The following is a 57476-nucleotide window of genomic DNA, read 5'->3' as shown; positions in this document are numbered from 1 at the left end:
GGACGGAAGCCCGCGACACGGTGCTCGACGCCTACGACGCGTTCTCGCCGCGCATGGCCGGCATCGCCCGGGACTTCTTCGACCGGGGCTGGATCGACGCGCCGACACGGCCCGGCAAGGCGCCCGGCGCCTTCGCCCATCCGACCGTGCCCTCGGTCCACCCCTACGTGCTGGTCAATTACCAGGGCAAGCCGCGGGACGTGATGACGCTCGCCCACGAACTCGGCCACGGGGTGCACCAGGTGCTCGCCGGCCCCAACGGCGCCCTGATGGCGCCCACGCCCCTGACGCTGGCCGAGACCGCGAGCGTCTTCGGCGAGATGCTGACCTTCCGGCGCCTGCTCGCTGCAACCACCGACACGACCCAGCGCAGGGCGATGCTGGCCGCCAAGGTCGAGGACATGATCAATACGGTGGTGCGGCAGATCGCGTTCTACTCCTTCGAGCGCAAGGTCCACCTCGCTCGCGCCAAGGGCGAGTTGACCACCGAGCAGATCAACGAGCTCTGGATTTCGGTTCAAGCGGAGTCCCTCGGCCCGGCCATCAGCCTCGATGCGGGCTACGAGCCGTTCTGGGCCTACATCCCGCACTTCATTCACTCGCCGTTCTACGTCTACGCCTACGCCTTCGGCGATTGCCTCGTGAACTCCCTCTACGGGGTCTACGCCAAGGCGGAGGGCGGCTTCGTCGAGCGCTACTTCGCCCTGCTCTCGGCCGGCGGCTCGAAGCCCTACGGCGCGTTGCTGGCCCCCTTCGGCCTCGACGCGAAGGACCCCGGCTTCTGGCAGATCGGGCTGGGGATGATCGAGGGGATGATCGCGGAACTGGAGGGGATGGAAGGACAGGGCTGAGGCGGGACGTCGGAAACGCCTTTGGCTCACGCCCGCAGGATGTTATACGTTTCGTACAACATCCTGCGGAGCCCGGCGATGAAGCTCGAAATCAAGAAGATCGGCAACTCCACCGGCCTGATCCTGCCGAAAGAACTCGTCGGCAAATTGAATCTCACGCAGGGCCAGTGGCTCTACGTGACGGAAGTGTCCGACGGCTCGGTGCGCCTGTCGCCCTATGACCCGGATTTCGAGAAGGGCATGAAGATCGCCGATAAGGCGATGAAGACCTATCGCAACGCCTTGTCCGAGCTTGCCAAATGAGCGGGATCGTCTGGCTGACGAGCGACCTCGTCCAGGCGATCCATGCACAGCAGATCAAGCTCTTCGGCGGCCCCTCCGGCCTGCGCGACGAGGGCGCGCTCGAATCCGCCCTGGGCCGTCCCGTGAACCGAGCGGCCTACGGGGAGCCGGACCTCGCGGAGCTTGCGGCGGCCTACGCCTTCGGCATCGCCAAGAACCACCCCTTTATCGACGGAAACAAGCGGGCCGCGCTGCTGGCGCTCGTCACGTTTCTCGGCCTGAACGACGTGGATTTCCTTGCGGACGAGGCCGAAGCCGTGGTGATGATCCGCGGCCTCGCCGCCGGCGAGATCGACGAAGCCGGCCTCACCCGCTGGGTCCGCGACAACTGGCCGGGCGCATAGCCCCCGCGGCGCAGGGACCCAGCGCCCTGGCAGCCGGAGGGCGAAGGCTTATCTCCCGTGTCCAAGCTGCGCGGGACACAAGCAAGAATGGCCGAGACCGATCGCGAAGCCAACCGCTTCTCCGCCCGCGCCAGCCGCTACGCCCGCGTCGGAGCCAATGTCGGCGGGGTCGCCGCGCGGATGGCGGGAGCCCGCCTGTTCGGCAAGGAAGGCACGACGAACGCGGCGGCCCTCGCCCAGGCCCTCGGCGGCCTGAAGGGGCCGATCATGAAGGTGGCGCAGCTGCTCGCCACCGTGCCGGACCTGCTGCCGCCCGAATACGCGGCGGAGCTGCAGAAGCTCCAGGCCGACGCTCCCCCGATGGGGGCGGCCTTCGTCAAGCGGCGGATGATGGCCGAACTCGGGAGCGATTGGCGGACGCGGTTCGCGGATTTCGACCTGAAGCCAGCCGCAGCGGCCTCCCTCGGGCAAGTGCACCGGGCGACCTCCCTGGACGGCGTGCCGCTGGCCTGCAAGCTGCAATATCCGGACATGCAATCGGCCGTGGAGGCCGACCTGAAGCAGCTGCAGGTCGCCTTCGCCCTCCACCGTCGCATGAACTCCTGGCTCGACACCCGTGAAATCGCCAAGGAAATCGGCGCGCGAGTGCGCGAGGAACTGGATTACGAGCGGGAGGCCAAGCACGCCGGCCTCTACGGCGCCGTGCTGAAGGACATCGATGCCGTGCGCGTGCCGGCGATCCATTCCGACCTCTCGACCAAGCGGCTCCTGACGCTCGGCTGGCTCGACGGGGCGCGCATCCTCAGTTTCGCCGACAGCCCCGTGGAGGTCCGCAACCGGATCGCGCAGGCGATGTTCAAGGCCTGGTGGCACCCGTTCAGCCGCGCGGCCGTGATCCACGGCGACCCGCATCTGGGCAACTACACCGTGTTCTCGGAGGGCTCCGAGCCCGGCGGCATCAACCTCCTCGATTACGGCTGCGTGCGCATCTTCCACCCGCGCTTCGTCGGCGGCGTGGTCGACCTCTACCGGGGGCTGCTCACGCAGGACGAGGCCCGGATCGTCCACGCCTACGAGGTCTGGGGCTTCAAGGACCTCGACCGGGAGAAGATCGAGATCCTCAACATCTGGGCCCGCTTCATCTACGGCCCATTGCTGGAGGACCGCACCCGCACCGTGGCGGACGGGGTCAAGCCCGGCGAGTACGGGCGGCGGCAGGCCTTCCAGGTGCATCAGGCCCTGAAGGAGCGGGGCCCCGTCACCATACCGCAGGAATTCGTCTTCATGGACCGCGCCGCGGTCGGCCTGGGGGCGGTCTTCCTGCACCTGCGCTCGGAATTGAACTACCATCGCCTGTTCGAGGCCGAGATCGAGAATTTTTCCCTCGACACCCTCGCCGCCAGGCAGGTGGAGGCGCTCGGGGCGGCCGGGCTGCCGCAGCCCCACTGAGCCGTCTGACGCCGGGGTTCGCCGCGCCGTCCACGGCGGCGGCGTCCTCGGCCGCCATGTCGATTGCCGCAGGAAAAAGCTTGCGCTACATCCGCTCGTGACAATGCAGGGTCGCGTCTAAAAGGACGAGCGCACGATGGCCGATACGAAGACCGCATCCGGAGCACCCTACAGCGCCGCGATGGATGGCAAGACGCACGAGCAGACCTATCGCGGCTTCGTCCGGTTCGTCGAGATCGCCACCGGCGTGGTGATCTGCTGGGTCCTGGCTCTGGCCGTCGGCGGCATCCGCGAGGCGTGGCTCACGGCGATCTTCGGCGTTGTGCTGTCCGGCATCGCCGGTGCGGTCGGTGCCCTGGCCCCGGCCATTGGCTGGAAGGCGCCGCTGGTCGTCGGCCTGCTTCTTGCTCTCTACCTCGCATTCGCCTGACGAGCGTGACTTTCGGCGTCGGTTACATTCGGCGCATTTCCACCCATCCATCCGGCCCAGCCGTCTCGAAAAGCCGTGTCAATTCGCGCATTCGGTGACGGTTCATCCAAGGGGAACGCCTGAATGCGCATCGCTGTGCTGTCGGAGACCGATGCCGCGGAACCGCGGGTCGCAGCGGTGCCGGAGACGGTCAAGAAGTTCATGGGTCTCGGAGCGGACGTGGTCGTGCAGTCCGGCGCCGGCCTGAAGGCGGGCGTCCCGGATTCCGATTATGAGGCCGCCGGCGCCGCGATCGCCACTTCCGCGGAAGAAGCCGCCCGCGACGCCGACCTCGTCCTGAAGGTGCGCCGCCCCGGCGCCGACGAGTTGAAGCTCCTCAAGAGCGGCGCGGCCGTCGTCGCGATCATGGACCCCTACGGCCACGACGCCGAGCTGAAGGCCATGGCGGATGCGGGCATCAGCGCCTTCGCCATGGAGCTGATGCCCCGCATCACCCGCGCGCAGGTGATGGACGTGCTCTCATCCCAGGCCAACCTCGCCGGCTACCGCGCGGTCGTCGACGGGGCTTCGGAATACGGCCGCGCCATGCCGATGATGATGACGGCCGCCGGCACCGTGCCCGCCGCCCGCGTCTTCGTGATGGGCGTGGGCGTGGCCGGCCTCCAGGCCATCGCCACCGCCCGCCGCATGGGCGCCGTGGTCACCGCTACAGACGTGCGGCCGGCCACCAAGGAGCAGGTCGAGTCGCTGGGCGCCAAGTTCGTCGCCGTCGAGGACGACGAGTTCAAGCAGGCCGAGACCAAGGGCGGCTACGCCAAGGAGATGTCGGCCGAGTACCAGAAGAAGCAGGCCGATCTGGTGGCGACCCACATCGCCAAACAGGACATCGTCATCACCACGGCGCTGATCCCCGGCCGGCCGGCGCCGAAGCTCGTCTCCGAGGAGATGGTCGCGTCGATGAAGCCCGGCTCGGTGCTGATCGACCTCGCTGTGGAGCGCGGCGGGAACGTGGCCGGCGCCAAGCCGGGCGAGGTCGTCACCACGGACCGGGGCGTGAAGATCGTCGGGCACCTCAACGTGCCGGGACGGCTCGCCGCCAGCGCCTCGGCCCTCTACGCGCGCAACCTCTACGCCTTCGTCGAGACGCTGGTCGACAAGGAGGCCAAGGCGCTCGCCGTCAAGTGGGACGACGAGCTCGTCCAGGCGACGAACCTGACCCGCGACGGACAGGTCGTCCACGCCTCCTTCCAGCCCAAAGCAGCCTGATCCAGGAGCCACAGATGGCCAACATTCCCCCCGATCAGGCGGCGGACCAGACCCGCTTCCTCGCCGAGACCGCGCGCGCCGCCGCATCCGCCGCGCGCAACGCCGCCGACCAAGCCCAGGCGATCGCCGATGGCCTCGGCCACGGCGTCGCCGCCGCCACACATGGCGCGGTCGACGCCACCGTGTTCCAGCTCGCGATCTTCGTGCTCGCGATCTTCGTCGGCTACTACGTCGTCTGGTCTGTGACTCCGGCGCTCCACACGCCGCTGATGTCCGTCACCAACGCGATCTCCTCGGTGATCATCGTCGGCGCGCTGCTGGCCGCCGGCGTTCCCCTGATCGAGAAGGGTACCGGCTGGGCCCGGTTCTTCGGCTTCATCGGCATCGTGCTCGCCAGCGTGAACATCTTCGGCGGCTTCCTCGTCACGCAGCGCATGCTCGGCATGTACAAGAAGAAGGCCTGAGACGATGTCCCAGAACGTCTCCGCCCTCCTCTACATCGTCGCCGGCGTCCTGTTCATCATGGCGCTGCGGGGGCTCTCGCACCCGACGACCTCCCGCCAGGGCAACCTCTACGGCATGATCGGCATGGCGCTCGCCGTGCTGACCACCCTCGTCGGCCATCCGCCCGCGGGCTTCGGCGCCTGGATTTTGGTGCTGCTGGGCATCGGCATCGGCGGTGGTGCAGGCGCCGTCATCGCCAAGCGCGTGCCGATGACGGCGATGCCGCAGCTGGTGGCAGCCTTCCACTCGCTGGTCGGCCTCGCCGCCGTGGCGGGTGCGGCAGCCACCCTCTACGCGCCGCAGGCCGTGGGCATCCTCGAGAACGGCCACATCCACAAGGAGTCGCTGTTCGAGATGGCGCTGGGCGCGGCCATCGGCGCGCTCACTTTCACCGGCTCGGTCATCGCCTTCGCCAAGCTCGACGGGCGCATGTCGGGCAAGCCGATCATGCTGCCGCAGCGCCACGCCATCAACATCGCGATCGCGATCGCGCTGGTCGTACTGCTGGCCGTGTTCATCGGCGGTGAGAGCAAGGTCGTCTTCTGGCTGATCGTGCTCTTGGCCTTCGCGCTCGGCGGCCTGCTCATCATCCCGATCGGCGGCGCGGACATGCCCGTCGTCGTTTCGATGCTCAACTCCTACTCGGGCTGGGCGGCCGCCGGCATCGGCTTCACCCTGGGCAACCTCGCCCTGATCATCACCGGCTCGCTGGTGGGGTCGTCGGGTGCGATCCTGTCCTACATCATGTGCCACGCGATGAACCGCTCGTTCATCTCGGTCATCCTCGGCGGCTTCGGCGGCGACAGCGCCGCGGCGGCCGGGGGCGGGCAGGTCGAGACGCGCCCCGTCAAGCAGGGCTCGGCGGACGACGCGGCCTACATCATGAAGAACGCCGAGCGCGTGATCATCGTGCCGGGCTACGGCATGGCGGTGGCGCAGGCCCAGCACTCGCTTCGCGAGATGGCAGACCTGCTCAAGAAGGAGGGCGTCGACGTGAAGTACGCCATCCACCCCGTCGCGGGCCGCATGCCGGGCCACATGAACGTGCTGCTGGCCGAGGCCAACGTTCCCTACGACGAGGTCTTCGAGCTGGAGGACATCAACGGCGAGTTCCCGCAGGCGGACGTCGCCTTCGTGATCGGCGCCAACGACGTCACCAATCCGGCCGCCAAGACCGACAAGGCCTCGCCGATCTACGGCATGCCGATCCTCGACGTGGAGCGGGCCAAGACCGTGCTGTTCATCAAGCGCGGCATGGGGTCCGGCTATGCCGGCGTCGAGAACGAGGTGTTCTTCCGCGACAACACCATGATGCTGTTCGGTGACGCCAAGAAGGTCGTGGACCAGATCCTCAAGAACCTCTGACCCGTCGCGATCCGACGAGATTGGCGGGGCGGGCAGCGATGTCCGCCCCGCTGTCGTTTGCGGGTGGCAGCGCACCGGCCCGCTTGCGGCTATGATGCCGCCCGTGTCCGCCGCATCCTCCCTCACAAGCCCCCGCGCCTTCCTGGGCGTCTCCGACTCGGTGACGGGGCGGTGCTGGCGCGAGCGCTGCGCGGATGCGCGGACGCAGGCCGAGGCCGCGGTGATGACCCAGGCCCACGGCCTGCCGGAACTGCTCGCCCGCGTGCTCGCCGGCCGCGGAATCCGTCCCGACGCGTCCGCGGCCTACCTCGCCCCCCGCCTGCGAGACCTCCTGCCAGACCCGGACAGCCTCCTCGACATGGAAGTCGCGGCCAAGCGCCTCGCGCGCGCCGTGCGCCGGGGCGAGAGCGTGGCGGTGTTCGGCGACTACGACGTGGACGGCGCCGCCAGCGCCGCGCTGCTCGCCGGATATCTGCGTAGCCTCGGCGTGCCGACCCGCATCCACATCCCCGACCGAATCACCGAAGGGTACGGCCCGAACGTGGCAGCCGTCACGGCGCTCGCGGGAGAGGGCGCGACGCTCCTGGTCTGCGTCGATTGCGGTACCGGTGGCCACGGCCCCCTGGAGGAGGCGGAGAAGATCGGTCTCGACGTGATCGTGCTCGACCACCACGCCGCCTCGGAGGTGCTGCCGCCGGTGCGCGCCCTGGTGAACCCGAACCGTCTCGACGACCTCTCCGGCCTCGGCCATCTCTGCGCCGCGGGCGTGGTCTTCCTCACCCTCGTCGCCCTCAACCGGACCCTGCGCACCGAGGGCTTCTTCGGCCCAGGCCGCCCGGAGCCGAAGCTCACCGACGACCTCGACCTCGTGGCGCTGGCCACGGTCGCCGACGTGGTGCCCCTGACCGGCCTCAACCGCGCCTTCGTGGTGCAGGGGCTGACGGTGATGCGGGCCCGCGGGCGGAAGGGCCTCGCCGCCCTGTTCGATGCGGCCGCCCTGGACGGCCCTCCGGAGGCCTGGCACCTCGGCTACGTCGTCGGCCCGCGGATCAATGCGGGCGGGCGCATCGGCGATGCGGGCCTTGGCGCGCGACTCCTGACAACGGCCGACCCCGCCGAGGCCGCCCGCATCGCCACCGAACTCGACCGGCTGAACCGGGAGCGGCAGGCGATCGAGGCGCTGGCGGTGGCCGAAGCCGAGGCCGAGACGGATCGCGCCCTCGGCCTCGACCCGGACCGCCCCGTGCTGGTGGCCGGCAGCCGCGACTGGCACCCCGGCGTCGTCGGCCTGATCGCAGCCCGGCTCAAGGAGCGCTTCGGCCGCCCCGCCTTCGCCTTCGCCCTGCGGCCGGACGGGACCGCCACGGGCTCGGGCCGCTCGATCCCCGGCGCGGATCTCGGCCACGTCGTGCGCCTCTGCGTCGAGGAAGGGCTGGCCGCCAAGGGCGGCGGCCACGCCATGGCGGCCGGCGTCACCCTCCCCGGTCACGACCTCGGCCGCTTCGCGGCGTATCTGACAGGGCATCTCGCCGCCGCGGTCGGCCAAGCCCGCTCGGCCGACGCGCTCCTGCTGGACGGCAGCGTCAGCGCGGGTGGCGTCACCGCCGAGACGGTCCGCCTGATCCGGCGGGCAGGGCCTTTCGGGCAGGGGGCCCCCGAGCCGGTCTTCGCGCTGCCCCGCCACCGCATCGTCGATGCGGGGCTCGTCGGCACCGGCCACGTCCGTGCCCGGCTGCGCAGCCGCGACGGGCACGCGGTGGGGGCGATCAGCTTCCGTGCGGCGCAAGGCCCCCTCGGGCAGGCGATCCTCAATGGCATCGGCCGGGAATTCCACGTCGCCGGCACCCTGAACTGCGACCGCTGGCGCGGCGCGGAGCGGGTGCAGGTCCGCATCTGCGACCTCGCCTCGGCCGACTGACGGCCCGGACCATCGCGCGGGCTGCGAGACTGTTGACACCCGCAGCCCCCCTCACCATAAGGGCCGCGCGGCCTTCAAGGCCTGCAGTTTGGGGGAATGTCCCGAGCGGCAAAGGGGGCGGACTGTAAATCCGCTGCGTAAGCTTCGTAGGTTCGAGTCCTACTTCCCCCACCAAGCTTTTTTCCGGGTTCCGATAGGATTGCCTTACTCCAAAAGGCGGGTAGCGCACCCGGCCTGGAGTTAAATTCAAGACGCGCGATCGCCGTGAGCACGCACACCGGCCACGATGATGCGGAGAGCGTTTCGCGGGAAGGTCTGGCCTCTCGCATCGGGCTTCGGTCAGCTGGTAGGACGCCTTCTCAATCCAACTGCACCGTGCTATCCGACCCGGCGCGCGGGTGTAGCTCAATGGTAGAGCAGCAGCCTTCCAAGCTGAATACCCGGGTTCGATTCCCGGTACCCGCTCCACTCTATCTTACTGACGGTCAAAGGCCGTTCGGTTCGGGTCGGGCGAGGGCCTGAACCCCTGCCTGTTGGCAGGAGCGCGCGCCGGGTTCGGCGGCAGGTACGTCTCGGATCCGCTTGAGGAGACAGTGGTCGCGCCGCCCCTGCTCCGTGACATCCGGATACGGGTCCGGCTGGCCTCGCACCGCGCCGACCTGTTAAGAGCCGCCCCAAGGGACGGCGCGCGAGAGGCCGGCCCGATGGAGGAACGATGCCTCGCTCACTCTTTCCCCTAGCCGGAGCCGTGCTGATCGCCATGACCGCTGCCGCCAACGCCGACTACACCACCTTGCCGTCCGGCCTGAAGTATCAGGACGAGGTCGTCGGCACCGGGCCCGAGCCCAAGACCGGGCAGAAGGTCACGGTGCAATACACCGGCTGGCTCGACGAGGGCGGCAAGAAGGGCAAGAAGTTCGACTCGTCCCGCGACCGCAACCAGCCCTTCACCTTCACCATCGGCGCGGGCCAGGTGATCCAGGGCTGGGACCTCGGCGTCGCCACCATGAAGACCGGCGGCAAGCGTACCCTGATCATCCCGGCCGAGCTCGGCTACGGCGCCCGCGGCGCCGGCGGCCTCATCCCGCCGGGCGCCACCCTGATCTTCGACGTCGAGCTCCTCGGCGCGAAGTAAGGCTCGGCTGCGCGACGGCGAAAGTCGAAAAAATGCTGTTCGCGCAGCTGCCCGACGACCTGTTCCGGCCGCTGGCCTCGCCGAGCCGGGCCTTCAACGCGGCCCTGCTCCTGCACCTGCACCGGCGCGTGATTGGCTCCGAGCCGATCCGCAAGACCGAACTGCTTGCCGAGATCGGCGACTTCTTCGCGGGTTGGCCGAACCCGGCGGGTGCGGACGGCGAGGATTGTTTCGCCGACCCGGTCGAGCGCCGGTCGGGCCTCTACCGCCGCTTCCTCGATGCGGGCTGGCTGGTGGAGCGACGCGAGCGCTACGTTCCCGTGGTCGAGTTCGACCCGGAGGCCCGGCTGCTCCTAGAGGAGCTGTCGCGGCTGGAGCGCGGCGAGACCCGCTCCTACGGCGGCGCCGTCCTCGACGTCCTCGGCAGCCTGGAAAGTGCGCTCGCCAACCCGAGCGACCGCTCCGAGGCCCTGGCCAACGCCGCGCGCGCGGCCTCGGCCTTCCTCGCCCACGTCCGGGGTCTCGCCGGCGCGATGCGCAAGGTCGAGGAGCGCATCCTTCGCGAGCCCGAGCGGAAGGCCGCCTTCCGGATGTACTTCGAGGATTTCGTCGAACGTCACCTGATCGGCGACTACCGGACGCTGCACACACGCTTCAACCCGTTCCGCTTCCGCTCGGCCATCGTGCGCGAGGCCGGGGGTGCCCTGCGCGACACCCTCCTGATCCGCGCCCTCGCGGACGGCCTCGTCCGCGAGGGCCGCGCGCCCGACATCGCCGCGGCCGAGGCCATGGTGCGGGCCGATCTCGCGCAGATCCTGGCGGTGTTCGACGGCCTCGACCGGCACCTCGACGCGGTCGACGCGGTGGTGGCCCGGCTGGAGCGCCGCATCGCGGCCTCGCTGCGCTACATGGACCGGCCGGATTCGCTCGGCATCGAGCGCACCGCCGCGGCCCTGCGCGCGGTCGGCGCAGCCGACGATGCGCCGGACATACGGCCGGCCGTCTCCCTGCTGCGGCCCCCGATCGGCGAGGCGCACCTCTACGCACCCCGCAGCCGCCGGGCACCCATCCTCGTGGAGGTCCTGCCGGAGGCAGCCCTCGACCCGCGGATCGAGGCCTTCGCGAGCGCCAAGGCCGAGTTCCGCCGCCGCACCACCGTGACTCCTGAGGCGATGGCCGCCTTCGTCGAGGCGCGGCTGCCGGGACGCGGCCCCTTGCAGGGCTCGGCGATCGCGATCGCGGGCATCGACGACTTCGTGGTGTTCCAGCGCCTGCGCGAGATCGACGTGCTGTTCGAGGGCGAACTCGGGCGCCGCTACGCCGTCACGCATCTGGCCGGCCGCCTCTCCAACGGCTGGCTCGACTGTCCCGACTTCGTCCTGGCGCGGCGCGGCGATGCTTGAGGCCTTCCGCGCCATCGTCGACGGCGACGAGCCGCCGCCGCCCGGCGCCCGCGAGCCCGATGCGGAGGAACTGGCCCGCGCCCTCCAGGTGCTGCTGAAGGCGCAGGTGATCTATTCGAACACCCCCGGCATCGGCCGCTCCTACGAGCTGGCGCGCCACTACGCCCCTTTCTTCACCGACTACTTCGCCTGCCTCGGCTACGCCTACGCCATCTCCCACCGCGACCAGATGGTCTCCCTCACCCTGCCCGCGCAGGCCCCGCGCTACGATGTCGGCGCCGAGCGCCTGCGCAAGGACGAGACCCTGGTGCTGTTGGCCCTGCGGCTCGCCTATGAGGAGGGCCTGCGCGACCACCGCGTCACCACCGACGGCGTGGTGGAGTGCACCACCGACGACGTGATCGAGAAGATCCGCACCGCCGCCCGCAGCGATCCGCCCGAGGAGGGGCGCCTGATCGAGATCCTGCGCCTGTTCTCCCGCCGCGGCGGGCTGCGCCTGGGCGAGCGCGACGGCCGCGAGCGGATCACCCCGGTGCTGGTGCTGCCGGGCATCCTGGTCCTGGCCTCGGACGCGTGGCTCGACCGTCTCAAGGCCTGGTCGGAGGCCGGGGGCGGGGAAGGCTGAGGGGCCGCCCGCCCTTGCATCGATCCCGGAGTCCGGCCAACTGGACCGGCGTCGGATGACGGCGCGGCCGGACCTCACGGGTGTACCTCCTCACCGACATAGCGCTGTCCAACTGGTACCTGATCCGGCGCGAGCAGATCCGTATCCGGGGTGCGGCGGCCTTGGTCGGGCCGACGGGGGCGGGCAAATCCACGATCTTCGACGCGGTCGGCACGGTGCTGGCCGGCAACAACGCCAGCCGTCTGGCGCTGAACGCCTCCGCCTCGGGCCGCAGCGCCCGCACGGTGCGCGACTACTGCCTCGGCTGGATCAGCGACCCGGCCGAGGGCGGGCGCCCGACGCGGGAATCCTGCGAGACGGTGCTGGCCCTGGTCTTCGAGAACGAGACCACCGGCCGCGTCGTCTCCTTCGGCCTGGCTCTCGCCGCTCGCGCCGGGGATTCGAAGGAGGAGGTGCTCTCGCGCTTCATTGCGCCGGGCCACCGCTTCGAGATCGCGGACTACGCCCGCACCACGCCGGAGGGCAGCTTCACAGCGCCCTGGTCCGAGATCGCCGCCGATCTGCGGGTGCGGGCGGAGGGGTTCACGGAGTTCCGCACTTCGGGGGAGCGCTTCACCGCCGAGGTGCTGGCGATCCTGCGCGAGGGGGCGCCCCCGCCTGAGCCGCGCCACTTCCTACGCACCTTCTCGAACGCGGTGGCCTTCAAGCCGATCTTCGACACCAGCGCCTTCGTGCGCGCCTTCGTCCTCGATCCCGAGCCCCTGGATGTCGGCCGCATACGCCAGTCGGTGGAGAACTGGCGCCGGCTGCTCGAGACGATCGGCGAACTGGAAGCGAAGCTCGCCCGGCTCAGGCGGCTGGTCTCCCGCTACGAATCCTGGGGCGATGCCGTGCTGGCTGCCGTTCTGCACGAGGTCCGGGCTGCGAGCGCCGAGCTGCGGCGGCGCAGCGTCGACCTCGTGGCCGTCCGCACCCGCCTGCGCCAGGGCACCGAGGCCCTGCGCATCGCCCGCGAGAGCGTGGCCGGCAGCCGGGGCTTCGTGCGCGACATCGACGGCGAGATCGCGGAGAAGAAGGCGCTGATGGCCGGCCATGCCGCCGGCGGGCGGCTCGCGGCCTCCACCCTCGGCCTGTCGATGCTGGAGCGCGACCGCCGGGAACTGGCCGCCCGCGTCTCCGACCTCGTCGGCCTGATCGGGCAGGTGGCCAAGGTCCAGGCGGTGGCGCCCGTGCTCCGGCAGGCCGCGCCCCAGGCCGTGCGGCTGGCCGAGGCCTGCGCCCGCTCGGGGCTGCGCCGTGAGGCGCCCCCGGAGGAGACCCTGCGCGCGGACGGTCCGCTCGCCGGCCTGATCGAGGGATTGCTGCGCCTGCCCGCGTTCGATGACGCCCTCGACCGGGCCGCCGAGGACACGGCCGTGCAGGCGCGGGCACAGGAGATCGCGGCCGAGCGGAGCGCGCCGGGCCCGGCCGCGGGACAGGCCGCCCGCCTGTCGTCCGACACACTGGCCTTCCGGGCCGAACTCGCGCGCCGGGGCATCGACGCCGTGCCGGTCTGCGAACGGGCCGAGATCGTGGACCCGGCCTGGGGGCCGGCCCTGGAGGGCCTGCTCGGGCGCGCCCGCGAGGCGCTGATCGTGGACCCCGACCGCCTGGAGGAGGCGTTGGGCGTGCTCCAGGGCAACCGCGACCGCTTCCACCGCTGCATCCTGGTCAAGACCACCGACACCGCCCGGCAGCGGGCGCGCCGCTACGACGACGGCCCGCTCTCGGTGATCGAGACCGCGGACCCGCATGCGGAGGCCTTCCTCGGCGTGCGGCTCGGTGGCTACGACCTCGCCCGCGACGACGCGGAGCTGCGGCAGATGACCCGCGCCGTCGCCCCGAGCGGGCGCACCACCGCCGGCATGGCCTATTCCGTGACGCGCTCGGTCGACCTGCTGATGACCCGCGGGCAGCGCGGCCCCACCGCCGAGAGCCGGCGCGTCCACGAGGTCGCAATCGCGGAGGCCCGGCGCCTGCGCGGCGAGGCCGTGGTCCTGCGCGAGGCGGCCCGGACGGCGGCCGCGATCCGGGCTCGCATCGACCGGGGCCTCGACGACGTGGATACCCTGCGCGACGAACTCGACGGCCTGGAGGGGCGCCGCCGGACGCTGGCGACCGAACGCGAGGCGATCGAGAAGCAGGACACGAACGGACTGGCCGCCGAGATCAAGGCGCTCACCGCCGAGCGCATCGCCTACCTGCGCGAACTCGCCGAGGAGCTGGAGCCGAAGCTCGACCGGCTGCTCGCCGACGACGCCGCCCTGAAGGCGCGCCTCGCCACGATGAAGGAGGCGGCCCGCGCCGCCCTCGTCGCCCGCCGGGGGGCCCTGCACCGCCTCGCGAGCGGCGATGCCATGCGCGTGCGCCTCGCCCGAGGCCAGGTCTTCGATCCCGCCTCGGTATCCGGGATTCGGACGGACCTCTCCGGTCTGGAGGCCAAGGAGATCGTTGCGCTGGCAGCCGCCGAGCGCGGGCTGGCGCGGGAGGCAACGGACGCGGCCCGCTCTCACGGGCGCGCAGCCGAACGGGATCTGGCCGAGTACTGCGCCGAATGGCGCATCGAGAACCCGCTGGGGCAGGGCGACCGGCCCGCCACCTTCGGATACGCCTGGGCCAGGCGCGAGCACGACGAGGTCGCGGGCCACGAACTGCGCCGCTACCGCGCCCAGGCCGAGCGGGCGGAGGGTGAGATGCGTCGCCTGATGACGGAGGACCTGCTGACGCGGCTGGCCGACAAGTTCGAGCGGGTCCGCGCCCGCCTCGACGCCCTGAACGAGCGCCTGTCCTCGCGCAGCTTCACCGGGCAGACCTATGCCTTCGAGGCGGTGGTCGACCGGCGCTACGCAGCGGTGCACGCGCTGGCCACCGAAGTCGCCCGCTCGCCCGACGCCGCGCAGGCCCTGCTGCCTTCGGGAGCCGGGGGGCCGATGGCGGCGGCCCTGGAGGAGATCTCGGCGCTGATCGCGGGATCGGAGGATGCGGCGCGGCTGGCCGACTACCGCAACTACTTCGTCTACGAGATCGGCATGCGGGACGGCGTCGGCAACCGCACCACCATGTCGAGCCGGGCGCTGCGCGGTTCTGGCGGCGAGGCGCAGGCCCCGTTCTACGTTGCGATCGCGGCCTCGCTGGCCAGCGTCTACTATCCCGGCGACCGGCCGGGCGACGAGAATCCGGGCCTGGGATTATGCCTTCTGGACGAAGCGTTCTCGAAGCTCGACGTGCGCAACAGCCAGGCTCTGGTCGACCTCTACCGGGCCTGGGGCCTGCAACTGCTGATCGCCGCCCCGGAAGACAAGCGCACCACGCTGACCGAGGTGATGGACACCATCGTCACCGTCTACAAGAGTCCGGACCTGTCTTCGGTCCGGATCGAGTCGGAGCATCCCCTCGAGGCGGCCAAGCGCGCGCTCGGCGCGTTGAACCCCGAGCGCCGCGGCATCGAAGGTTTTCACGAACGCGATGCGGCGGAATGAGACGAACGCACCGCCGGCACGACGCCGATCGGGGGGATGGCGCAGCCGACGGTGCCGGCCGAACGATGAAGGGGGGTTCGCTCGTCCGGCCAGGATGAAAGCGTAGCTTTTGTCGGAGCCGGCGCATTCACATAGATCAAGCCGGCGGCGGCCGGCATTCTGGTTTCCCCAGGCGCAGGACCTGCGGGGGAGCGATCGGCCTGTCCCCGCAATCCTCAGGGGGTCTCAGTTGAGGTAGGTGCGAATCCAGTTCGGCGACAGGATCTCGCCTTCCTCGGTGATGATCCAGGGCTGCTTGGCCGGGTCCCTCAGGGCGCCGGCCGCGGCGGCGATGGCTTCGCGCAAGGTGCCGTAACGCTCGGGCTGCGCAAGCGGGGAGCTTGCCGGGGCCGTGCGCCAGATCGTGAGATCGGCGGGCCGTTCGAGGGCTTCGGTTTCCATCTCAAATGTTCCTTCCGAACCGTGTTCGTCCGTTCAGGGGCTTGCCAAGTCCGTTCCTGCGGTCCCAGGCAAGCCCAATCGATCTAGCTGTCAATGCAAGCATCTCTGCGGCAGCTTTGCGATCATTTCGCATCCAAGCCCAAGGCTCGGGTCACGATGTGGACGCAAGACCGTCGCCGCCTGGATACGATGCTGGGCATCGAACCCTTGCGGAATATCCGGGATGCTCACCCTTCACTTGCGAAGATTGTCACCCGCAATCATGACCATTCTGTTAGTCCGATGGAGGAAGCGTCACCGTGCGCTGCCGCACCGTGACGATGTCCTCCTTCTCCTGTTGAACGGCTCAGCCTGAACGCACAGTTAAGGCGTGGCGGTGGGCCTTGACGGGCGGGCGGGCCCGTCCGATCCCTCCCGGCCTGGTCGATGGGGGTATGGTCTGGTGCCGGATCGCTTCGTGCGTGTCGCGCTGACAGGGGTGCTGGTGCTGCTCGCGCTGTTCGTCGCCCAGCCCTACGTCACAGCGTTCCTGTTCTCGGCCGAGACCCCGCGTGCGGTGACGGCCCGCGGCGACCTGGCGCCGGCGGAGACCACCACCGTCACCCTGTTCGAGCGCGCGAGCCCATCCGTCGTGCACGTCTTCGCCCAGTCCGCGGCACAGGGCCGCGCCCTGATGAGCCTGGACGATACGGACGAGCAGAGCGAGGGGGGCGGCACGCAGACCGGCACCGGCTTCGTCTGGGACGCGGCCGGCCATGTCGTCACCAACAACCACGTGGTGCAGGGCGCGACGCAGTCGGGCGGCTCGATCTCGGTCCGGCTCTCCTCCGGGGAGGTCGTCGCCGCGCGGGTCGTCGGCAATGCGTCCTCCTACGATCTGGCGGTGCTGCAATTGGGCCGCGTCACGACGATGCCGCCGCCGCTTGCCATCGGCACATCGGCGGACCTCAAGGTCGGGCAATCGACCTACGCCATCGGCAACCCGTTCGGCCTCGACCACACCCTGACCACGGGCGTGATCAGCGCCCTCCAGCGCCGCCTGCCCACGGGGGAGGGGCGGGAACTGTCCGGCGTGATCCAGACCGACGCGGCGATCAATCCCGGCAATTCCGGCGGCCCCCTGCTCGATTCCGCGGGCCGGCTCATCGGCGTCAACACCGCGATCTACTCTCCTTCCGGTGCGAGCGCCGGCATCGGCTTCGCCGTCCCGGTCGACGTGGTGAACCGGGTCGTGCCGGACCTAATCCGGAACGGGCGCGTGCGCAATCCCGGCATCGGCATCATCGCCGGCCAGGAGGCGACCGCCGCGCGCCTGGGCATCGACGGCGTCGTGATCGTACGGGTGCTGCGCGGCTCGCCAGCGGCCAATGCCGGCCTGCGCGGGGTCGATCCGCAGACGGGGACCATCGGCGACGTGATCGTCGGTGTCGGCAACCGCCCGATCCATCGCCTCGCCGACCTCACCGCGGCGATCGAGGCGGCCGGTCTCGCCAAGACGGTGGACCTCGCGGTCGAGCGCGACGGGCGCGTCCGCACCGTGCGGGTCACGATCGCCGACGTGGCGGAGACACGCCTGTGAAACGCTGGCTCCTGGTCCTGCTGCTGGTCGGCGTCGCCCCGGCCGTCTCCGGCGAGCGGCCCGCCCGCCCGCACCTCTGCCCGGAGGACGCGCCCGACGGCGTGCGGCTCCCGCCGCAGCCCGGCTGTGGCGGGCGCGTCGACCGGGCGGACGAGGCCCGCCGCGGCTTTCACGACCTCGGCGACGCCGTGAAAGTGAAGATCGGCGGCCGGGTCGGCGCCGGCTACGACGTGCGGCGCTGACACCGATGGCCCTGGCACTCGGAATCCTCGCCTGCTTCGGTATCTGGTGGTGGTGGAAGCGCCAGCCGCAGCTCGGCACCGCCGCGACAGCGCTCCTTGTCCGCAAAGCGGGCGCCTGGGCCTTGCTCGGGCTCGCCGCCCTGTTCCTGCTGCGCGGCCGCCTGGACCTCGCGCTGCTGTTCGGCCTCGGTGGCGTCTGGCTGCTCGAAGGCCCCGAGCGCCTGGCCCGACGCGTCCGGACGCTTTTCGGCCGCGCCGAGGAGCCGCCACGCCGTTTCCGTTCCCGTTTGATCGAACTGGCGATGGCTCCGGACGGCAGCGTCCGCGACGGCACGGTGATCGCCGGCCCATGGGCGGGCCGGCGGCTCGACGCCTTGGCGGCCGCCGAGGTCGGCGACCTTCTGAAGCGGTGCCGATCCGAGGACCCGGACGGGGCGCGCCTGCTAGAGGCGTATCTCGACGGCCGGAATCCCGGCTGGCGTGTAGACGCTGAGCGCGATCGTAACGCGGGGCCGGGCCGCACGCCGCACCCAGGGACGATGACGCAGGAGGAGGCGTACCAGATCCTGGGGCTTCAGCGCGGGGCGACCGAGGAGGAGGTCCGCGCGGCTCACCGGACGCTGATGAAGCGCATCCACCCCGACCAGGGGGGAAGCGCCGAGCAGGCGGCCCGCGTCAACGCGGCCCGCGACAGGCTGACGAACCGACATCGCTGATACTCCACGCGCGTTGCCAGATTTTTCGGAGAGTCGCAGCCGGCCTGGATGGCCGGGAGATGTGCCGGGGTGGCGATACGCACCGCCCTCGGCTGTCGCGCCGCAGTCGATGCGGCGAAAAGCGATCCGGATGCGCGTCAGCTTCGGGTGGCGAAGCAGTTGAAGCCGTTGCGCTTGAGCGCCGAGCAGGCGTCCTGCGCCGCATCCTGCTCCGAGAAGCCGGAGAAGCGGGCGCGGTAGAGGGTCGCGCCGCCGTGCTCGACCTTGACCGTGTAGGGGGCCGCCTTCGAGAGGCTACCGCCGACCCGGCTGCGGGCGTCGGCCAGCACGGACTTGGCCTTGCCTTCGTCGTCCATGGCGCCGAGCTGGATCACCCAGGCGGTCGGTACGACGCGGGCACCGGCCAAGGGCTTGGGCGCCTCTGCACGAGCGGCGGGCCCCTCGACGGAGGCGAGGCGGGCATCGGATTTCGAGCCGCTGGCGCCGGGGAAGGGGGCTTGGCCGCCATTGGCGCCGGCATAGGCTTGGGCTGCCTTCGGCAGGCCCTGCGCGCCGGCCTTCCAGGTCCCGGCGCTGCCCGGCGTGAGGGTCGAGCGGTTGGGCACGATGTCGAGGGGCTGGGCGCGGTCCGTCGAACTCGTGGTCTCGACCTCGTCGTCGGCCGAGGCCATCTGCGTGCGGGTGCGCGAGACGGCGTCGGCGACGACGGCGGGGCGGGCGCGCTCGGCGACCTCGACGGCCGCGGGCGCCTGGCGGGCGCCGGCATAGGCGCGGGGCAGGCTCGCCCGGACGAGGTCGGCCATGATCCGGTCGCGGCTCGCACCCGACTTGCCGCCCAGTACGATCGCCACGATCTGGCGGTCGTCGGACTTGGCCGCCGTCATCAGGTTGAAGCCGGAATCGCGGGTGTAGCCGGTCTTGATGCCGTCGACGCCCTCGACGCGGCCGAGCAGGTGGTTGTGGTTGCCGATGGTACGGCCGCGAAAGGCGAAGGCCCGCGTCTGGAAATAGCGGTAGTAGCGCGGGAAGCGGTCCTGGATCGCGCGGGCGAGGATCGTCAGGTCGCGCGCCGTCGTGACCTGGTCGGCGTCAGGCAGGCCGGAGGCGTTGGCGTAGTTCGTGCGGCTCATGCCGAGCGCGTGGGCCTTGGCCGTCATCGCCTGGGCGAACCGCTCCTCGGAACCGGAGATGTTCTCGCCGATGGCGCAGGCCACGTCGTTGGCCGACTTCGTCACGATCGCCTTGATCGCGTCCTCGACCTCGATGGTCGAGCCGGGGCGCAAGCCGAGCTTCGACGGGGCCTGGGCGGCCGCGCGGGCGGAGATGGTCAGCTCTGAATCGAGGGCGAAGCGGCCCTTCTCCATCTGCTCGAACAGCATGTAGAGGGTCATCACCTTGGTGATGGAGGCCGGATGGCGCAGGGCGTCCTCGTTGACGGCGTGCAGCGTCTTGCCGCTCTTCACGTCCACGACCATCGCGGCGTAAGGCGGGTTGTATCCGCCGCCGGTACGGGCATGATGGCCCCGGCGACGGGCCTCTGCCGGGGAGGCCAGGGCGGTGAGCACGGCGGCTGCCAGCAGCGCGGCCGGAATCGCGGGTGCCGTCCGGGAGCGGCTGGGAACGCTACGCATCACGACTGATCGCCCTCGACGAACCGGGAGGCCGGTTTGCACCGCATCATCCTGAGAGGGGGCTACGCTTCCGCGTGGCCCCGCTGCATCTGTCCAAGATTAGGCAGGCTCAGTTACGCGCCGGTTAATGCAACGGGCCGCTTTCGACTCGATCTCTCGGCCCGCGTCGTGCCATGGCCCTGGGATGGTGCACCGCACACAACACGGCCGGCGGGCCGAAGGCCGGCGGCCGATCCCCGTGGTGCGGGCAGCCTGCGGCATCGACAAGTGCGTGGGGACGACTGGCGAAGTCGGCCCCCGCCCTATAGATTGGCTGGGACGCGGACACGCCCTGGCGGCGCGCGCCGTCAACCCGCCAAGCAGCCCTCAGTGCGATTAGGGGTCGGTTCGATACAGATGATTCAGGTCCCGATGCGGGGCACCGCATGCGAGCCGGCTGCGTCTGCCGCCGCCGCGACAGGTCAGGCCGGGGCTCGACCGGCCGTCGAACGACACGCCGTCATGGCGTCCAATCCGCGCGCGCCGGGGGGCGACGACCGGTCCAACACGGCCATCATCACCCGCACGAAGCCGCGCACCAAGCGGCCGAACCTCTACCGGGTGCTGCTGCTCAACGACGACTACACGCCGATGGAGTTCGTGGTGCTCGTGGTCGAGAAATTCTTCAACAAGACCCACGAGGACGCGTATCAGATCATGATGCACGTGCATCACAACGGCGTGGGGGAGTGCGGGGTCTTCACCTACGAGGTGGCGGAGACCAAGGTGACGCAGGTCATGGACTTTGCCCGCAAACACCAACATCCTCTCCAGTGCGTTATGGAAAAGAAATAGGCACCCACTCCGAGGCCAGCTTTGCCCAGCTTCTCACGCAGCCTAGAACAAGCCCTCCACCGCGCCCTGGCGCTCGCCGGGGAGCGCCGCCACGAATATGCGACGCTGGAGCACCTGCTGCTCGCCCTCGTCGACGACCAGGACGCCGCCGCCGTCATGCGGGCCTGCAACGTCGAGATCGACACGCTCAAGCGCAGCTTGGTCGAGTACGTCGATACCGAACTCTCGAACCTCACCGGTGACGGGCGGCAGGACGCCAAGCCTACCGCCGGCTTCCAGCGCGTGATCCAGCGTGCGGTGATCCACGTCCAGTCCTCGGGCCGCGAGGAGGTCACGGGGGCCAACGTCCTGGTGGCGATCTTCGCCGAGCGCGAGAGCCACGCCGCCTACTTCCTGCAGGAGCAGGACATGACACGCTACGACGCGGTCAATTACATCAGCCACGGCATCGCCAAGCGCCCGGGTGCTTCGGAGGCCAAGCCCGTGCGCGGGGCCGAAGAGGAAGGCGCCTCGGAACGGCCGAGCGAGGACGGCGAGGGTCGCACCAAGAAGAAGGGCGACGCGCTCGACGCCTACTGCGTCAACCTGAACAAGAAGGCGCGTGACGGCAAGATCGACCCGCTGATCGGCCGCCACACCGAGGTCGAGCGCACGATCCAGGTTCTGTGCCGGCGCCAGAAGAACAACCCGCTCCTGGTGGGCGACCCCGGCGTCGGCAAGACCGCTATCGCCGAGGGCTTGGCCAGGAAAATCATCCAGCACGAGGTGCCGGAGGTCCTGGCCGACGCCACCGTGTTTTCCCTCGACATGGGCACGCTGCTCGCCGGCACCCGCTATCGCGGCGACTTCGAGGAGCGCCTCAAGCAGGTGATGAAGGAGATCGAGGCGCACCCCAACGCGATCATGTTCATCGACGAGATCCACACCGTGATCGGTGCGGGCGCCACCTCGGGCGGCGCGATGGACGCTTCGAACCTGCTCAAGCCGGCCCTGGCCTCGGGGACGCTGCGCTGCATCGGCTCGACCACCTACAAGGAGTACCGCCAGTACTTCGAGAAGGACCGCGCCCTGGTGCGGCGCTTCCAGAAGATCGACGTCAACGAACCCTCGATCCCCGACACGATCGAGATCGTGAAGGGCCTGCGCCCGTATTTCGAGGAGTTCCACAAGCTCAAGTATACCACCGAGGCGGTCAAGGCTGCCGTTGAGCTGTCGGCGCGCTACATCAACGACCGCAAGCTGCCGGACAAGGCGATCGACGTGATCGACGAGACAGGCGCCTCGCAGATGCTGGTGCCGGAGGCGCGCCGCAAGCGCGTCATCGGCATCAAGGAGATCGAGGCGACCATCGCCACGATGGCCCGCATCCCGCCCAAGACCGTGTCGAAGGACGATGCGGTGGTGCTCCAGCACCTGACCGAGAACCTCAAGCGCGTCGTCTACGGCCAGCCCGACGCCATCGAGGCCCTGACCTCGGCGATCAAGCTGGCCCGCGCGGGCTTGCGCGATCCCGACAAGCCGATCGGCTCCTACTTGTTCGCCGGCCCCACCGGCGTCGGAAAGACCGAGGCCGCCAAGCAGCTTGCCGCGTCGCTGGGCGTCGAGATGCTGCGCTTCGACATGTCCGAGTACATGGAGCGGCACACCGTCAGCCGCCTGATCGGTGCGCCGCCCGGCTATGTCGGCTTCGATCAGGGGGGGTTGCTCACGGACGGGATCGACCAGCACCCGCATTGCGTGCTGCTGCTGGACGAGATCGAGAAGGCCCACCCGGACCTGTTCAACATCCTGCTGCAGGTGATGGACCATGGCAAGCTGACCGACCACAACGGCAAGCAGGTCGATTTCCGCAACGTGATCATCATCATGACCACGAATGCGGGCGCCTCGGACCTGGCCAAGTCCGCCTACGGCTTCACCCAGATGAAGCGCTCGGGCGACGACGTGGAGGCCATCAACCGGCTGTTCGCGCCGGAATTCCGCAACCGCCTCGACGCGATCATCTCCTTCGGCCACCTGCCGAAGGAGGTCGTGGCCAAGGTCGTCGACAAGTTCGTGCTCCAGCTCGAGGCGCAGCTCGCCGACCGCAACGTCACGATCGAGCTGTCGGACGAGGCCCGCGAGTGGCTGGTGGAGCACGGCTACGACGACGCGATGGGCGCACGCCCGATGGCGCGGCTGATCCAGTCGAGCATCAAGACGCAGCTCGCCGACGAGGTGCTGTTCGGGCGCCTCAAGGACGGCGGCGCCGTGCGGGTGGTGGTGCGCAAGCCCGAGGATGCGGAGGCCAAGGCCGGGGGCAAGGACAGCCTCGGCTTCGAGTTCCCGGCCGGGCCGGTCACGCCCAAGCCCGAGAAGGACGTCACCAACGCCGCCAAGAAGCACAAGCGGGCCAAGCCCCGCACGGCGCCCCGCAAGAAGACGCCCAAGGACGACAAGGGCGGGGGCTCGGGCGGCTCCGGTGGCGGGGGCGTCCGCACGGTTCCGAAGGTTCCCCTCGTTCGCGCCTGAGCGATCGAGGCTATCGGGATCGGGATCACGGGGTTAAGAGCGCGGCGGCGCGCAGGCGCCGCCGCGACGAGGAAGGGGCCCGATGAACGACGAACTGCATGAGGGCCCCCTCACGCCCGTCACCCATGCCCCGCCGCCGCAAAAGCTGACGGCGCGCGAGCAGCGCCGGCGCCGGCGCCAGCGCCGCAGGCGCGGCGAGGAGGTGTTGGCCTGGGTGCTGGTGCCGTTGATCTGCTTCGGCATCTACTGGGGCATCACCGCCGGCTTCGAGTTCATGGGCACCTCGCCGGGGCAGGTCTGGGATCAGCTCATGCAAGTCAAGGCGATGATGGAGAAGCGCGGCGCCTGACCCTCCGTCCGGCCGGCGACACCGTGGAGCCGAGGGCCGGATGAATCTCGATCGTCGGAGTCTTCTGACCGGAAGCCTGCTCCTCGCCGCGCCGAACCTGCGGGCGGCGACGCGGGACGGCCCCCCGATCGTCGTGGTCGGCGCGGGCGCGGCGGGGCTGGCTGCGGCCGACACCCTGCGCCGGGCAGGCCACGCCTTCGCCCTGATCGAGGCGCGAGACCGCATCGGCGGCCGCGCCTTCACCGACCGGAGCCTCGGCGCGGATTGCGCCTTCGATGCCGGGGCGCAGTACATCCATTGGGCCGAGCGCAATCCGTGGGCGCCGATCGCGAAGGCGGCCGGCAGCCGCATCGCTGTGGACGGAACCTGGGCCCGCACGCTCCTCATCGACGGCCGGCCCGCGACGGATGCGGAGCGGGCAAGCCGCCGCGCGGGGTTTTCCGGCCTCGACGCGCTGTTGACGCCCAACGGAGCGGACCGGTCGATCGCCGAGGCGGCGGCGATAGGTGGCCCCGAAGCGGTCCAGGCGGCCGGCGGTCTCGCCCGCCTCTCCCTCGGGGAGGAGCCCGAGCGCGTCTCGGTGGCCGATTACGACCGGCTCTGGTCCGGGGCCGACCTCTGGGTCGACGGCTACGGCGCCCTCGTGGCCAGCCACTTCGCGAGCCTGCCCGTGGCGCTCGGCACCATCGCCGAGGGGATCGACTGGTCGGGGCAGGGCGTCCGCATCGCCACGAACAAGGGGCCGCTCGAGGCCGCGGCGGTGATCCTGACCGTGCCGGTCGGGGTGCTGGGTGCCGGCACGATCCGTTTCGCCCCGGCCCTGCCGGAGGCGGTGGAGGGCGCGCTGCAGGGGCTCGGCATGGGCGCCTACACCAAGGTCGCGTTGCGTCTCGACCCCGCCCGCTTCGACCTGCGCGCGGTCGGCGACGCCGTCACCGCTGCGCGTTCGGACGGAGCCGACCAGACGATCTATTTCGAGATGGCGCCGTTCGACCGACCGCTGGCCATCGCCAACCTGGGCGGAGACGGGGCGCGAGAACTCTGCACGGCCGGAGAGGCCACAGCCGTCGCCGCAATGACCGACCGGCTCGCCGGCATCCTCGGTAACACGGCACGAGAGGCGGTGACCGGGGGGCGGCTGGCCGGGTGGTGGACCGACCCCTTCGCGCGCGGGGCCTATTCCGTTGCCAGGCCCGGCCACGCCGACGCGCGGGAAGCCCTGCGCCGGCCGATCGCCGACCGGGTCTTCCTGGCCGGCGAGGCCCTGGGCGACGGCGGCGCCATGACGGTCGGCGGCGCGACGCTCGACGGCGAGCGCGCGGCCCGCGCCGTCCTGCGGGTGCTCGGAAGCTGACGCCTCACAGGCATCGCAGGGCGTGGATCGAGAACAGGGCGTCCGGGTCGGTCCAGACCTGGAGGGGCGACCAGCCGGCCTCGGCCGCGAGGCGGCGGAATCCGGGGATCGTATACTTGTAGCTGCTCTCGGTGTGGATCGACTCGCCGTCCGCAAAGCGGAAGGTCCGCCCGGCTACGGACACGGCTTGGGCCTGCCGGCTGACGAGGTGCATCTCGATCCGCGAATCGTGATCGTTGAAGACGGCGCGATGGGCGAAGCTCCCCAGGTCGAACGCGCCCGACAACTCGCGGTTGATCCGCGCGAGCAGGTTGAGGTTGAAGGCTCCGGTGATTCCGGCCGCGTCGTCGTAGGCCGCCTCAAGCACCGCCTTGTCCTTCACTAGGTCGATGCCGACGACGAGGGTGGCGCCCTGTCCCAGCGTCGCGCCGAACTGGCGCAGCAGCCGGATGGCCTCCGCCGGCTCGAAATTGCCCAGCGTCGAGCCGGGGAAGAACCCAGCACACGGGCTGTCGCCGAGGCTGTCCGGCAGATCGAAATCCCGGGTGAAGTCGGCTGCCACCGGGGCGATGGCCAGGTGCGGGAAGTCGGCCTGCAAGGCTGCCGCCTCGCTGCGCAGGAAGCTCTCGGACACGTCCACGGGCACGTAGGCCCGCAGGTCCGGCAGGTGCCGCAGCAGCCGGCGGACCTTGACGGTCGAGCCGCTACCGAACTCCACCAACGCGGCGCCCGGCGCCAGGCTGGCGGCGATCTCGGTACCATGGTCGTCGAGGATGCGGAGTTCGGTGCGGGTGGGATAGTATTCCGGGAGCCGCGTGATCGCCTCGAACAGGTCGGAGCCGGCCGCGTCGTAGAAGTATTTGGCCGGCAGGGATTTCTGCGGCTTGGCGAAACCGGCGAGCAGGTCGTCGAGGAAGGCGCGGTCGTCCGGCAGCCGCGCGATGGGCGCTGCATGCGCGAAGGTCGGCTTGATGGTCACGGGTCGGCTCCGGGAACGCGGGAGGTCTGGGCTCAGGCGTGGATTTGGGCGAGGCGCAGGCCGGTGAACTGCCAGCGCTGGTGGGGATAGAAGAAGTTGCGGTAGGGCACGCGGGCATGCCCCTGCGGCGTGGCGACCGAGGAGCCGCGCAGGACGAACTGGTTCGACATGAACTTGCCGTTGTATTCGCCGAGCGCCCCGGGCAGCGGGCGATAGCCCGGATAGGCGGTGTAGGCGCTGCGGGTCCATTGCCAGACGAGGCCGAAGGCGTCGTCGAGGCCGCCCCCGCCCGCGGCCACCTCCCACTCGGCCTCGGTCGGCAGGTCGCGCCCGGCCCAGCGGGCATAGGCGTCGGCCTCGTAGTAGCTCACATGCGTCACCGGCAGGTCCGGCTCCACCGGGCGGATGCCAGCGAGCGTCATCGTGGCCCAGGACTCCCCATCGCGGCGCCAATAGCCCGGCGCCTCCCAGCCCTCGGCCTGGACGGCGAGCCACCCGTCCGAGAGCCAGAGTTCGGGCCGGGCGTAGCCGCCGTCCGCCATGAAGCCGAGCCAGTCGCGGTTGCTCACCAGCGCCCGGTCGAGGGCGCAGGGCAGGATCAGGCTGTCGTGGCGCGGCGACTCGTTGTCGAAGGAGAAGCCCGCGCCCGCATGGCCCACCTGCGCGATCCCGCGGGGCAGGTCGACCGTGCCGCGGGCCCCGGAGGCTGCCAGAAAGCGCCAGTCCGGGTCGTAGGCCGGCCCGAGGGGGTTCTGGGCGAAGGCGTGCAGGATGTCGGTGACCAGGAGCTCCTGGTGCTGCTGCTCGTGATAGAGGCCGATCTCCAGGATCGGCAGCACCGCCTCCAGGGCCGTCGGCGAGGCCTGCCCGAGGAGAGCCGTCACGGCCCGGTCCACGTGGGCGCGGTAGGCCGCGATCTCCTCAGTGGTCGGCCGGGTGATCAGCCCGCGGGCGATGCGCGGCTGACGCGGCCCGGCCGCGACATAGTACGAATTGAACAGGTAATGCAGCCGCTCGTCGTAGATGGCGTATCCGGGCAGGTGCTCGCGCAGCAGGAACTGCTCGAAGAACCAGGTCGTATGCGCCCGGTGCCACTTGGTCGGGCTGGCATCGGCCATGGACTGGATCTGCTGGTCCTCCGGGGAGAGGGGCGCCGCCCGGCGCTCGGTCTCCGCCCGGACATGGGCGAAGGCCGCGATCCAGGCCGCGCGGTCGACCGGCCGGGCCGAGACCGCAGGCGCAGGGAAGGCCGCCGTCGCGTCCCGGGGGGAGGGCGCTTCGCGGAGTGCCGCCGTCGCTGCCATGCTGGTCCTTTCCACACGCGCTGCGGGAAGGGGGACATCCTTCCCGTCCGGGCACCGGCCGTAGGAGATGTGGCTTGCGCGCAATTCGACAACGCCAGCGCGGCGATTCCGTTCGCCGCACCCGTGTTCGGCCTGTGCAACGCGGGGGTTACCGGGACATCGTCGCGACAGTGAGCCTTTTTCCGGCCCCAGTGAGATGGCCTTAACCCTGCCCGCCGACACTGTTCCCCCTGTGGCAGGAGCATGCGTTCTCGATGCGGATCGATCTGATGGCCGGAGCGAGCCTGTCGGCGGCGGTGCTGCGCGCGCGCCCGGAGCCCACCATCCTCGTGTTCGATTCCGGCCTCGGCGGCCTGACGGTGCTGGAGCAGGTCCGCCGCGCCCGGCCGGACGCCCGCTACGTCTACGCCGCGGACGACGCCGCCTTTCCCTACGGACGGCTCACCGAGGCGGCCCTGGTCTCGCGGGTACTCGCGGTGATGGCCCGGCTCATCGCCTCGCACCGGCCCGACCTCGTGGTGATCGCCTGCAACACCGCCTCGACCCTGGTGCTGCCGGCCCTGCGCCAGCGCTTCGTCACGCCCTTCGTCGGCGTGGTGCCGCCGATCAAGCCGGCGGCCGAGACGACCCGCTCCGGCCTCGTCACCCTGCTGGCGACGCCGGGCACCGTGGCCCGCTCCTACACCCGCGACCTGATCGCCACCTATGCCGAGACCTGCCGCGTCCACCTCGTCGGCTCGCAGCGGCTGGCGAACTTCGCCGAGGCGGAACTCGCGGGGATGCCGGTGTCCGACGCGGAGATCCGCGCCGAGATCGCCCCGTGCTTCGTCACCGACGAGGACGGCCGGCGCACCGACGTGGTGTGCCTGGCCTGCACCCACTACCCCCTTCTTCTGGCGCGATTCGAGCGCCTCGCCCCCTGGCCCGTCACCTGGATCGATCCGGCCCCGGCCATCGCCCGCCGGGTGATCCAGCTCCTCGGGCCGACCCCGCGCGGCAGCCGGGCCGAGTTCGGCACGGTGCAAGGCGCCTTCACCGCCGGCACCGGGTTGACCGCGCCCTTGCGCGCCTCGCTCGCCGGCCGCGGCGTCACCGAGGTCGGCGTCGAGGCGGTGCCCCTGACCCTCCAGTAGTCGTTTGGGATTTCTTCCCTCCCACGCATCATCGTCTCCGCGCGCGGATGCGCTGGGGGCATGGCCGGAGAGAAACAGGGGACGCGGGACGCCGCGGAACCACTGTCTGCAAACGAAGAACGGTCCCCCGGCGCCCCGCGGCCGGTGATCCTATCCTCGGATCGCCCGGCCGTTTGTACGTCGCGGTCTCTTATCGCGTGCCTCGACCCCGATCTCGGGCAGCCCGGCCCTGACGGTCGCGGGTCCGCCCTCGGCGAACGTTGGCGTTGGCGCCGGGCCTCGTATTGAGCCCGGCATCGGTTTCTACTCGGTGCCGCACTATCGCCCGCACTCCCGTTCCCCGGGATCCTTGGGCGAGCCACGGCCTTGCGTCGCACATCGTCGCGCCCGGGGCGGTGGCCGACCGTTGCCACCGACGCGGGAACCGCCCCTTCGCCAAAACCCGACCGGTCGGTCCACCGGGCGGGCCCCTGTCGGCGTCCTACGACACCGGGCGACGGGCGGGATCGGCTCTATGCCAATAAACCTATTATGTCAAGCTACTTTTCTTATAACGGACAAAAATCCGAGACCGGTCGGCGTTTAGACATCGCTGCGGCCGCGCTGTAGGACGGGCGGGCCGGACGAGAAGGCTCCAAAGGCTCCATGAGCAAGCCGAAACCCCTGACCAACGCCCTTCTCGCCCCCGAGAAACGCGAGGACGACGTGGATCAGACGATCCGCCCGTTGAGCCTCGCCGAGTTCATCGGCCAGCGGGCGGCGCGCGCCAACATGCAGGTCTCGATCCAGGCGGCCAAGATGACCGGCCACGCCCTCGACCACGTCCTGTTCGTCGGGCCGCCGGGCCTGGGCAAGACCACGCTGGCGCAGATCGTGGCCCGCGAACTCGGCGTGAACTTCCGCTCGACCTCCGGCCCCGTCATCGCCAAGGCCGGGGACCTCGCCGCGCAGCTCACCAACCTCGAGGAGCGCGACGTGCTCTTCATCGACGAGATCCACCGCCTCAACCCGGCGGTGGAGGAGATCCTCTATCCGGCGATGGAGGATTATCAGCTCGACCTCATCATCGGCGAGGGGCCGGCCGCGCGCTCGGTCAAGATCGAGCTGCCGAAGTTCACCCTGGTCGGCGCCACCACCCGAGCGGGCCTGCTGACCACCCCCTTGCGCGACCGTTTCGGCATCCCGATCCGGCTGGAATTCTACGAGATCGACGAACTCGAACTCATCGTCAGCCGCGGGGCGCGGGTGCTCGGCATCGGCATGTCGGCGGAGGGCGCCAACGAGATCGCCAAGCGGGCGCGGGGCACGCCGCGCATCGCCGGCCGGCTGCTGCGCCGGGTGCGCGACTTCGCCATCGTGGCCGAGGAGCCCACCGTGACGCGGGCCATCGCCGACCGGGCCTTGAAGCTCCTGGACGTGGACCCGGTCGGCCTCGACGTGATGGACCGCAAGTACCTCACCCTGATCGCCAAATCCTTCGGCGGCGGCCCCGTGGGCATCGAGACCATCGCCGCCGCCCTGTCCGAGCCGCGCGACGCCATCGAGGACATCATCGAGCCCTACCTGATCCAGCAGGGCTTCGTGCAGCGCACCCCCCGCGGGCGGGTGCTCACCCCCCACGCCTTCCGGCACATGGGCTTTGCGATGCCCAGGCGCGATCCGTCCTCCCAGTTCGGGCTGTTCGGCGAGGGCGAGCCGGAGGCGTAAGGGAATACGCGAGGTTGCGGATGGTCTAGGCCGCTGAACTCCGCAGGTCATCCAGGGTCTGCGCGGAAGCCGGACCGGCGCCGGCGTTCCAACTCCCGCAGAGGCTACCGGATTCACACATCTGCGCCGCGGAACCAGAGAGGTCGTCCGAAACGCTGTGCGGCCCCCTCTCCCGTGCGGGAGAGGGGGCCCCCGCCTCCTGCGCCAGCGTCGCGAGATATGTGAATACAGGAGCCCGCAGAGGGGGGAGGGACGCGCGCCGAACGGGATTCGTTCCGTGCCGCGGTATATTTGAGGTCGTCAGGCACGACGGTCGGTCGAACTTTCCCGATCCGAGTTCGGAACTTGTACCTGCGCCCGCGGCGCCGACCCAGACATGCCTTTCCGGTCGACCAGCCACCCGCTGAGATCATGCCTTAGACATAGGAAGCACCTCCGTTTCCCTGACTCCCGACCCGAGGATTCCATTCCAAGTCATTGCTTCGGAACGAAAACCACTTCTTCTTTACCTGCTTCTTTCGATACGCGACTTGGTTGGTCGGCACCGCCCGACCTGCGTGCAATGCAACATTCCGGTCGCAGCAGGGCGGAACGGCGGGGGCCGGCACTGGTTGAGCCCGCAACCGCCCCCGAACACGGGCGACGGCAAAACGATCCAACGAGATCGATCTCAAGGACATTCTCCGCCATGACGCGTTCCGCCCTTCTGGCCTTCTGCGGCCTGTCCGCCCTCGCCCTCGCCACCCCGGCGCTCGCCCAGGACGCCCTGCCGCTGCGCGTGTCGCCCTACGACCGCGAGATCGGTGCGGCCGGGACCGACACCCCCGCCTTCCGCGCCGAGGCCCTGCGCTCGGACGCCACCAGCATCGAGGCCAGCCGGATCGCCCTCGACCGTTCGCGCAACCCGCGGGTGCGCCAGTACGCCAACCGCGTCCTCGTGGAGCGTGAGGCCACCACCAAGGCGCTCCTGCCCGAGGGCACCTCGCTCAGCCGCAACGGCACCGTCGTCTCCGACCGCCAGGGCATCGAGACCCGCCTCGACAACCCGGTCGGCCTCGTGCTGGCCCCGGTGACGATCGCGGCCAACATCGGCACGAGCATCGTCGGCGGCGTCCTCGGCGGCGTCGGCATCATCGACAACAGCCCCAGCGAGCCCGGCCGCCGCGTGGCCATCGGCGAGCGCGGCCAGTCCCGCCTGGAGCGCCTCAAGTCCGCCCAGACCGCCCGCGAGTTCGACCGTGCCTATGTCGGCCAGCAGGCCCGCTCGGACGCCCGGACGCTGGCCCTCTACGAGACCTATGCCCGCAACGGCGACAGCGCCGGCGGCCGCCAGTTCGCCAACGAGGCGCTGCCCTACATCGCCAACGAGCACGGCCACTCGGCCAGCCTCGCCCAGCGCATCGGCGGCTAATTTTCTTCCAATTCTCCGCGACGGCGAGAGGGCTGCCCCATCAGGGCGGCCCTTTTTCGTATGGCCGTGCCGAGCCGGGCTTCCGCCGAGGTCGGCACGTTCTCGATCGATGCGGGAACCGCTAACCTGCCGGAACCTGCGTTCCCCGCGTACAGGACATGGACCGACGATGCCTGCCCCAACCCCTTCGAGCGACGGCCTCCCGCGTGACTGAGCCCGTCCCCTCCGGCGCCCACGCCCTGCCGCTGCGCGTCTACTACGAGGACACCGACTTCTCGGGCTTCGTCTACCACGCGAGCTACCTGCGCTTCATGGAGCGGGGCCGCACCGAATTGCTGCGGGGCTTGGCCGGCGACCAGTCGGACCTGCATCGGGAGGGCGCGGGCCTGGTCTTCGTGGTGCGGCGGATGAGCATCGACTACCTCAAGCCCGCGCGGATGGACGACCTGCTGACGGTGGCCACCGCGACCCACGACCTGCGCGGGGCCTCCATGCACCTGAGGCAATGGGTGCTGCGCGGCGAGGCGGTGCTGGTGCGGGCCGAGGTGGTGGTGGCCTGCGTGCGGGACGGCCGGGCCGTGCGCCTGCCGGACGCATTGCGCAAGGCGCTCTCCCGCAATGCGGCAGGGGAGGGCGAGCCTTAACCCTGCCTTAACCCTGACGGCGTCTCTGTTGGCCCGTCGAAGGGGGCCGCGGCGGAGAGCCCGGCCCATACTTTCGACAGATTCAACGGCCATTCCCCGTTGAATACGCTCACGGATTTGGCCGGGGCGCGCGGGCTCGCCGAGGCCGCCGCGTGGGCTGGCCAGCGAGACGTCGAGGACCCCGTCATGAACCCAGCCGATGCCATGCAGGCCGCCCAGGCGCCCGTGGCCGACATGACGCTGCTCGGCCTGTTCCTGCAGGCCCACTTCGTCGTCAAGGTCGTGATGCTGGGGCTGATGGGCGCCTCGATCTGGTGCTGGGCGATCATCGTCGACAAGACGCTGCTGTTCCGCCGTACCCGGTCGGAGATGGACGCCTTCGAGGACGCGTTCTGGTCCGGCCGCTCGCTCGAGGAACTCTTCCGCTCCTTCAACGACCGCCCGGCCACGGGCCTGGGCGCCCTGTTCACCGCCGCGATGCGGGAGTGGAAGCGCTCCTTCGAGGGCTCGGGCCGGCAGATCCAGTCGCTCTCGCAGCGCATCGACAAGGTGCTCGACGTGACCATCCAGCGCGAGGTCGAGCGCCTGGAATCCCGCCTGCTGTTCCTCGCCTCGATCGGCTCGGCCGGCCCCTATATCGGCCTGTTCGGCACGGTCTGGGGCATCATGACCGCCTTCACCTCGATCGCGGCCTCCAAGAACACGTCGCTGGCCGTCGTGGCGCCGGGCATCGCCGAGGCGCTGTTCGCCACCGCCATCGGCCTGTTCGCGGCCATCCCCGCGGTGCTGGCCTACAACAAGCTCCAGGCGACCGTGGCCAAGCAGCAGTCGCGGCTGGAGGGTTTTGCCGACGAGTTCTCAGCCATCCTCTCCCGCCAGATCGACGAGCGCCTCTCGGTCGCCGCCTGATCGCGCCACAGGGGACACGCACATGAGCATGGCAGCGGGCGCCAAGGGCGGCGGAGGCAGGCGGCGGCGGCGCGGACACCGCGGCGGCGGCGCCATCAACGAGATCAACATGACGCCGTTCATCGACGTCGTGCTGGTGCTGCTGATCATCTTCATGGTCGCCGCGCCCATGATGACGGTGGGCGTGCCCCTCGACCTGCCCCAATCCAAGGCCGCGCCACTGAATTCCGACACCAAGCCGATCACGCTCTCGATCCGCCAGACGGGACAGGTGTTCCTCGGCGAGGACGAGTTGACCGACGATTCCATCGTGGCCAAGCTCACAGAGACCGCCAAGACCGGCACCGAGGAGCGGGTGTTCGTGCGCGGCGACAAGCGGGTCGAGTACGGCCGGGTGGCGCAGGTGATGGCGATCGTGACCGGAGGCGGCTTCAAGAAGGTCGCCCTCGTCACCGAGCCCGAGCAGCGATAGCGGGGCGGCGCAGTGGCGTTCTCCTTCGACCGCACGCAGCCGGGCTTCTGGGTCTCGGCGGCCACCCATGTGGGGCTGCTGGTCTTCGCCCTGTTCAGCGTCGCCGCCCCGGCCCTGCCGGAGGCGCAGGAGGGCGTGCCCGTCGAGGTCATCACCGAGAACCAGTTCTCCGAGATCACCAAGGGCGAGCGCAACGCCGAAAAACCCCTGTCCGACGCCAAGCCGCGGGCCGACCGGAAGTCCGAGAAATTCGAGGAGCGCGAGCCCGAGAATTCGAAGGTCGACGCCCCGTCCGCGCCCAAGCGCACGGTCGACGTGAAGGTCGCCGACGCCGAGGCGATGCCGCTTCGCGCGAGCGAGCCCGATCCTGCGATCGAGGAGGCCAAGGCCGCCAAGCTGGCGCAGGAGAAGGCGGAGGCCGCCAAGGCCGAGGCGACGAAGGCCGAAGCCGCCAAGGAAGCGGCGGCGGAGAAGGCCGAAGCCAAGGCGAAGGAAGCCGCCAAGGCAGAGGCCGCCAAGGAAGCGAAGGCGGAGGCTGCCAAGGCCGAGGCGGTGAAGCGCGAGCAGCTCGCCAAGCTGGTCGAGCGCGAGGAGGCCGAGGCCGCGGCCGAAGCCAAGAAGGAAGCGGCCAAGGAGGCTGCGAAGGAAGCGGCCAAAGCGGAGGCGAAAGCCAAGGCCGACGCCGAGGCCAAGGCGCGCAAGGCGGTGGCCGACGCCAAGGCGAAGGCTGAGGCCGACGCCAAGAAAGCGGACGCCGAGGCCGAGCGCCAGAAGGAGGTCGCCGAAGCCAAGGCCGAGGCCGAGCGCGAGAAGGCGGAAGCCGCGGCCAAGGCCAAGGCGGAGGCCGCCGCGAAAGCCAAGGCGAAGGCCATGGCCGACGCCAAGGCCAAGGCGGATGCCGAGGCCAAGGCCCGCAAGCAGGCCGAACTCGCGGAGAAATTCAGCGCCGGGGACATCAAGTCCCTGCTGGCCTCGAAGGCGCCCTCGCAATCGACGGGGGCCACCGGCCACGACATCCAGCGCACGGCGGCGCTCGGCGCCCCCACCGGCAACGCCCAGCGCCTGTCGCCGTCCCTGCGCGACGCCCTCGTGGGCATGCTGCAGCAGCAGATCGAGCGCTGCTACTCGGCGCCCCCCGGCGCGGCGCAGGGGGTGATCCTGCCGGTGCTCGACATCCGCCTGAACCCCAACGGCTCGCTCTCCACCGAGCCGCGGATCATGCGCGGCGGCTCCAGCTCGGTCGACCAGTCGATCGCGCAGGCGGCCCTCAGGGCGGTGCGGCGCTGCGCCCCCTACAAGATCCCGGCCCAGTACGCGCCGTTCTACAACGACTGGAAAGCCATCAACGCGGAGTTCGAGTTCACGGCGACCTGATCGCCCGAACTCCGCCGCGCCCCCGCCTGACCATCGTCCGGACCGCAACAGCATGTCTCACAGCCCGTCCCCGCGGCGCCGCACGGCGCCCCGTTTCGCGCGTCCCGCCACGCTCCTGGCCTGGCTCGCGCTCGTCCTGTTCGGCCTGACGGCGCCCGCCCAGGCGCAGTTGCAGCTGCGCATCGGCGGCGGTAGCTTCCAGCCGCTGCCGATCGCGGTGACGGACTTTTCCGGCGACCCGAGCCTCGGCGGGCTGGTGGCCGGCGTGGTGACGAACAACCTGCGCCGCTCGGGCTACTTCTCGCCCCTGGAGAAGGGGCGCTTCCCGGAGGCTCCGCAGTTCGATGCGGCGCCGAACTTCGAGAGGTGGCGCGCCACCGGCGTACAGGGCCTCGTCACGGGCCGCGTCTCGCGCGACGGCTCCGGTAAGCTCAAGGTCGAGTTCCGCCTCTGGGACGTGACCTCCGGCCAGCAGATGACCGGCCAGCAATACGCCACCGACCCGGCCAACGCCCGCCGCACCGGCCACCTGATCTCGGACTCGGTCTACACCAAGATCACCGGGCTCGGCCCCTGGTTCGACAGCCGCATCGCCTTCGTGGACGAGTCCGGCCCGAAGGAGAACCGGCGCAAGCGCCTGATGGTGATGGACCAGGACGGCGCCAACGTGCGCGCGATCACCACCGGCGAGAGCGCCATCGTCGCCCCGCGCTACTCGCCCGCCACCCAGGACATCGCCTTCATGGCGCAGGCGACCGGCCACCAGCCGCGGGTGCAGGTGATCAACCTGGAGACCGGCTCGCGACAGGCGTTCGGCAGCGTCGACTCGATGAGCGCCAGCCCGCGCTTCTCCCCGGACGGCCGCCGCCTGGTGATGAGCGTGCAGCAGGGCGGCAACGCCGACATCGTCACCATGGACCTCGCCTCCAAGGCCCAGAAGCCGATCACCAGCGGCATGGCCATCGACACCTCGCCGAGCTACGCGCCGGACGGCAGCCAGATCGTGTTCGAATCCGACCGCGGCGGCTCGCAGCAGGTCTACGTGATGGGCGCGGACGGCGGAAACCCGCACCGCATCTCCTTCGGCGAGGGCTCGGCCTCGCAGCCGGCCTGGTCGCCGCGGGGCGACCTCATCGCCTTCACCCGCCAGCGCAAGGGGGGCTTCGCGATCTGCGTGATGAAGCCGGACGGCTCGGGCGAGCGCGTGCTGACGGAAGGCTTCCACAACGAGGGCCCGACGTTTGCCCCCAACGGCCAGTACGTGCTGTTCTTCCGCGATCCGGGCGGCCAGGGCGGTGGCAAGCTCTACATGGTCGACATCACCGGCAAGGTGGAGCAGCCCGTGCCGACCCCCTCCTACGCCTCGGACCCGACCTGGTCGCCACTATTGGCCGGGCGCTAGCTTTCTCGGGCCCAGCCGAGCCCGGCCTTACCGGCCGGGATCGAGCCGGTCGGCCTCCTTCGTCCCTGGCTCGGACGGTTCGATCTCGGTTTCATGCTGAGGCAAGCATCTGAGACGAAAGGCGTTATCCCTGCCCGGCCCCCATCGTCCCGCTCCAGGGATAACGCCTGACAGGCGGAACGCCGTCCTTTCTCGCAACGCCGACCCTGCACCGTCAGCGTTGCGAAGGCCCGGACGCCGGACCCGCGTCAGCCCCGCTCGAAACCGATCCGGCGGCGCATGAAGCCCAGGGCGGAACTCGCCGAGGCGGCGGCCGCGCCGGCAGCCGCCTGAACGGCTTCGGTCGCGTTCGTCAGCAGGCCGGTCTCGTCGGCGGAACCCGCCGGAGCGACGGGCTCGGCCATGCGCCGTGCGGCGCGGGCGAAGCCGCGGCGCAGAACCTCCCGATCGTTCTCGATCAGGGCCGAGAGGTTGGTGTCCGCCAGGGCGATCAGGAGGGCACCGTCCGCGAACGTGATTTCGAGGAGGGTCTGCCGGCGCGGCTCGTCCGCCGAAAGCGGGGCGAGCGCCGAGGCGGCCAGGAGGGCGGTCCCCGAAAGGTCGACGTTGGAGGCCAGGGCGAGGCTGCCCTTGAGGCCGTCGAGGACCTGGCCGCCCCAGTTGCGTGCCCCGGCAACGTCCCCGTGGGCCTCGACGGTCAGCAAGCCTTCGACCGAGCGTTCCAGGCCGTCGGGCGTGGAGAAGAGGCCGGCTTCGTAGCCCCCTCTGCCCTTTCCGCACGTTCCCGCGACGACCTTGATCTCGACCATCGTTCTTCCCCGATTCGAGAAGACCTTAGGTTTGCTTGATCGATCCTGTCATGGGCCTTGCCGCGGCACAGCGCGGAAATCGGTCCGGTGTGATCCCCGTGGAACAGGTTTTCGCCCCACGGACCTGCAGGCTGCGGGGCAAGCAAAGCGTCGTCCCTAACCCCATGACGCCAAAAGGATTATCCATTCCCGGCGGCGTTCTGATCCGGAAATGGATAATCGCTTTCCCGGCCATCCCCCGAACGGGACGCTCACCCCTCCTTCAGCAACCGGTCCCGCGCCCTGAGCGCCGGGAACAGCCGCCCCCACAGCAGCGCCACCAGCACCGTGGCGACGCCGCCCGCGACCACCGCCGGGACCGCGCCGACGAGCGCCGCCACGGTGCCCGATTCGAACTCGCCGAGTTCGTTGGAGGCGCCGATGAAGACCGTGTTCACCGCAGACACGCGCCCGCGCATGGCGTCCGGCGTCTCGCCCTGGACGAAGGTCTGGCGGACGTAGACCGAGATCATGTCGGCCGCGCCCGTCACGAACAGGCAGGCCATCGAGAGCGGCAGCGAGGTCGAGAGGCCGAACACGATGATGGCGAGGCCGAACACGGCCACCGCCCGCAGCATCCGCACGCCCGCGTGGCGGCGCAGCGGCCGGTAGGCGAGGGCGACGGCCATGGCCACGGCGCCGGCCGCCGGCATGCTGCGCAACGCCCCGAGGCCGAGGGGGCCGACATGCAGCACCTCGGCCGCGAAGATCGGCAGCAGGGCGGTGGCGCCCCCGAACAGCACCGCGAACAGGTCGAGGCTGATCGCGCCCAGCACCACGGGCTGCGAGCGGATGTAGCGGATGCCGGCCAAGAGCGTCGCCCAGGTCACCGCCGGCCGCTCGGTCCGCGGGGCGGGGCGGAAGCGGATCGCCGCCGTGAGCGCTGCGGCGAGCGCGAAGCTCACGCCGGCGGCGCCGAACACCACCCCGGGCCCGAGGGCGTAGAGCAGGCCGCCGAGCGCCGGGCCCATCACCGAGGAACTCTGCCAGAGGGAGGCGTTCCAGGCGATGGCCGAGCCGAACAGCGGCGTCGGCACCAGGGTCGGCAGCAGGGCCTGGAGGGACGGGTTGGCGAAGGCCCGGCCGGTGCCGACCAGCACGACCAGGGCGTAGACCGGCCAGACCGCGGGATGGCCGCTCCAGGCATAGGCCAGCAGCGAAAAGCTCGTTGCCGCCTGCACCGCGAAGGCCAGCGCCGCCACGACGCGCCGGTCGTAGGCGTCGGCCACGTGCCCGGTGACCAGGGCCGCCAACATCGCCGGCAGGAACCCCGCGAGCCCGACGAGGCCGAGCGCCAGGGGCGAGCGGGTCAGGTCGTAGACGAACCAGCCGATCGCCACCGCCTGCATCTGGTAGGCGAGGCCGGTGAGGAAGCGGGCGGCCCCGAACAGGCGGAAGTCGCCGTTGCGGAAGACGGCCCAGCCGGAACGCGCGGGTGTCGACATCCCGTCGTGCTGACGGGGCGGGGCCGCGGGGTCAAATCACGGATGCGACAGGGGCGGCGTAGGCGCCCCGCGGGGCCGGCGTGCCGATCGCCTCGCCCGGGGCCTGTTCGGCGGGAGGCGCGAGCGCCCCGGGCTTCACGAGAGGGAAGGTGCAGGTCACGCAGGTGCCGGCGCCCGGCGCGGTCTCCAGGCCGATCCGGCCCCCGTGCAGCTCCACGAAGGAGCGCACGATGGACAGCCCGAGGCCCACCCCGCGGTGGCGGGTTCCCAGGGTGTGGCTCTCGAACCGGTCGAAGACGTGGCTGGCCACCTCGGGCGGCATGCCCCGGCCGAAGTCGCGCACGCTCAGCACGAGTTCGTCCTGCGTGCGCCGGGCCCTCACCTCGACGCGCTGGCCGGCGCTGGAGAAGCCGACCGCGTTCGAGAGCAGGTTGAACAGGATCTGCCGCACGCGCTTGCCGTCCGCGTGGACGCTGCCGATGTCCTCGGGCACGTCGCGGAACAGGGTGATCTCGGATTCCGCCAGACGGTCCTCGATGCCGCGGACCGCGCCCTCGATGGTGGTCTGCACGTCCACCATCTCGCGCTGGAGTTCCAGCGAGCCGGCATCGATCGAGGCGAGGTCGAGGATGTCGTTGATGATGACCAGCAGCGCGCCGCTGGAGCGCATGATGTGCTCGGAATATTCGCGCTGGCGCTCGTTGAGGGCGCCCACGGTCTCGTCGCCGAGGAGCTGGGTGAAGCCGATGATGTTGGTGAGCGGCGAGCGCAGCTCGTAGGAGACGTGGTGCACGAAGGTGTCGCGCAGCTGCGCGGCCTTCTCCAGGGCCTCGTTCTTCTCCGTGAGCGCCCGCTCCACGTTGACGCTGGCCGTCACGTCCACGAGCGTCAGGAGGGTGGCGCCCTCGGGCAGGGGCTGGGCGGCGCAGTCGAGGACGGTGCCGTCCACCACCTCCAGGCGGCAGGCGAGGCCGACGCGGGATTCGAGGCCGACCACGGCGTCACGGATGTCGAGCCAGGGCTCCTCGGCCGGCGCGAGGATGCGGCAGATCTCGATCACGGCCTCGACGCGGGGGCGCTGCTCCAGCATGGCGGGGTCGAGGCGCCAGACCGTGGCGAAGGCCCGGTTCCAGAAGGTGATGCGGCCGTCGGAGGCGAACACCGCCACGGGCTCCTTCAGGGTGTCGAGGGTCTCGGACTGCACCTTCCGCAGGGCGTTGTAGCGGGATTCGGCCTTCATCCGGTCGGTGACGTCGTCGAACAGGTAGGTGAGGCCGCCCTGGGGGTTGGGGTCGGCAACGACCCGCAGGGTCCGGCCGTCGGGCAGGTGCCACCAGGTCTCGTTGGCCTCCACCGCCCGGTAGGCGGCGAGCACGCCCTGCTTCCAGGCCCGGAAGTCGGCCTGCTCCTCCAGCTTGCGCGCCGCCCGCAGCCGGTCGAGGATCTCGCCGTCCAGGGGGCGCCCGTCGAGGAAGGCGGCGTCGAGGTCCCAGAGCTGGCGGTAGGCGGCGTTGTGGAAGATCAGGCGCTGGCGGTCGTCGAACATCGCGACCGCGGTGGGCAGCTGGTCGAGGGTGCGCACGTTCGCGTTCATCTGGAGCTGGAGGTCGGCGCGCACGCTCTCCAGTTCCGACACGTCCACGGCGATGCCCACGCGCCCGCTCTCCTGGGCGCTCTCGAACACGTCCAGCATCCGGCGGCTGCCGGCGACCACGGCCGAGAGCCGCATGGCCGCGCGGGCAGTCCCGGTCCGCCGGGCGGCGTCGTCGCGGGCGATGGTCTCGCGGGCCGAGCGGTCGAGGAGCTCGATGCCGGCCTGGAGGGCGGCCTCGCGGCTGCCGGCCTCGACGGCGGCGACGTAGGCGGTGTTGACCCAGGCCAGCCCCCCCTCGCGGTTGCGGCGCCAGACCGGCTGGGGCACCGCGTCGAGGAGGCCGGCCAGCGCCGAGAGGCCGCGGCGGGCCTCGTCCAGGGTCTCGCGCAGGTCGGCGATCTCGCGCCGCTCCTCGGTGGTCTCGCGCAGGCGCAGGAGGGCGCGACCGGCCACCGCCTGCCCCTGCGCCTCGATGCTGCGCCCGGACTGGCTGCGCAGGTGGATGCGGAATCCGGTGCCCCGCGCCCGCAGGGCCTCGACGGCGGCCTCGACCGCCCCGGCATCGGCCGGGACCAGCCAGGTGCCGAAGGCGAGGACGCGGCGGGCGGAGCCGGCGGCCGTGCGGGCCCCGTCGAAGGCGAGGCCGACCTCGCCCTCGATCACGGGTTCGCTGCGCCCGTCCCAGGTGACGATGACCTGGTGCTCGGCGTTGAGGAGCATCTCGGCCCGGTCGTGGGCGCCGCGCAGGGCGTCGAGGGCGACGGCCAGCTCGCGCTCGCGCCGGGTCCAGCGGGAGCGTTCGTAGAGGTGGAGCAGGGAGAGGATCACGGCGAAGGCGACGAGGCCGGCCAGGACCGCGACCCCGGCGACGTTGTGCATCTGCCGCCCGATCGTCCAGGCCGGCCCCTCCGGGCCCGCTTCGGCCGCACAGGCCGCGTGGGACGCCCCGAGCGCGGCGAACGAGAGCGCACCGGCGCCGGCCCGAAGCCGCGCCGTCCGTTCGACCCCCATGATCCCCCGCCTCCACGTCCCGCCGCTGCGGCCGGCGCGCGCGAGCGCGCGGCGCGAACCGCACCGTTCCCACGGACCGCCCTTCCGGGCCGGCCCAGGAGCCGACTTCATTGCTGAATCGCCCATACTGTAGCGCGAGGGTGAATCGCGCCGGAAGGGGCTCAAGCTTGGCGATATCGCCGGGCGTGCATGTCGGGCGTCAACGACACACAGAAGACACAGTCGCCGGGGGCCGTTCCACCTTGACAAAAAGGGAGAGCCCGGCGCGGACGCCAGGCTCTCCCTGTCGAGATCGATTCGCCCTGAGGTTGCGTGCGCGTCAGTAGCGGTAGTGGTCGGGCTTGAACGGGCCGGTCTCGGCGACGCCGATATAGGCGGCCTGCTCGGTGCTGAGCTTGGAGAGCTTCACGCCGATCTTCTCCAGGTGGAGCATGGCGACCTTCTCGTCGAGCGCCTTGGGCAGGGTGTAGACCTGCCGCTCGTACTTGCCCGGGTTGGTCCAGAGTTCGATCTGGGCCAGCGTCTGGTTGGTGAAGGAGGCCGACATCACGAAGGAGGGGTGGCCGGTGGCGTTGCCGAGGTTCACCAGGCGGCCCTCCGACAGGAGGATGATGCGGTGGCCGTCGGCGAAGGTGATCTCGTCCACCTGCGGCTTGATGTTGGACCACCTGAGGTTCTTCAGGCCGGCCACCTGGATCTCGTTGTCGAAGTGGCCGATGTTGCAGACGATCGCCCGGTCCTTCATCGCCCGCATGTGATCGAGGGTGATGATGTCCTTGTTGCCGGTGGCCGTCACGAAGATGTCGGCGCGCGGGGCCGCGTCTTCCATGGTCACGACCTCGTAGCCTTCCATCGCGGCCTGGAGGGCGCAGATCGGATCGACCTCCGACACCAGCACGCGGCAGCCGGCGTGGCGCAGCGAGGAGGCGGAGCCCTTGCCCACGTCGCCGAAGCCCGCGACCATGGCGACCTTGCCGGCCATCATCACGTCGGTGCCGCGGCGGATGCCGTCCACCAGCGACTCGCGGCAGCCGTAGAGGTTGTCGAACTTCGACTTGGTGACGGCGTCGTTCACGTTGATCGCCGGGAAGAGCAGCTTGCCCTCCTTGGCGAGGTTGTAGAGGCGGTGCACGCCCGTGGTGGTCTCCTCGGAGACGCCCTTGATCGCGTCGGCCAGCCCCGCGAACCAGCCCTTGGGCTTCTCCTTGAGCTTCTTCTTGAGCAGCGCGAAGAAGATCACCTCCTCGTCGCTCTCGGGCTTGTCGAGGAAGGCCGTGTCGCCGTTCTCGGCGCGCAGGCCGAGATGGACGAACATGGTCGCGTCGCCGCCGTCGTCCAGGATCATGTTCGGCAGGCCGCCGCCGTGCCAGTCGAACAGCTTGGCGGTGTAGTCCCAGTACTCCTCCAGGCTCTCGCCCTTGACGGCGAAGACCGGGATGCCGGCGGCCGCGATCGCGGCGGCGGCGTGGTCCTGGGTCGAGTAGATGTTGCAGGAGACCCAGCGGATGTCGGCGCCGAGCGCCTTCAGGGTCTCGATCAGCACCGCCGTCTGGATCGTCATGTGGAGCGAGCCGGCGATCTTGGCGCCCTTGAGGGGCTGGCTCGGGCCGTATTCCTCGCGGGTGGCCATCAGGCCCGGCATCTCGGTCTCGGCGATCGAGATCTCCTTGCGGCCGTAATCGGCCAGACCGATGTCCTTGACGATGTAATCCTGGGCCATTCGCGCTCGCGCTCCGTATCCGTGCGTTGCTGGTTCGGCCGAAGCCTCTAGCAGGTCGCCGGATACGAAGCAATCAAGACATAAAGATGTCTTTATGCGAGCTTTTCCAGACTGCGCCGGGCCGGGGGCCCGGCGTCAGGGGCGTCGCGTCACCGGCTCGGGCGCAAGAGCCAGCCGAGGCCGAAGGCGACCGCCGCGACGACGGCCAGCGTCGTCGCCTTGTTGTCCTCGGCGCGCTGGGCCACCGCACGGCCGTGCTGCTCGGCCCGGGCGCGATAGTGCCGGCCGCGCTCGGCCACGTCGCCGGCGATGGCCTGGCCGCGTCCGCGGTAGTGCCGGCCGCGCTCCGTCAGGTCCTCGGCCAGGGCCTGGCCGCGCTCGCGCGCCTCGTCGACGAGGTGCTCGCCGTCGCGGCGCAGGTCGCGGGCGGTGTCGCGCGCCCGGCCGTAGGCGTATTGCGCGGCGCCGGCCGCCTGGTCGATGGCGCCCTCGACCTGCGGGCGGGGGCTGCCGCCCACGGCGCCCAGCGCGGTCTTGGCCCGGCCGCGGAGGTTGCGGATGCCGCCTTCGATGTGATCCCTGTTCATGGACAGTCCTTCTTCTCACGTGCGGAGCCGTCTCCGATCCGGTCGGACGGAGGCTCACATGTCCCGCCGCCCGGCGCGTCCCGGCCACGAACCGGTGTCGCCGCCCTCGGCAGGCGCTGCGGTCCGAAAGCGCGGACCCGGTGTCCGGTTCCCGCGCGCGCTCGATCCGGCGGCCCGAATTCCCGTCGCCATTCGGACAATCCCGGGTCTGGGTGTCGCACCCTGAGCACAGGGCCGGCGCCAAATGTCCTGTCCCCATCGCGAGCACGCGATCCGGATTGACGCTGCCGGACCCGGCTGCGACATCCGTACGCGACGGTTCCCTTCGGGGATCAAAAGGGAACGCGGTGAAGGGCTTGGCCCCGATGCCGCGGCTGCCCCCGCAACTGTGAGCGGCGAGCCCTCCACCACCTGAGTCACTGGATGAGCCTCATCCGGGAAGACGGTGAGAGGGCCGAGACCCGCGAGCCAGGAGACCTGCCGTCAGTCGTGGTCACACGCGAAACGCGTCGGGCGGGGTGCTCCGGCGGGTGTCGAGGCGCCCGGCCGTCCGATGACGCGCGGGGGCCGAGGCTTCGTTCGCGGTGACGTGCCACAGACGTCGCCCGAGGCCTGTCCCGTGTCATCCCTCTCCAGATCCGTCTCCTTGTCCGCATCCCTGCGCGCGCTCGCCTGCGCCGCGCCGATCCTCGCGTCCGCCACCGCCCAGGCGCAGCCAGGCCCATCGGGCAGCGTCGTCCTCGACCAGCTCTCGGTGGAGGGCACCGGCGTCGGCCTGACGCGTGCCGACCCGGTCGGCCTCAACCTGCGCACGCCGGACCGGGGCGCGAGCCGCCTCGGCCTGACGCCCCTGGAGGCGATGGCCAGCGTCGACGTCATCGCCGGCGAGACCGCGCGCCTGCGCGGGCAGGACACCATCGCCGAGGCCGTGACGCAGGATGCCACCGGCATCACCACCATCGCCGAGCCGGGCAACGGCAACGGCGCCTTCACGAGTCGCGGCTTCGCGGGTCCCAACTCGATCCAGCAGCTCTACGACGGGACGCGCTTCTACGTCGGCGCCAACACCGTCACCTTCCCGTTCGACACCTGGAACGTGGAGCGCATCGAGGTGCTGCGCGGACCGGCCTCAGTGCTCTACGGGGACGGCGCCATCGGCGGCGTGATCAACGTGGTGCCCAAGAAGCCGAGCTTCGTGTCGATCAACGCCGCCCGCGCCGTCATCGGCACGGACGCGACCGCGCGCCTCGCCTTCGATTCCGGGGGGGCCATCGCGCAGGAGGCGTTCGGCAACACCTTCGCCTACCGCCTCAACGTCAGTGGAAACCGCTCGGACGGGTGGGTCCGCCCGAACGGGGATTTCCGCAACCTCGCGGTGTCGGCGGCCCTGCTGTTCCAGCCGAGCCCGGACCTCGCCTTCACGCTCACGCACGACCTCGGCTACCAGGAGCCGATGCGCTACTGGGGCACGCCGCTGGTCGAAGGACGCATCCCCGACCTGATCCGGTTCAACAACTACAACGTCCGCGACGCCAAGATCACCTGGGCCGACAACTGGACGCAGTTGAAGACCGAGTGGACGCCGACCGCCGACATCACGGTGCGCAACACCGCCTACCGGCTGACCTCCCGCCGACACTGGCTCGACGTCGAGCAATACGCCGTCAATCGCGGAACGGGCCTGGTCGACCGTTCGGCCTTCACCGAGATCTATCACAGCCAAGAACAGGTCGGGAACCGGCTCGATGCCGCCTTCAAGGGCAACCTGTTCGGCCTGCCGAACCAGTTCCTGGCCGGCTTCGACGTGAACCACATCGGCTTCCGCCACACCAACAACTTCACCTTCGACGAGGAAACCTCCAGCGTGCCGCTCGTGGGCTACGACCCCGGCTTCTTCCCGGCGAACGGGCGGGCGAGCCCGGCCTACCAGACCTCGACCCGGCAGGCCTCCGTCTTCGCCGAGGACCGGCTGGTGCTCACGGACCGCCTGTCCTTCCTCACGGGGGTCCGCTTCGACGTGCCGACGCTCCAGCGCGAGGACCTGCGCTCCGGCACGCAGTTCGAGCGCACCTACCGCTCGCTCGGGTACCGCTTCGGCCTGGTCTACAACCCGACGCCGGACACGGCCCTCTACGCCCAGTACAGCACCGCCACCGATCCGGTGAACAGCCTGATCACCCTCAACCAGTCGCTGGCGGGCTTCACGCTCGCCACCGGGCAGCAGGTGGAGGTCGGGGCCAAGGGACTCGTCTTCGACGGCGGCGTCGAGTGGACGCTGGCCGGATACCGGATCGTCAAGGACAATCTGGTGTCCACGGTGCCCGGCCAGCCCAACGTCGCGACCCAGGTCGGCCAACAATCGTCGCAGGGCGTGGAATTCGCCCTCGGCTGGCGGATCGCACCGGGTTGGCGGGTCGACGGCAACATCGCCCTGCTGCACGCCCAGTACGACCGGTTCGACGAGACCGTGAACGGGGCGACGGTCTCCTACGCGGGCAATCAGCCGATCTACGTGCCCGAACGCGTCGCCAACCTGTGGCTGACCTGGGACGTCTTCCGCGACTGGACCGCGCGGGTCGGCCTGCAGAACGTCGGCACGACCTACAGCGATTTCGGCAACACCGCCCGGCGCCCCGCCTACAATCTCGTCAACCTGGTCCTCGACCATCAGGTCACGGCAAACTCGCGGCTGTCGGTGCGCGTCTACAACCTGTTCGACAAGGTCTACGCCATCAGCGGGGACGCGGTGAACGGGGTCGGCAACAAGTGGCAACTCGGCCGCCCGCAATCCGTCGAGGTCGCCTACAGCGTGGCGTGGTGAGGCGCGCGCTCCTCAAGGCGGGCAAGCGCTGGCTGATCCTCGGCCACCGCTGGCTCGGCATCGCCACGGGGCTGCTCTTCGCCCTGTGGATCGGCTCGGGGCTGGTGATGCTCTCCGTGCCGTTCCCCGCGCTCACGGAGGCCGAGCGCCTCGCCCGCCTGCCGCCGATGGCCTGGGAGCACGTCGCGGTCCCGCCGGACGCGGCGCTCGCGGCGGCGGCTCTGCCTGAGCCGCCCCGCAGCTTCGGCCTGGAGATGCGGGGCGACGAGCCGGTCTACCGGATCGTGGCCGCGGACGGGCGCCGCGTCACCGTCTCGGCCCGCACCGGGGCGCTGCCGGGGCCGGTCGGGCCGGACCTGGCCCTGCGCCTCGCGGGCGGCGTGCCCGGACGCGCCGGCGTGGAGATCGTCGCACGCGACCAGTGGACGGTGACGGCCCGCTACGACCCGCTCCGGCCCTTCCACAAGGTGATGCTCGAAGACCCGGCCGGGACCGAGCTCTACGTCTCGCAGGTCACGGGCGAGACCGCCCTCGACACCACCCGGTTCGAGCGCGGCTGGAACTGGGTGGGCGCCGTGGTGCACTGGGTCTACCTCACGCCGCTGCGCGCCCGCGCCGGGCTGTGGCGCGACGTGGTGCTGTGGCTCTCCGGGATCGCGGCCCTGTCGGCGTTCAGCGGCCTCGTCCTCGGGATCTGGCGCCTGCGCCTGCGCCGCCGCTACCCCCACGGCACCGTGACGCCCTATCGCGGCGTCTCGCGCTGGCACCACCTGTTCGGGCTCGCCGGCGGCCTCGGCCTGACCACCTTCATCGTCAGCGGCTGGCTCTCCATGAACCCGAACCGCTGGTTCGCCTCAGCGAGCCCCCCGGCGGCGCTGCTCGCGGCCCAGGCGGGCCCGGCCGGCCCCGTGGGCCTCGACGCCCTGGCTCTCGCGCGCCTGGCCGGCCCGGATGCGGCCGCCCTGCGCTTCACACGCCTCGGCGGGCGCTGGCTGGTCGTCGCGCTGACGCCGGAGGGCCCGCGCGTGGCCGAGCCTGCCGGCGGGCCGGACGAGGCGGAGATCGTGGCCGCCTCGACGGCGGCGATGCCGGGCGCCCCGCCCCCGCAGGTGGAGCATCTCGGCGCCTACGACCTCTACTGGTATCCCCACGGCGACGCCCCGCCCCTGCCGGTGCTGCGCCTGCGCTTCGCCGACCCGGCCGCGACCTGGCTGCACGTGGACCCGCGCACCGGCGAGATCCTGTCCCGCCTCGACCGCTCGGGCCGGGCCAACCGCTGGCTGTTCTCCGCCCTGCACCGCCTCGACCTGCCGGTCCTGATCCATCACCCGGACGCCCGCGAGGCGGCGCAGTGGCTGCTCAACCTCCTGGCCGGGGTGATCGCGCTGACCGGGATCGTCCTCGGCTGGCGGCGGCTATCGCGACCGAGGGCGGTTCGAGCGGGCGGTTTCCGGGAATCGTGAGGCGCGCTCCGCCGGAATTGCCGATGCCGGCTCCGGCGTCAGCGGAACGGAGGCTCGTCGAAGCTCCGGAGCTTGCGCGAATGCAGGCCGTGGCGGTCGGTGCGCAGGATGTCGAGGGCGGAGAGCCCGATCCTCAGGTGCTCGGAAACGGCCCGCTCGTAGAAGGCGTTGGCGGCGCCGGGCAGCTTGATCTCCCCGTGCAGCGGCTTGTCGGAGACGCAGAGCAGGGTGCCGTAGGGCACCCGCAGGCGATAGCCTTGGGCCGCCACGGTGCCGCTCTCCATGTCCACGCCGATGGCGCGGCTGAGGTTGATCCGGCGCCGCTCCTGCGAGAAGCGCAGCTCCCAGTTGCGGTCGTCGTAGGTGACGACCGTGCCGGTGCGCAGGCGCCGCTTGAGGGCGTCCGCCTGCTCCCCCGTGACGCGGGCCGCGGCCGCCTGGAGGGCGAGCTGCACCTCGGCCAAAGCCGGCACCGGCACGTCCGGCGGCACCAGTTCGTCGAGGATGCGGTCGCGGCGCATGTAGCCGTGGGCCAGCACGTAGTCGCCGATGGTCTGCGACTGGCGCAGGCCCCCGCAATGGCCGACCATCAGCCAGCAATGGGGCCGCAGCACCGCCAAGTGGTCGGTGACGGTCTTGGCGTTCGAGGGGCCGACGCCGATGTTGACGAGGCTCGTGCCCTGCATGGCCCCGTCCGGCCCGCGGCCGACGAGGTGGTAGGCCGGCATCTGGAAGCGGTGCCAGGGCGAGGCGGCGATCACCGCCGCCGGGTCGGCCCCGGCCGCCTCCTCCCGCCGCACCACGATGCCGCCGGGCAGCACCAGCTTCTCGAAACCCTCGGCGCCCTCCGCCAGCCGCTCCAGGCCGTGGCGCACGAACTGGTCGACGTAGCGGTGGTAGTTGGTCAGCAGAATCCAGGGCTGGACCTCGCGCCAGTCGCAGCCGGTGTAGTGCACGAGGCGGCGCAGGGAGTAGTCGACCCGGACCGCGTCGAACAGGGCGAGGGGGCGCGGTTCGTCGGCGGCAAGGTCCCAGAGCCCGTCCGCGACCTCGTCGCCCACCACCGAGAGCAGGGGCACCGGGAACCAGGTCGCCAGATCCGCCCCGTCGACGGAGCGGCGGCTCGGGCCGATCCCCGCCTCCAGGACGTAGGGGTAGGGGATCTCCTGGGCGCTCACGCCCACCTCCAGGCCGACGCCGTAATCGGCCACCAGCGGCTCGAGCTGTGCGATCAGGTAGGCGCGGAAATAGGCGGGCTGGGTCACGGTGGTGGCGTAGACCCCCGCGCTCTGGAGCTTGGCGGTGGCCCGGCTGATGCGCGGCACCGGCCCGTTCGGCCGGTAGGTCACGCGCAGCTCCGGGTAGCGGAAGCGCAGGCGCTCGGCGGCGTCGGGGGGCGGCCCGCCGTCGAGGTAGCGGTCCAGCGCCGCGCGCAGCGCCCGCGTCGCCTCAGCGTGGAGGGCGATCAACCGGTCCACCGCGACCGTCACGTCCGCGACGGCCTCCATCGGCCGCAACTCGTCCTCGGCCATGGTCCAGCGCTCCCCGGTCGGCATCCGTGGCCCTCTACACCCCCTGCGGGAGCCATGCGAGGCGTCCGGGCTTGCGGCAGGCCCCGACTTGCCCGAAACGGGCCGGACAGGGCTCGGGATCGGACCGCGTGGAACCAGCACCCAACGAGGCTTTCGGGCGCAGGCCCGGCGAGGAGGCGGTCGTGCTGCCGGATTCCTACGACGCCGGCCTGCACTTCATCGGGCGCCTGCGCACGCCTTGGAGCGCGCGGGGCCAGTGCCCGAAGAACGGCCTGCAATCCGATGCCGTCTGCACGGTGGAGGTCGATCCCCTCTACGCGCCGGGCCTCCAGAACGTGTCGGGCTGCACCCACCTGATCCTGCTCTACTGGATGGACCGGGCCGAGCGCGGCCTGGTGCGGCAGCGCCCGCGCCACGCAGCCGGCAGCCGGGGCACCTTCTCCCTGCGCTCGCCCGCCCGCCCCAACCCGATCGCCCTCTCGGTGGTGGAACTCGTCGGGCTCACGGGCGCGAGCCTGCAGGTGCGCGGCCTCGACTGCCTCGACGGCACCCCGCTCCTGGACATCAAGCCCTACTACGCCACCACCGATTCCCGCCCCGAGGCCCGGGTCGACCGGGCGGGGACGGGGGAGCGGTGAGGCGCACCCTGCTCCTCGGTCTGGCGGCGCTGGCCCTCCTCGGCCTCGGCGCCGGGCTCGACCGGTGGCTGCACGTGCCGGCCCCCAACGCGCGGGCCTACGCCCAGAACCGGCTGATCGCCGTGCAGGTCCACCTCGACGAGGCGCCGGCGGAGTACGTGTTCCTGGCGGGCGACTCGCAATCGGAGCTGCAGCCGCCGGCCCAGCGCCCCTGCGGGCTGGAACTCGTCAACGGCGGCGTCAGCGGCGCGAGCGCGGCCGTCTACGCCGACCTCGTGGAGACCCTGGCCTTCCGAAGCCGGCCGCTTGCCGCCGTGCTGACGATCGGCACCAACGACATCCTGCTCAAGAACCGGCCCCGCTCGGCCGAGGCCGCGGCCCGGTTCGAGGCCGACGCCGCCCGCATCGTCGGTCGCCTCCGGCGGGAGACGGACCGCCTCGTGGTCACGGCCCTGCCGCCGATCGGGCGCCACCTGGAGGGGCGCCTCGACCCCCTGGCCGTGGGCGACTACTCGCAGCGCCTGCGGGCCCTGTGCGAGCGCCTGGGCTGCCGCTTCGCCGACCCCTTCGCCGCGCTCCGGGACGGAGAGGGGGGCTTCGCCAAGCCCGGCGCCATGCGGGACGGCCTGCACCTGTCCGCCTACCGCCCGGCCCTGCAAGCCCTCGCACCGGCCCTGTGCGGGACCGGATCACCGTGATCGGCCGCCTCTGTTGCAGTGCGGTAACAGGTATGCCGGCGAATTCGACGTAACGGTCGGTCCGGGTGTGCGCCCTGTTCTGGGCCGGCCGGGCGGCCCGCCGCTGCAGCGGGCGCCGGGGAGCCTTCGGAGACCGGCGATGGGGCGGGCGATCGAGGCCGCGCGACAGGGGGAGGACGGCACGCCCAGGATCGATCCGGACGTGTACGTACCGGCCCTGCTGACCGATCTCACCAACAACCTGACGAACAACGCCTCGCTCTTCTACAGGCAGAACTTCGGCGTCGGCCTCACCGACTGGCGGATCATGTACCGGCTGTCGACGGAGCCGTGGGTGACGGCGCATCGGATCAGCACCGCCTCGGCCCTCGACAAGAGCGTCGTCAGCCGCAGCGTCGCCTGGATGGAGAAGCGGGGGCTGGTGAGCGTGCACGGCGACGCGGGCGACGCCCGCCGCCGCCTGATCGCCCTCACCCCGGCCGGTCGCGACCTGCACGACCGCATCACCGTGGTGGCGCTCCAGCGCGAGCGGAACTTCCTATCCGTGCTGAGCGAGGCCGAGACCGAGACCCTGATCGACCTGATCGGCCGCCTGAGGGGCAACCTGCGGGCCTTCTCCAAGCCCGTGGCGATCCCGCCGCCCGGCCCGCAGCACGAGCACCCCGTCCCATAAGCATCCTCGAACCCTATGGTTCGGGATGGGTGATCGATGGTCGAGGCGCAGGTCGCCGAGATCACGCGCAGGCTCGGCATGCGCGACCGGACCCAGGCCGCCCGCCGGGCCTCGGCCCTGGATTTCGACCGCGTCGGGGGCTGACGGGACGGCGCACGGCGTGGTCGCGCCCGACGCCCGCCGGGCGAAGGACGCCTCGGCTTGCCGCGCCGGAGCGATCAACGAGGCCAGGCCCGCATGCGGAGTTCCGGCAACACCCCTCGACATCGGGTTCCGGCCCGATTGACGGTTCCGGTGATCGGCGGCTAGCTTGGACGGGACGGTTCCCTTCGGGGATGAATACGGGAATGCGGTGAGGGGATCGGCCCCGAGTCCGCGGCTGCCCCCGCAACTGTGAGCGGCGAGCCTTCCACCACTGTGTCACTGGGTCCCTCACCCGGGAAGACGGTGCGAAGGCAGCGACCCGCGAGCCAGGAGACCTGCCGTCGGTCGTGGTCACACGCGAAACGCGTCGGGCGGGGTGCTCCGGCGGGTGTCGAAGCACCCCTCTGCCCTCGCGGCAGGCGGGTGAGGCGGCCTCGTTCGCGGTGACGTGCCACAGACGTCGCCCGAGGCCTGTCCCGTGTCCCATCTCTCCCGATCCGCGTCCTTTCGCGCGCTGGCCCTGGCCTGCGTCTCGTTTCCCGGCCCCGTGCTCGCCCAGCAGAGCGCGGCGCCCTTCGATGGTCCGCGCGGTGCCGAGGCGGCGGTGTCGCTCTCCGAACTCTCCGTTTCGGCCACCGGCGTGCCGACGCCGGTCGCGCTGACCGGATCGAGCGTGACCGTGCTCACCGCCGACACCCTGGAGGCCCAGCAGCGCCGCACCGTGCCGGACGCCCTGCAGCAGGTGCCCGGCCTCAACGTGGTGCAGACCGGCGGCCCCGGCGGCCAGACCTCGGTGTTCATCCGCGGCTCGAACTCCAACCACGTGAAGGTGCTCATCGACGGCATCGACGCCACCGATCCCTCGAACGCCAACGGCTCCTTCGATTTCGGCCAGCTCCTGACCGAGGATCTCTCCCGCATCGAGGTGCTGCGCGGCCCCCAGAGCGGCCTCTACGGCAGCGACGCCATCGGCGGCGTGGTCTCGTTCATCACCAAGCGCGGCGAGGGCCCGGCGACGGCGACCGCCCGCGTCGAGGGCGGCTCCTTCGGCACCTTCAACCAGAGCGGCCGGATCAGCGGCTCCGAGAACGGCTTCGACTACTCCGTCTCGATCCAGCATCTCCGGGCCGCCGCCACGCCCGTGACGCCGCCGAACCTCGTGCCGTTCGGGCGGCCGATCCATCCGAACTACTACGACAACGAGACCGTCTCGGCGAAGTTCGGCTACCAGTTCACCGACACGTTCCGCATCAACTCCGTGACGCGCTTCATCAACGCGCGGCTGCTGTCCACCGGCACGGACTTCAGCACCTTCCCGGCCCTCCCGGCGGCGTTCCGCAGCGCGTCGGACGTCCAGCAGGTCTTGACCCGCAACGAGGCCGAGTGGACCCCGTTCGCGGGCTTCCACAACATCTTCGCCATCAACTATTCGAACCTGTTCGACCTCCAGCAGGGCCCCCTCGACCCCCTGGCCACGCCCGACCCGACCACGGGCCTCGGCGAGCGCACGCGCTACGAGTATCGCGGCGACTACCGGCTCTCGCCCGGCAACCTCGTTCTGTTCGGCGCGCAGCGCGACGAGGAGAGCCTGCGCACCACCGACCCGAACCCGTTCGGGGCCGGGACCCTCCGGGCAAGGAACGGCAACACGGCCGGCTACGGCGAGGTGCAACTGACGCCGTTCGAGCGCGCGGCGCTGGTCGCCAACATCCGCCACGACGAGAACGACGCGTTCGGGCCGGCCACGACCTTCCGCGTCGCGCCGAGCTACGTCCTGCCCTTCACCGATACACGGATCAAAGGCAGCGTCGGCTCCGGCTTCAAGGCACCGACGCTCAGCCAACTCTTCCAGAGCTTCCCGGCCTTCAACTTCTTCGCCAACCCCAACCTGAAGCCGGAGGAGAGCCTCGGCTACGACGCCGGCTTCGAGCAGCCGCTCGGCGAGCGCGTCCTCGTCGGCGCGACCTACTACGCCAACGACTTCAGGAACCTGATCAACACCAACGCCAGCTTCACCTCGAACGAAAACGTCGGCCGGGCCGAATCCTACGGGGCGGAGGCCTTCGTCGCGGTCCGGTTCACCGACACGCTCTCGGGCCGGGTCGACTACACCAACACGGTGACGAAGAACGAGATCACCCACCAGGAACTGCTTCGCCGGCCCCGCCACAAGGGCAGCGCCACGGCCCTCTGGAACCCGCTGCCGGGCCTGACCGTCAGCGGCACCGTGATCGTGCTCGGCCACTTCGTCGACGGCAACCGCGACTTCTCGGTGCAGCGGCTGAAGAACCCCGGCTTCACCCTGGTCAACCTCGCGGTGAACTACGACGTCAGCGAGAGGGTCAGCGTGTTCGGGCGGATCGATAACCTGTTCGACCGCCGCTACGAGAACCCCACGGGTTTCCTCGGGCCGGGGCTTGCCGTGTACGGAGGCGTCCGCCTGACGGCCTTCTGAGGATGTCGATGTCCAGACGACCGATCCTCACCGCATGGACCGTCCTGACGGCGATGGTTCCGGCAGCGCTCGGCGCTTCGGCGATTGCGGCCGAACTCCGAGCCCGGCCCGAGCACGTCGTCTCGATGAACCTGTGCGCGGACGAACTGGTCCTGCGGCTCGCCGACAGGAGCCAGGTCGCCGCGGTGACCTATCTCGCCAGCGACAGGCGCGGCTCGACCGTCGCGACGGAGGCCGACGGCATTCCCGTCATGCGCGGCCTCTCGGAGGAGATCGTGGTGCTGAAGCCCGATCTCGTCGTCGCCGGCGCCTTCACCACGCGCGTCACCGTCGGGCTGCTCAAGCGGATCGGCTTCCCGCTGCTCGAACTCGACGTGCCGGCCGACTTCGACGGCGTGCGGCGCCAGATCCGCACCGTCGCCACCGCCCTCGGGCACGCGCCCCGCGGCGAGGCGATGATCGCCGATCTCGACGCGCGACTCGCCCGCGTGGTCCCGGCGGCTCGCCCGCTGCGTGCCCTGGTCATGCGCCCGAACGCCTTCACGGTCGCGCCCGGCAGCCTCGGCGACGCGGTCATCCGCGCCGCCGGCCTCGTCAACGTCGCGGCCGAACTCGGCCACGACCGCTTCGGGCAGGTGCCCCTCGAAGCGGCGGCGTTCGCGAATGCCGACCTCGTGGTCCTCGACGAGAGCGAGCCCGGGGCGCCCTCCCTGGCCGACGCCCTCCTGCGCCATCCGGTTCTCGATGCCCTGCGCCGGCAGGGCCGGACGGTCTCGATCCCGAACCGCCTCTGGACCTGCCCCGGACCCCAGGTCGCGGAGGTCGTCGCGCGCTTGGCCGCGGCGACGCGAGACAGGAACGCGTCGCCGTGAACGCGCCGGCATCACCCATCCGCACGCGGGAGGCGCGCCCGCTCGGCACGGCCGGGGGGCGGTGGCTGGTCGCGACCCTCTCCGGGCTGGTCGCCGCCCTGATCCTCGGCTCGATCGCTGTCGGCTACGCCACCGTCGACCTGCCGGCGGCCTTTGCCGATCTCGTGGCCGGCCGCACCTCGCTGCCGGCCCTGGTGCTCTGGGAGCTTCGCATCCCGCGCGCCTTGCTCGGCGGTCTCGTCGGCTTCAGCCTCGGCCTCACGGGTGCGGTGCTGCAGGGATACCTGCGCAATCCGCTGGCCGATCCGGGCGTCCTCGGCATCTCGTCGGCTGCGGCGCTCGGGGCCGTCGCGACGTTCTACGGGGGCCTGGCCGCCTCGCTCAGCCTCGCGCTGCCGCTGGGCGGCATCGCCGGCGCGGCGGTGGCGGCGTTCGCCCTGAACCTCCTCGCCGCGCGCGGGAGCGGAACCCTCGGCCTGATCCTGGCCGGCGTCGGGCTGTCGAGCCTGGCCGGGGCGCTCACCGCCCTGGCCCTCAACCTTTCGCCCAACCCCTACGCGGCGCTCGAGATCGTGTTCTGGCTGATGGGCTCGCTCGCCGATCGCAGCATGGATCACGTCGTCCTCTGCCTGCCGCTCATGGCCCTCGGCTGGGGTCTGATGCTCTCCACCGGCCGGGCCCTCGATGCCCTGGTGCTCGGCGAGGACACGGCCACGAGCCTCGGGTTCGGCCTGGTCTCGGTACGCTTGCGCATCGTCACGGGCGCGGCGCTCGCCGTCGGCAGCGGTGTCGCCGTCAGCGGCGCGATCGGCTTCGTCGGCCTCGTGGTGCCCCACCTCGTCCGGCCCGTCGTCGGAGGCCGGCCGGGTGCCGGCCTGCTGCCGAGCGGCTTGGCAGGCGCCGCCCTGGTTCTCGGCGCCGACATCCTCGTGCGCCTCCTGCCGACCCGGCCGGAACTGAAGCTCGGCGTCGTGACGGCGCTCGTCGGGGCCCCGTTCCTCGTGGGCCTTCTCTGGCACGACCGGACGCGACGGTGATGCGGATCGTCGGGCAGACCCTCACGGTGCGGTACGGGAGCCGCAAGGTCCTCGACCGCGTCGGCCTCGCGATTGAGCCGGGCGAGCTCCTCGGCCTCGTCGGTCCGAACGGGGCGGGCAAGACGACGTTGCTGCGTGCGCTGGCAGGCCTGACGCCTCCGGACGCGGGTCGCGTCCTGGCCGACGGCCACGATCTCGCTGCGATGCCGGCCGAGACCCGCGCGCGGCGGGTCGCCTGCCTGTTTCAGGCCCCGATGGCCGGCTGGCCCCTCCTGGCGGAGGAGATCGTGGCGCTCGGCCGCCTCCCGCACCGGCACCCCTTCGGCCGCCTCGCCCAGGCGGACCACGCTGCGATCGAGCGGGCCATGGGGGCGACCGATACGCTGCACCTGCGCGGGCGGCGCGACACGGCCCTGTCGGCGGGCGAGCGGATGCGGGTGCTCCTGGCCAGGGCCCTCGCGGTCGAGGCCGAGATCCTGCTCGCCGACGAACCGATCGCCGCCCTCGATCCGGGGCAGGCCCTCGACGCGATGGCCCTGCTCAGACGCTTGGCTCGGGGCGGCACCGGCGTCGTGGTCGTCCTCCACGACCTGACCCTGGCCGCCCGCTTCTGCGATCGGATCGTGGTGCTCGACCGCGGCTGCGTCGCCGCCGAGGGCGCGCCCGCCGTCGCCCTGACGGATGCCGTCCTGCGCGACGTCTTCGACATCGAGGTGGTCCGCGGCCACGCCGATGGCGACGCCTACCTCGTGCCCTGGGTACGATCCCCGCTTCCGCATGCCCCTCCGATGGAGAGACGCCGATGATCAGCACCGTTCCTCGCGAGCAGGCCGCCCGGACGCTGTTGCGCGAGGCCTTGGACGATCCGGGCACCGCCTGGAGCCTCGGCACCTTCGGCGCCATCGCCGAGTTCATGCGGGACCCGGACGAGCCCGTGCACGGACTGGACGACGGCCGCCTCGGCATGGCGACGGCCCGCGGCGCCATCGCGTTGCGCCCGACTTCGGACCTTCTCCCCTTCGCCTACGAGACCGCGGTCGCATCGGGCTGGAACCATGCCATCGCCCTCTGCCTGCCGGAGGACGCGTGCGCCATGAACCGCCGCGCCGTCGTGACGGAGCTCGGTCCCGACCGCGATGCGGCCCGCCCGGACGACCGCGACGGCGTCCTGTTCGACCTCGGCCTCGATCTCCTCGCGGTCGATGCCTGCGTGCGCACGCGCGATCCGGAGGCCATCGCCTGCCTGCGGGCCGGCGTCGGCCTGCCGTTGTTCAATCATGACAACCCGATCGGGAGGCAGCTCGTCGCGATCAGCCCGCATCGGGTCTTCCTGGCACGGATCGGTCGCGTCGAGGTCTATGCCCCGATCCCGGGTCCGGGCGGCACAAGCCCGGAAGGCCCCCACACCCACGTGCTGCCGAAGCTCCTGGGGGCCGGACGCACGCACGCGGCGACGACCCCGATCCCGTCCGGCCATGTGCCGTGCGCCGGCCTCCACCCCGCGCACCCTTACAAGGACATGATGGGGCGACGCATTCCCTTCGACCGCGCCCGCTACGACGCCTTCCAGGCGCTGCTGGACAGCTGGGGCGATCCGGAGCTTCTCGCGATCAAGCGCGGCCTGTCGTCGGACGCCTCGGCCACCGTGGCATCGAGCCGCCATGCGCTGGCCGCCCGGCGCGTGGCCGAGGCCCAGGCACGCTGCCTGCGCGGGGAAACCATCGACGCCGTCGCAGACGACGAGGCGTGATACCGCGTCCGCTCGATCGAAGCGAAGGCGGTATCGCGAAGCCCGC

48 protein-coding genes, 2 tRNA genes and 2 riboswitches (1 of these 52 running past the window's edge) are annotated in these 57476 nt (G+C 70.9%); of the genes, 40 read left to right on the top strand and 10 right to left on the bottom strand.

Going from position 1 to position 57476, the window contains the following annotated elements; genetic code table 11:
* The 15 genes from COGEMETH_RS07180 to COGEMETH_RS07110 all read left to right on the top strand — a co-directional run.
* On the top strand, positions 1 to 851 hold the 3' end of the coding sequence (locus tag COGEMETH_RS07180; RefSeq protein ID WP_238181919.1) for a M3 family oligoendopeptidase. Its footprint begins 1021 nt before the window's first position; 851 of the gene's 1872 nt are visible here — the last part of the coding sequence; the start codon falls outside the window, past its left edge; it ends in the stop codon at positions 849 to 851.
* Positions 852 to 929: 78 nt separating this feature from the next.
* A complete protein-coding gene (locus COGEMETH_RS07175) occupies positions 930 to 1154 on the top strand; it encodes an AbrB/MazE/SpoVT family DNA-binding domain-containing protein (protein WP_238181918.1) in 225 nt (74 codons plus the stop codon).
* A complete protein-coding gene (locus tag COGEMETH_RS07170; protein ID WP_238181917.1) occupies positions 1151 to 1537 on the top strand; it encodes a type II toxin-antitoxin system death-on-curing family toxin in 387 nt (128 codons plus the stop codon). Before COGEMETH_RS07175 ends, COGEMETH_RS07170 begins: the two co-directional genes overlap by 4 nt.
* An 87-nt stretch (positions 1538 to 1624) precedes the next feature.
* Positions 1625 to 2986, top strand: coding sequence for an ABC1 kinase family protein (locus COGEMETH_RS07165; protein WP_238181916.1), 1362 nt, complete (start codon positions 1625 to 1627; stop codon positions 2984 to 2986).
* 136 nt (positions 2987 to 3122) lie between these two features.
* Positions 3123 to 3416, top strand: coding sequence for an aa3-type cytochrome c oxidase subunit IV (locus tag COGEMETH_RS07160; protein WP_238181915.1), 294 nt, complete (start codon positions 3123 to 3125; stop codon positions 3414 to 3416).
* 123 nt (positions 3417 to 3539) lie between these two features.
* A complete protein-coding gene (locus tag COGEMETH_RS07155; protein WP_238181914.1) occupies positions 3540 to 4682 on the top strand; it encodes a Re/Si-specific NAD(P)(+) transhydrogenase subunit alpha in 1143 nt (380 codons plus the stop codon).
* 14 nt (positions 4683 to 4696) lie between these two features.
* Positions 4697 to 5146 carry a proton-translocating transhydrogenase family protein gene (locus COGEMETH_RS07150; protein WP_238181913.1) on the top strand — a complete coding sequence of 150 codons (450 nt, stop codon included), beginning with the start codon at positions 4697 to 4699 and terminating at the stop codon, positions 5144 to 5146.
* A 4-nt stretch (positions 5147 to 5150) separates the two neighbouring features.
* Positions 5151 to 6551, top strand: coding sequence for an NAD(P)(+) transhydrogenase (Re/Si-specific) subunit beta (locus COGEMETH_RS07145; RefSeq protein ID WP_238181912.1), 1401 nt, complete (start codon positions 5151 to 5153; stop codon positions 6549 to 6551).
* Between the two features lie 94 nt (positions 6552 to 6645).
* Positions 6646 to 8469, top strand: coding sequence for a single-stranded-DNA-specific exonuclease RecJ (recJ, locus tag COGEMETH_RS07140; protein ID WP_373875324.1), 1824 nt, complete (start codon positions 6646 to 6648; stop codon positions 8467 to 8469).
* Between the two features lie 90 nt (positions 8470 to 8559).
* A tRNA-Tyr gene (locus COGEMETH_RS07135) sits at positions 8560 to 8643 on the top strand.
* A 220-nt stretch (positions 8644 to 8863) separates the two neighbouring features.
* A tRNA-Gly gene (locus COGEMETH_RS07130) sits at positions 8864 to 8937 on the top strand.
* A 247-nt stretch (positions 8938 to 9184) separates the two neighbouring features.
* Complete coding sequence (locus COGEMETH_RS07125) at positions 9185 to 9604, top strand: FKBP-type peptidyl-prolyl cis-trans isomerase (protein ID WP_283214968.1); 420 nt, start codon at positions 9185 to 9187, stop codon at positions 9602 to 9604.
* A 32-nt stretch (positions 9605 to 9636) separates the two neighbouring features.
* Positions 9637 to 11007, top strand: coding sequence for a Wadjet anti-phage system protein JetA family protein (locus COGEMETH_RS07120; RefSeq protein ID WP_238181910.1), 1371 nt, complete (start codon positions 9637 to 9639; stop codon positions 11005 to 11007).
* Positions 11000 to 11632 carry a DUF4194 domain-containing protein gene (locus COGEMETH_RS07115; protein WP_238181909.1) on the top strand — a complete coding sequence of 211 codons (633 nt, stop codon included), beginning with the start codon at positions 11000 to 11002 and terminating at the stop codon, positions 11630 to 11632. Before COGEMETH_RS07120 ends, COGEMETH_RS07115 begins: the two co-directional genes overlap by 8 nt.
* A gap of 80 nt (positions 11633 to 11712) precedes the next feature.
* Positions 11713 to 15150 (top strand): SbcC/MukB-like Walker B domain-containing protein, encoded by a 3438-nt coding sequence (locus COGEMETH_RS07110; RefSeq protein ID WP_238181908.1) that lies wholly within the window; start codon positions 11713 to 11715, stop codon positions 15148 to 15150.
* A 225-nt stretch (positions 15151 to 15375) separates the two neighbouring features.
* Here the strand turns inward: COGEMETH_RS07110 and COGEMETH_RS07105 are convergent, their stop codons facing one another.
* The gene (locus tag COGEMETH_RS07105; RefSeq protein WP_238181907.1) at positions 15376 to 15591 is read right to left on the bottom strand and encodes a hypothetical protein; all 216 of its coding nucleotides are present in this window, start codon (positions 15589 to 15591) and stop codon (positions 15376 to 15378) included.
* Positions 15592 to 16033: 442 nt separating this feature from the next.
* Between COGEMETH_RS07105 and COGEMETH_RS07100 the strand changes: the two genes are divergently transcribed.
* Genes COGEMETH_RS07100 through COGEMETH_RS07090 form a run of 3 tightly spaced genes read left to right on the top strand, consistent with a single transcriptional unit; the run spans position 16034 to position 18128 of the window.
* A complete protein-coding gene (locus COGEMETH_RS07100; RefSeq protein ID WP_238181906.1) occupies positions 16034 to 17170 on the top strand; it encodes a S1C family serine protease in 1137 nt (378 codons plus the stop codon).
* Positions 17167 to 17412 carry a hypothetical protein gene (locus COGEMETH_RS07095; protein ID WP_238181905.1) on the top strand — a complete coding sequence of 82 codons (246 nt, stop codon included), beginning with the start codon at positions 17167 to 17169 and terminating at the stop codon, positions 17410 to 17412. The genes COGEMETH_RS07100 and COGEMETH_RS07095 overlap by 4 nt, the downstream gene beginning before the upstream one ends.
* Positions 17413 to 17417: 5 nt before the next feature.
* Complete coding sequence (locus COGEMETH_RS07090) at positions 17418 to 18128, top strand: J domain-containing protein (protein WP_238181904.1); 711 nt, start codon at positions 17418 to 17420, stop codon at positions 18126 to 18128.
* Between the two features lie 137 nt (positions 18129 to 18265).
* On the opposite strand, the gene COGEMETH_RS07085 is transcribed toward COGEMETH_RS07090, so the two are convergent.
* Positions 18266 to 19759, bottom strand: a complete 1494-nt coding sequence (locus COGEMETH_RS07085) for a D-alanyl-D-alanine carboxypeptidase (protein ID WP_238181903.1) — start codon at positions 19757 to 19759, stop codon at positions 18266 to 18268.
* A 501-nt stretch (positions 19760 to 20260) separates the two neighbouring features.
* On the opposite strand from COGEMETH_RS07085, the gene clpS reads away from it, so the two are divergent.
* From clpS to COGEMETH_RS07065, 4 genes are all read left to right on the top strand, one after another.
* A complete protein-coding gene (clpS, locus tag COGEMETH_RS07080; RefSeq protein WP_238181928.1) occupies positions 20261 to 20593 on the top strand; it encodes an ATP-dependent Clp protease adapter ClpS in 333 nt (110 codons plus the stop codon).
* Positions 20594 to 20614: 21 nt separating this feature from the next.
* The gene (gene clpA / locus COGEMETH_RS07075; RefSeq protein WP_238181902.1) at positions 20615 to 23104 is read left to right on the top strand and encodes an ATP-dependent Clp protease ATP-binding subunit ClpA; all 2490 of its coding nucleotides are present in this window, start codon (positions 20615 to 20617) and stop codon (positions 23102 to 23104) included.
* 82 nt (positions 23105 to 23186) lie between these two features.
* Entirely contained in the window at positions 23187 to 23453 is a 267-nt protein-coding gene (locus tag COGEMETH_RS07070; RefSeq protein ID WP_238181901.1) for a hypothetical protein, read from the top strand.
* Positions 23454 to 23493: 40 nt separating this feature from the next.
* Positions 23494 to 24807, top strand: a complete 1314-nt coding sequence (locus COGEMETH_RS07065) for a flavin monoamine oxidase family protein (protein ID WP_238181900.1) — start codon at positions 23494 to 23496, stop codon at positions 24805 to 24807.
* A gap of 4 nt (positions 24808 to 24811) precedes the next feature.
* Here the strand turns inward: COGEMETH_RS07065 and egtD are convergent, their stop codons facing one another.
* Positions 24812 to 25786, bottom strand: a complete 975-nt coding sequence (gene egtD / locus COGEMETH_RS07060) for an L-histidine N(alpha)-methyltransferase (protein ID WP_238181899.1) — start codon at positions 25784 to 25786, stop codon at positions 24812 to 24814.
* Between the two features lie 32 nt (positions 25787 to 25818).
* Entirely contained in the window at positions 25819 to 27090 is a 1272-nt protein-coding gene (gene egtB, locus COGEMETH_RS07055) for an ergothioneine biosynthesis protein EgtB (protein WP_238181898.1), read from the bottom strand.
* 254 nt (positions 27091 to 27344) lie between these two features.
* Between egtB and murI the strand changes: the two genes are divergently transcribed.
* From murI to tolB, 8 genes are all read left to right on the top strand, one after another.
* On the top strand, positions 27345 to 28223 hold the full coding sequence (murI, locus tag COGEMETH_RS07050; RefSeq protein WP_238181897.1) for a glutamate racemase: 879 nt from the start codon (positions 27345 to 27347) through the stop codon (positions 28221 to 28223).
* A gap of 645 nt (positions 28224 to 28868) precedes the next feature.
* Positions 28869 to 29930 carry a Holliday junction branch migration DNA helicase RuvB gene (ruvB, locus tag COGEMETH_RS07045; RefSeq protein WP_238181896.1) on the top strand — a complete coding sequence of 354 codons (1062 nt, stop codon included), beginning with the start codon at positions 28869 to 28871 and terminating at the stop codon, positions 29928 to 29930.
* Between the two features lie 688 nt (positions 29931 to 30618).
* Positions 30619 to 31341: a DUF4142 domain-containing protein gene (locus COGEMETH_RS07040; protein ID WP_238181895.1), complete on the top strand. Its 723-nt coding sequence runs from the start codon at positions 30619 to 30621 to the stop codon at positions 31339 to 31341.
* Between the two features lie 206 nt (positions 31342 to 31547).
* Entirely contained in the window at positions 31548 to 31985 is a 438-nt protein-coding gene (gene ybgC / locus COGEMETH_RS07035; RefSeq protein ID WP_238181894.1) for a tol-pal system-associated acyl-CoA thioesterase, read from the top strand.
* A gap of 186 nt (positions 31986 to 32171) precedes the next feature.
* Positions 32172 to 32894, top strand: a complete 723-nt coding sequence (gene tolQ / locus COGEMETH_RS07030; protein ID WP_238181893.1) for a protein TolQ — start codon at positions 32172 to 32174, stop codon at positions 32892 to 32894.
* 22 nt (positions 32895 to 32916) lie between these two features.
* The gene (tolR, locus tag COGEMETH_RS07025) at positions 32917 to 33366 is read left to right on the top strand and encodes a protein TolR (protein WP_238181892.1); all 450 of its coding nucleotides are present in this window, start codon (positions 32917 to 32919) and stop codon (positions 33364 to 33366) included.
* Between the two features lie 12 nt (positions 33367 to 33378).
* Positions 33379 to 34740, top strand: a complete 1362-nt coding sequence (tolA, locus tag COGEMETH_RS07020) for a cell envelope integrity protein TolA (RefSeq protein ID WP_238181891.1) — start codon at positions 33379 to 33381, stop codon at positions 34738 to 34740.
* 52 nt (positions 34741 to 34792) lie between these two features.
* On the top strand, positions 34793 to 36142 hold the full coding sequence (gene tolB / locus COGEMETH_RS07015) for a Tol-Pal system beta propeller repeat protein TolB (RefSeq protein ID WP_238181890.1): 1350 nt from the start codon (positions 34793 to 34795) through the stop codon (positions 36140 to 36142).
* A gap of 248 nt (positions 36143 to 36390) precedes the next feature.
* On the opposite strand, the gene COGEMETH_RS07010 is transcribed toward tolB, so the two are convergent.
* From COGEMETH_RS07010 to COGEMETH_RS06990, 5 genes are all read right to left on the bottom strand, one after another.
* Positions 36391 to 36951 carry a hypothetical protein gene (locus COGEMETH_RS07010; protein WP_238181889.1) on the bottom strand — a complete coding sequence of 187 codons (561 nt, stop codon included), beginning with the start codon at positions 36949 to 36951 and terminating at the stop codon, positions 36391 to 36393.
* A 251-nt stretch (positions 36952 to 37202) separates the two neighbouring features.
* Positions 37203 to 38435 (bottom strand): MFS transporter, encoded by a 1233-nt coding sequence (locus COGEMETH_RS07005; RefSeq protein WP_238181888.1) that lies wholly within the window; start codon positions 38433 to 38435, stop codon positions 37203 to 37205.
* 31 nt (positions 38436 to 38466) lie between these two features.
* Positions 38467 to 41040, bottom strand: a complete 2574-nt coding sequence (locus COGEMETH_RS07000) for a sensor histidine kinase (protein ID WP_238181887.1) — start codon at positions 41038 to 41040, stop codon at positions 38467 to 38469.
* Positions 41041 to 41359: 319 nt separating this feature from the next.
* A complete protein-coding gene (gene ahcY / locus COGEMETH_RS06995) occupies positions 41360 to 42760 on the bottom strand; it encodes an adenosylhomocysteinase (protein ID WP_238181886.1) in 1401 nt (466 codons plus the stop codon).
* A 149-nt stretch (positions 42761 to 42909) separates the two neighbouring features.
* Positions 42910 to 43347 carry a CsbD family protein gene (locus COGEMETH_RS06990; protein WP_238181885.1) on the bottom strand — a complete coding sequence of 146 codons (438 nt, stop codon included), beginning with the start codon at positions 43345 to 43347 and terminating at the stop codon, positions 42910 to 42912.
* A gap of 301 nt (positions 43348 to 43648) precedes the next feature.
* Positions 43649 to 43846, top strand: a riboswitch (cobalamin riboswitch).
* 54 nt (positions 43847 to 43900) lie between these two features.
* Here COGEMETH_RS06990 and COGEMETH_RS06985 point away from each other — a divergent pair.
* Positions 43901 to 46168, top strand: coding sequence for a TonB-dependent receptor (locus COGEMETH_RS06985; RefSeq protein ID WP_373875323.1), 2268 nt, complete (start codon positions 43901 to 43903; stop codon positions 46166 to 46168).
* On the top strand, positions 46165 to 47631 hold the full coding sequence (locus COGEMETH_RS06980) for a PepSY domain-containing protein (protein WP_238181884.1): 1467 nt from the start codon (positions 46165 to 46167) through the stop codon (positions 47629 to 47631). The genes COGEMETH_RS06985 and COGEMETH_RS06980 overlap by 4 nt, the downstream gene beginning before the upstream one ends.
* A 38-nt stretch (positions 47632 to 47669) precedes the next feature.
* Here the strand turns inward: COGEMETH_RS06980 and COGEMETH_RS06975 are convergent, their stop codons facing one another.
* A complete protein-coding gene (locus COGEMETH_RS06975) occupies positions 47670 to 49163 on the bottom strand; it encodes an AMP nucleosidase (RefSeq protein ID WP_238181926.1) in 1494 nt (497 codons plus the stop codon).
* 128 nt (positions 49164 to 49291) lie between these two features.
* On the opposite strand from COGEMETH_RS06975, the gene tsaA reads away from it, so the two are divergent.
* From tsaA to COGEMETH_RS06935, 8 genes are all read left to right on the top strand, one after another.
* Positions 49292 to 49801: a tRNA (N6-threonylcarbamoyladenosine(37)-N6)-methyltransferase TrmO gene (gene tsaA / locus COGEMETH_RS06970; RefSeq protein ID WP_238181883.1), complete on the top strand. Its 510-nt coding sequence runs from the start codon at positions 49292 to 49294 to the stop codon at positions 49799 to 49801.
* Positions 49798 to 50499, top strand: coding sequence for an SGNH/GDSL hydrolase family protein (locus COGEMETH_RS06965; RefSeq protein ID WP_238181882.1), 702 nt, complete (start codon positions 49798 to 49800; stop codon positions 50497 to 50499). Before tsaA ends, COGEMETH_RS06965 begins: the two co-directional genes overlap by 4 nt.
* Positions 50500 to 50638: 139 nt before the next feature.
* Complete coding sequence (locus COGEMETH_RS06960) at positions 50639 to 51172, top strand: MarR family winged helix-turn-helix transcriptional regulator (protein ID WP_238181881.1); 534 nt, start codon at positions 50639 to 50641, stop codon at positions 51170 to 51172.
* Positions 51173 to 51477: 305 nt separating this feature from the next.
* Positions 51478 to 51673: riboswitch (cobalamin riboswitch) on the top strand.
* A gap of 121 nt (positions 51674 to 51794) precedes the next feature.
* The gene (locus COGEMETH_RS06955) at positions 51795 to 53771 is read left to right on the top strand and encodes a TonB-dependent receptor plug domain-containing protein (protein ID WP_238181880.1); all 1977 of its coding nucleotides are present in this window, start codon (positions 51795 to 51797) and stop codon (positions 53769 to 53771) included.
* Between the two features lie 53 nt (positions 53772 to 53824).
* Complete coding sequence (locus COGEMETH_RS06950) at positions 53825 to 54643, top strand: ABC transporter substrate-binding protein (RefSeq protein ID WP_373875325.1); 819 nt, start codon at positions 53825 to 53827, stop codon at positions 54641 to 54643.
* Positions 54640 to 55680 carry a FecCD family ABC transporter permease gene (locus COGEMETH_RS06945; RefSeq protein ID WP_238181878.1) on the top strand — a complete coding sequence of 347 codons (1041 nt, stop codon included), beginning with the start codon at positions 54640 to 54642 and terminating at the stop codon, positions 55678 to 55680. Before COGEMETH_RS06950 ends, COGEMETH_RS06945 begins: the two co-directional genes overlap by 4 nt.
* The gene (locus tag COGEMETH_RS06940) at positions 55680 to 56486 is read left to right on the top strand and encodes an ABC transporter ATP-binding protein (RefSeq protein ID WP_238181925.1); all 807 of its coding nucleotides are present in this window, start codon (positions 55680 to 55682) and stop codon (positions 56484 to 56486) included. Before COGEMETH_RS06945 ends, COGEMETH_RS06940 begins: the two co-directional genes overlap by 1 nt.
* Positions 56483 to 57430, top strand: a complete 948-nt coding sequence (locus COGEMETH_RS06935) for a DUF6925 family protein (RefSeq protein WP_238181877.1) — start codon at positions 56483 to 56485, stop codon at positions 57428 to 57430. Before COGEMETH_RS06940 ends, COGEMETH_RS06935 begins: the two co-directional genes overlap by 4 nt.
* Positions 57431 to 57476 lie beyond the last annotated feature (46 nt).

The organism is Methylobacterium trifolii (assembly GCF_022179685.1).
GTDB classification, from domain to species: domain Bacteria; phylum Pseudomonadota; class Alphaproteobacteria; order Rhizobiales; family Beijerinckiaceae; genus Methylobacterium; species Methylobacterium trifolii.
The sequence above is the reverse complement of the archived record's forward strand: the minus strand, read 5'-3'. Positions and strand labels throughout refer to the sequence as shown.

Bases quoted from the DNA above. Each gene is read 5' to 3' on its own strand.
- COGEMETH_RS07175 (WP_238181918.1), top strand. From the start codon at position 930: ATGAAGCTCGAAATCAAGAAGATCGGCAACTCCACCGGCCTGATCCTG.
- COGEMETH_RS07170 (WP_238181917.1), top strand. From the start codon at position 1,151: ATGAGCGGGATCGTCTGGCTGACGAGCGACCTCGTCCAGGCGATCCAT.
- COGEMETH_RS07165 (WP_238181916.1), top strand. From the start codon at position 1,625: ATGGCCGAGACCGATCGCGAAGCCAACCGCTTCTCCGCCCGCGCCAGC.
- COGEMETH_RS07160 (WP_238181915.1), top strand. From the start codon at position 3,123: ATGGCCGATACGAAGACCGCATCCGGAGCACCCTACAGCGCCGCGATG.
- COGEMETH_RS07155 (WP_238181914.1), top strand. From the start codon at position 3,540: ATGCGCATCGCTGTGCTGTCGGAGACCGATGCCGCGGAACCGCGGGTC.
- COGEMETH_RS07150 (WP_238181913.1), top strand. From the start codon at position 4,697: ATGGCCAACATTCCCCCCGATCAGGCGGCGGACCAGACCCGCTTCCTC.
- COGEMETH_RS07145 (WP_238181912.1), top strand. From the start codon at position 5,151: ATGTCCCAGAACGTCTCCGCCCTCCTCTACATCGTCGCCGGCGTCCTG.
- recJ (WP_373875324.1), top strand. From the start codon at position 6,646: ATGCCGCCCGTGTCCGCCGCATCCTCCCTCACAAGCCCCCGCGCCTTC.
- COGEMETH_RS07125 (WP_283214968.1), top strand. From the start codon at position 9,185: ATGCCTCGCTCACTCTTTCCCCTAGCCGGAGCCGTGCTGATCGCCATG.
- COGEMETH_RS07120 (WP_238181910.1), top strand. From the start codon at position 9,637: ATGCTGTTCGCGCAGCTGCCCGACGACCTGTTCCGGCCGCTGGCCTCG.
- COGEMETH_RS07115 (WP_238181909.1), top strand. From the start codon at position 11,000: ATGCTTGAGGCCTTCCGCGCCATCGTCGACGGCGACGAGCCGCCGCCG.
- COGEMETH_RS07105 (WP_238181907.1), bottom strand. From the start codon at position 15,591: ATGGAAACCGAAGCCCTCGAACGGCCCGCCGATCTCACGATCTGGCGC.
- COGEMETH_RS07090 (WP_238181904.1), top strand. From the start codon at position 17,418: ATGGCCCTGGCACTCGGAATCCTCGCCTGCTTCGGTATCTGGTGGTGG.
- COGEMETH_RS07085 (WP_238181903.1), bottom strand. From the start codon at position 19,759: ATGCGTAGCGTTCCCAGCCGCTCCCGGACGGCACCCGCGATTCCGGCC.
- clpS (WP_238181928.1), top strand. From the start codon at position 20,261: ATGGCGTCCAATCCGCGCGCGCCGGGGGGCGACGACCGGTCCAACACG.
- COGEMETH_RS07070 (WP_238181901.1), top strand. From the start codon at position 23,187: ATGAACGACGAACTGCATGAGGGCCCCCTCACGCCCGTCACCCATGCC.
- COGEMETH_RS07065 (WP_238181900.1), top strand. From the start codon at position 23,494: ATGAATCTCGATCGTCGGAGTCTTCTGACCGGAAGCCTGCTCCTCGCC.
- egtB (WP_238181898.1), bottom strand. From the start codon at position 27,090: ATGGCAGCGACGGCGGCACTCCGCGAAGCGCCCTCCCCCCGGGACGCG.
- murI (WP_238181897.1), top strand. From the start codon at position 27,345: ATGCGGATCGATCTGATGGCCGGAGCGAGCCTGTCGGCGGCGGTGCTG.
- ruvB (WP_238181896.1), top strand. From the start codon at position 28,869: ATGAGCAAGCCGAAACCCCTGACCAACGCCCTTCTCGCCCCCGAGAAA.
- COGEMETH_RS07040 (WP_238181895.1), top strand. From the start codon at position 30,619: ATGACGCGTTCCGCCCTTCTGGCCTTCTGCGGCCTGTCCGCCCTCGCC.
- tolQ (WP_238181893.1), top strand. From the start codon at position 32,172: ATGAACCCAGCCGATGCCATGCAGGCCGCCCAGGCGCCCGTGGCCGAC.
- tolR (WP_238181892.1), top strand. From the start codon at position 32,917: ATGAGCATGGCAGCGGGCGCCAAGGGCGGCGGAGGCAGGCGGCGGCGG.
- tolB (WP_238181890.1), top strand. From the start codon at position 34,793: ATGTCTCACAGCCCGTCCCCGCGGCGCCGCACGGCGCCCCGTTTCGCG.
- COGEMETH_RS07010 (WP_238181889.1), bottom strand. From the start codon at position 36,951: ATGGTCGAGATCAAGGTCGTCGCGGGAACGTGCGGAAAGGGCAGAGGG.
- COGEMETH_RS07005 (WP_238181888.1), bottom strand. From the start codon at position 38,435: ATGTCGACACCCGCGCGTTCCGGCTGGGCCGTCTTCCGCAACGGCGAC.
- COGEMETH_RS07000 (WP_238181887.1), bottom strand. From the start codon at position 41,040: ATGGGGGTCGAACGGACGGCGCGGCTTCGGGCCGGCGCCGGTGCGCTC.
- ahcY (WP_238181886.1), bottom strand. From the start codon at position 42,760: ATGGCCCAGGATTACATCGTCAAGGACATCGGTCTGGCCGATTACGGC.
- COGEMETH_RS06990 (WP_238181885.1), bottom strand. From the start codon at position 43,347: ATGAACAGGGATCACATCGAAGGCGGCATCCGCAACCTCCGCGGCCGG.
- COGEMETH_RS06985 (WP_373875323.1), top strand. From the start codon at position 43,901: ATGACGCGCGGGGGCCGAGGCTTCGTTCGCGGTGACGTGCCACAGACG.
- COGEMETH_RS06975 (WP_238181926.1), bottom strand. From the start codon at position 49,163: ATGGCCGAGGACGAGTTGCGGCCGATGGAGGCCGTCGCGGACGTGACG.
- COGEMETH_RS06960 (WP_238181881.1), top strand. From the start codon at position 50,639: ATGGGGCGGGCGATCGAGGCCGCGCGACAGGGGGAGGACGGCACGCCC.
- COGEMETH_RS06950 (WP_373875325.1), top strand. From the start codon at position 53,825: ATGGTTCCGGCAGCGCTCGGCGCTTCGGCGATTGCGGCCGAACTCCGA.
- COGEMETH_RS06940 (WP_238181925.1), top strand. From the start codon at position 55,680: ATGCGGATCGTCGGGCAGACCCTCACGGTGCGGTACGGGAGCCGCAAG.
- COGEMETH_RS06935 (WP_238181877.1), top strand. From the start codon at position 56,483: ATGATCAGCACCGTTCCTCGCGAGCAGGCCGCCCGGACGCTGTTGCGC.